General features: G+C 71.2%; 46 protein-coding genes and 1 riboswitch (1 of these 47 running past the window's edge). Of the genes, 29 read left to right on the top strand and 17 right to left on the bottom strand.

Features of this window, described 5'->3' with window-relative positions:
- Positions 1–758 carry the 3' portion of a cell division protein PerM gene (locus IG99_RS36570; protein ID WP_051866352.1) on the top strand. The gene continues 742 nt to the left of window position 1, outside the view, so the window shows 758 of its 1,500 coding nt (coding positions 743–1,500); its start codon lies beyond the left edge, outside the window; the stop codon is at positions 756–758.
- 13 nt (positions 759–771) lie between these two features.
- Here IG99_RS36570 and IG99_RS36565 read toward each other — a convergent pair whose 3' ends face one another.
- Complete coding sequence (locus IG99_RS36565) at positions 772–1,629, bottom strand: hypothetical protein (protein WP_037682034.1); 858 nt, start codon at positions 1,627–1,629, stop codon at positions 772–774.
- 266 nt (positions 1,630–1,895) lie between these two features.
- Between IG99_RS36565 and purN the strand changes: the two genes are divergently transcribed.
- Together purN and purH are read left to right on the top strand one after the other, a co-directional pair.
- Positions 1,896–2,525, top strand: a complete 630-nt coding sequence (gene purN, locus IG99_RS36560) for a phosphoribosylglycinamide formyltransferase (RefSeq protein ID WP_037682033.1) — start codon at positions 1,896–1,898, stop codon at positions 2,523–2,525.
- Positions 2,522–4,102, top strand: coding sequence for a bifunctional phosphoribosylaminoimidazolecarboxamide formyltransferase/IMP cyclohydrolase (purH, locus tag IG99_RS36555; protein WP_037682032.1), 1,581 nt, complete (start codon positions 2,522–2,524; stop codon positions 4,100–4,102). Before purN ends, purH begins: the two co-directional genes overlap by 4 nt.
- A gap of 73 nt (positions 4,103–4,175) precedes the next feature.
- On the opposite strand, the gene IG99_RS36550 is transcribed toward purH, so the two are convergent.
- The gene (locus IG99_RS36550; RefSeq protein WP_037682029.1) at positions 4,176–4,748 is read right to left on the bottom strand and encodes a proline-rich domain-containing protein; all 573 of its coding nucleotides are present in this window, start codon (positions 4,746–4,748) and stop codon (positions 4,176–4,178) included.
- Between the two features lie 273 nt (positions 4,749–5,021).
- Between IG99_RS36550 and IG99_RS36545 the strand changes: the two genes are divergently transcribed.
- The 11 genes from IG99_RS36545 to IG99_RS36495 all read left to right on the top strand — a co-directional run bounded on the left by IG99_RS36545 (position 5,022) and on the right by IG99_RS36495 (position 18,811).
- Complete coding sequence (locus IG99_RS36545) at positions 5,022–5,876, top strand: bifunctional methylenetetrahydrofolate dehydrogenase/methenyltetrahydrofolate cyclohydrolase (protein ID WP_037682028.1); 855 nt, start codon at positions 5,022–5,024, stop codon at positions 5,874–5,876.
- 346 nt (positions 5,877–6,222) lie between these two features.
- Complete coding sequence (locus IG99_RS51795) at positions 6,223–6,645, top strand: DUF3017 domain-containing protein (RefSeq protein ID WP_051866355.1); 423 nt, start codon at positions 6,223–6,225, stop codon at positions 6,643–6,645.
- 260 nt (positions 6,646–6,905) lie between these two features.
- Complete coding sequence (locus IG99_RS36535; protein ID WP_037682026.1) at positions 6,906–7,385, top strand: helix-turn-helix domain-containing protein; 480 nt, start codon at positions 6,906–6,908, stop codon at positions 7,383–7,385.
- A 237-nt stretch (positions 7,386–7,622) separates the two neighbouring features.
- Positions 7,623–8,954, top strand: coding sequence for a helix-turn-helix domain-containing protein (locus tag IG99_RS36530; RefSeq protein ID WP_063768380.1), 1,332 nt, complete (start codon positions 7,623–7,625; stop codon positions 8,952–8,954).
- 390 nt (positions 8,955–9,344) lie between these two features.
- Positions 9,345–10,334: a malate dehydrogenase gene (locus IG99_RS36525; RefSeq protein ID WP_037682020.1), complete on the top strand. Its 990-nt coding sequence runs from the start codon at positions 9,345–9,347 to the stop codon at positions 10,332–10,334.
- Between the two features lie 132 nt (positions 10,335–10,466).
- On the top strand, positions 10,467–11,309 hold the full coding sequence (locus IG99_RS36520) for a hypothetical protein (protein WP_037682019.1): 843 nt from the start codon (positions 10,467–10,469) through the stop codon (positions 11,307–11,309).
- Positions 11,310–11,632: 323 nt separating this feature from the next.
- Complete coding sequence (locus IG99_RS36515) at positions 11,633–13,159, top strand: aldehyde dehydrogenase family protein (RefSeq protein ID WP_037682017.1); 1,527 nt, start codon at positions 11,633–11,635, stop codon at positions 13,157–13,159.
- Positions 13,160–13,289: 130 nt separating this feature from the next.
- Positions 13,290–14,819, top strand: a complete 1,530-nt coding sequence (locus IG99_RS36510; protein ID WP_037682015.1) for a GMC family oxidoreductase — start codon at positions 13,290–13,292, stop codon at positions 14,817–14,819.
- Positions 14,819–15,901, top strand: a complete 1,083-nt coding sequence (locus tag IG99_RS36505) for a quaternary amine ABC transporter ATP-binding protein (protein ID WP_051866350.1) — start codon at positions 14,819–14,821, stop codon at positions 15,899–15,901. The genes IG99_RS36510 and IG99_RS36505 overlap by 1 nt, the downstream gene beginning before the upstream one ends.
- Positions 15,901–17,847 carry an ABC transporter permease gene (locus IG99_RS36500; protein WP_037682014.1) on the top strand — a complete coding sequence of 649 codons (1,947 nt, stop codon included), beginning with the start codon at positions 15,901–15,903 and terminating at the stop codon, positions 17,845–17,847. Before IG99_RS36505 ends, IG99_RS36500 begins: the two co-directional genes overlap by 1 nt.
- Before the next feature lies 1 nt (position 17,848).
- Entirely contained in the window at positions 17,849–18,811 is a 963-nt protein-coding gene (locus IG99_RS36495) for an ABC transporter substrate-binding protein (protein ID WP_037682012.1), read from the top strand.
- Between the two features lie 9 nt (positions 18,812–18,820).
- On the opposite strand, the gene IG99_RS36490 is transcribed toward IG99_RS36495, so the two are convergent.
- Complete coding sequence (locus IG99_RS36490; RefSeq protein ID WP_037682010.1) at positions 18,821–19,336, bottom strand: carboxymuconolactone decarboxylase family protein; 516 nt, start codon at positions 19,334–19,336, stop codon at positions 18,821–18,823.
- A 47-nt stretch (positions 19,337–19,383) separates the two neighbouring features.
- Between IG99_RS36490 and pdxR the strand changes: the two genes are divergently transcribed.
- On the top strand, positions 19,384–20,778 hold the full coding sequence (pdxR, locus tag IG99_RS36485; protein WP_037682008.1) for a MocR-like pyridoxine biosynthesis transcription factor PdxR: 1,395 nt from the start codon (positions 19,384–19,386) through the stop codon (positions 20,776–20,778).
- Between the two features lie 31 nt (positions 20,779–20,809).
- On the opposite strand, the gene IG99_RS36480 is transcribed toward pdxR, so the two are convergent.
- The gene (locus IG99_RS36480) at positions 20,810–21,658 is read right to left on the bottom strand and encodes a DMT family transporter (protein ID WP_037682007.1); all 849 of its coding nucleotides are present in this window, start codon (positions 21,656–21,658) and stop codon (positions 20,810–20,812) included.
- 126 nt (positions 21,659–21,784) lie between these two features.
- Here IG99_RS36480 and IG99_RS36475 point away from each other — a divergent pair, with 126 nt between their 5' ends.
- Genes IG99_RS36475 through IG99_RS36465 form a run of 3 tightly spaced genes read left to right on the top strand, consistent with a single transcriptional unit; the run spans position 21,785 to position 23,756 of the window.
- Complete coding sequence (locus IG99_RS36475; RefSeq protein ID WP_037682006.1) at positions 21,785–22,138, top strand: hypothetical protein; 354 nt, start codon at positions 21,785–21,787, stop codon at positions 22,136–22,138.
- 16 nt (positions 22,139–22,154) lie between these two features.
- Positions 22,155–23,342 (top strand): glutathionylspermidine synthase family protein, encoded by a 1,188-nt coding sequence (locus tag IG99_RS36470; protein WP_037682003.1) that lies wholly within the window; start codon positions 22,155–22,157, stop codon positions 23,340–23,342.
- 24 nt (positions 23,343–23,366) lie between these two features.
- On the top strand, positions 23,367–23,756 hold the full coding sequence (locus IG99_RS36465; RefSeq protein WP_037682000.1) for a hypothetical protein: 390 nt from the start codon (positions 23,367–23,369) through the stop codon (positions 23,754–23,756).
- A gap of 158 nt (positions 23,757–23,914) precedes the next feature.
- Here the strand turns inward: IG99_RS36465 and rocD are convergent, their stop codons facing one another.
- Positions 23,915–25,120, bottom strand: coding sequence for an ornithine--oxo-acid transaminase (gene rocD / locus IG99_RS36460; protein ID WP_037681999.1), 1,206 nt, complete (start codon positions 25,118–25,120; stop codon positions 23,915–23,917).
- Between the two features lie 115 nt (positions 25,121–25,235).
- Positions 25,236–25,325: riboswitch (ZMP/ZTP riboswitch) on the top strand.
- A 45-nt stretch (positions 25,326–25,370) separates the two neighbouring features.
- On the opposite strand from rocD, the gene IG99_RS36455 reads away from it, so the two are divergent.
- Complete coding sequence (locus tag IG99_RS36455; RefSeq protein WP_037681997.1) at positions 25,371–26,822, top strand: glycine hydroxymethyltransferase; 1,452 nt, start codon at positions 25,371–25,373, stop codon at positions 26,820–26,822.
- A gap of 17 nt (positions 26,823–26,839) precedes the next feature.
- On the opposite strand, the gene IG99_RS36450 is transcribed toward IG99_RS36455, so the two are convergent.
- Positions 26,840–27,505 (bottom strand): hypothetical protein, encoded by a 666-nt coding sequence (locus IG99_RS36450; protein ID WP_234312080.1) that lies wholly within the window; start codon positions 27,503–27,505, stop codon positions 26,840–26,842.
- Between the two features lie 129 nt (positions 27,506–27,634).
- On the opposite strand from IG99_RS36450, the gene trpS reads away from it, so the two are divergent.
- Together trpS and IG99_RS36440 are read left to right on the top strand one after the other, a co-directional pair.
- Positions 27,635–28,648: a tryptophan--tRNA ligase gene (gene trpS, locus IG99_RS36445; RefSeq protein WP_037682044.1), complete on the top strand. Its 1,014-nt coding sequence runs from the start codon at positions 27,635–27,637 to the stop codon at positions 28,646–28,648.
- Between the two features lie 173 nt (positions 28,649–28,821).
- The gene (locus tag IG99_RS36440; protein ID WP_037681995.1) at positions 28,822–29,403 is read left to right on the top strand and encodes a 2'-5' RNA ligase family protein; all 582 of its coding nucleotides are present in this window, start codon (positions 28,822–28,824) and stop codon (positions 29,401–29,403) included.
- A gap of 8 nt (positions 29,404–29,411) precedes the next feature.
- Here the strand turns inward: IG99_RS36440 and IG99_RS36435 are convergent, their stop codons facing one another.
- The 4 genes from IG99_RS36435 to IG99_RS36420 form a co-directional block, all read right to left on the bottom strand.
- Positions 29,412–33,767, bottom strand: a complete 4,356-nt coding sequence (locus IG99_RS36435; protein ID WP_037681992.1) for an nSTAND1 domain-containing NTPase — start codon at positions 33,765–33,767, stop codon at positions 29,412–29,414.
- Positions 33,754–34,176 (bottom strand): CU044_2847 family protein, encoded by a 423-nt coding sequence (locus IG99_RS36430; RefSeq protein ID WP_051866346.1) that lies wholly within the window; start codon positions 34,174–34,176, stop codon positions 33,754–33,756. The genes IG99_RS36435 and IG99_RS36430 overlap by 14 nt, the downstream gene beginning before the upstream one ends.
- 135 nt (positions 34,177–34,311) lie before the next feature.
- On the bottom strand, positions 34,312–35,067 hold the full coding sequence (locus tag IG99_RS36425; protein WP_037681989.1) for a decaprenylphospho-beta-D-erythro-pentofuranosid-2-ulose 2-reductase: 756 nt from the start codon (positions 35,065–35,067) through the stop codon (positions 34,312–34,314).
- On the bottom strand, positions 35,064–36,425 hold the full coding sequence (locus IG99_RS36420) for an FAD-binding oxidoreductase (RefSeq protein ID WP_037681987.1): 1,362 nt from the start codon (positions 36,423–36,425) through the stop codon (positions 35,064–35,066). Before IG99_RS36420 ends, IG99_RS36425 begins: the two co-directional genes overlap by 4 nt.
- 133 nt (positions 36,426–36,558) lie before the next feature.
- Between IG99_RS36420 and IG99_RS36415 the strand changes: the two genes are divergently transcribed.
- Genes IG99_RS36415 through IG99_RS36400 form a run of 4 tightly spaced genes read left to right on the top strand, consistent with a single transcriptional unit; the run spans position 36,559 to position 39,407 of the window.
- A complete protein-coding gene (locus tag IG99_RS36415; protein WP_051866345.1) occupies positions 36,559–37,089 on the top strand; it encodes a phosphatase PAP2 family protein in 531 nt (176 codons plus the stop codon).
- Positions 37,082–38,059, top strand: coding sequence for a decaprenyl-phosphate phosphoribosyltransferase (locus tag IG99_RS36410; protein ID WP_037681984.1), 978 nt, complete (start codon positions 37,082–37,084; stop codon positions 38,057–38,059). The genes IG99_RS36415 and IG99_RS36410 overlap by 8 nt, the downstream gene beginning before the upstream one ends.
- Entirely contained in the window at positions 38,056–38,499 is a 444-nt protein-coding gene (locus IG99_RS36405; protein ID WP_107056111.1) for a GtrA family protein, read from the top strand. The genes IG99_RS36410 and IG99_RS36405 overlap by 4 nt, the downstream gene beginning before the upstream one ends.
- The gene (locus IG99_RS36400; RefSeq protein ID WP_037681981.1) at positions 38,487–39,407 is read left to right on the top strand and encodes a YihY/virulence factor BrkB family protein; all 921 of its coding nucleotides are present in this window, start codon (positions 38,487–38,489) and stop codon (positions 39,405–39,407) included. Before IG99_RS36405 ends, IG99_RS36400 begins: the two co-directional genes overlap by 13 nt.
- Here the strand turns inward: IG99_RS36400 and IG99_RS36395 are convergent.
- Positions 39,361–40,662, bottom strand: coding sequence for a D-alanyl-D-alanine carboxypeptidase family protein (locus IG99_RS36395; RefSeq protein WP_037681979.1), 1,302 nt, complete (start codon positions 40,660–40,662; stop codon positions 39,361–39,363). The two genes, IG99_RS36400 and IG99_RS36395, sit on opposite strands and share 47 nt — an antisense overlap.
- 91 nt (positions 40,663–40,753) lie before the next feature.
- Between IG99_RS36395 and IG99_RS36390 the strand changes: the two genes are divergently transcribed.
- From IG99_RS36390 to IG99_RS36380, 3 genes are all read left to right on the top strand, one after another.
- Complete coding sequence (locus IG99_RS36390) at positions 40,754–40,993, top strand: SCO4848 family membrane protein (RefSeq protein ID WP_037681977.1); 240 nt, start codon at positions 40,754–40,756, stop codon at positions 40,991–40,993.
- 32 nt (positions 40,994–41,025) lie between these two features.
- On the top strand, positions 41,026–42,339 hold the full coding sequence (locus tag IG99_RS36385; protein ID WP_037681974.1) for a metallophosphoesterase: 1,314 nt from the start codon (positions 41,026–41,028) through the stop codon (positions 42,337–42,339).
- A 161-nt stretch (positions 42,340–42,500) separates the two neighbouring features.
- Entirely contained in the window at positions 42,501–44,054 is a 1,554-nt protein-coding gene (locus IG99_RS36380; RefSeq protein WP_037681973.1) for an ABC transporter substrate-binding protein, read from the top strand.
- Between the two features lie 17 nt (positions 44,055–44,071).
- On the opposite strand, the gene IG99_RS36375 is transcribed toward IG99_RS36380, so the two are convergent.
- From IG99_RS36375 to IG99_RS36350, 6 genes are all read right to left on the bottom strand, one after another.
- A complete protein-coding gene (locus IG99_RS36375) occupies positions 44,072–44,680 on the bottom strand; it encodes a Uma2 family endonuclease (RefSeq protein WP_037681972.1) in 609 nt (202 codons plus the stop codon).
- An 89-nt stretch (positions 44,681–44,769) separates the two neighbouring features.
- The gene (locus IG99_RS36370; protein ID WP_037681971.1) at positions 44,770–45,510 is read right to left on the bottom strand and encodes a TetR/AcrR family transcriptional regulator; all 741 of its coding nucleotides are present in this window, start codon (positions 45,508–45,510) and stop codon (positions 44,770–44,772) included.
- A 9-nt stretch (positions 45,511–45,519) separates the two neighbouring features.
- The gene (locus IG99_RS36365) at positions 45,520–46,044 is read right to left on the bottom strand and encodes a thiol-disulfide oxidoreductase DCC family protein (RefSeq protein ID WP_051866354.1); all 525 of its coding nucleotides are present in this window, start codon (positions 46,042–46,044) and stop codon (positions 45,520–45,522) included.
- On the bottom strand, positions 46,041–46,445 hold the full coding sequence (locus IG99_RS36360; RefSeq protein ID WP_037681969.1) for a hypothetical protein: 405 nt from the start codon (positions 46,443–46,445) through the stop codon (positions 46,041–46,043). Before IG99_RS36360 ends, IG99_RS36365 begins: the two co-directional genes overlap by 4 nt.
- A gap of 96 nt (positions 46,446–46,541) precedes the next feature.
- Positions 46,542–46,952 carry a VOC family protein gene (locus IG99_RS36355; RefSeq protein WP_037681967.1) on the bottom strand — a complete coding sequence of 137 codons (411 nt, stop codon included), beginning with the start codon at positions 46,950–46,952 and terminating at the stop codon, positions 46,542–46,544.
- A gap of 100 nt (positions 46,953–47,052) precedes the next feature.
- Positions 47,053–50,514, bottom strand: coding sequence for a DNRLRE domain-containing protein (locus IG99_RS36350; protein WP_037681966.1), 3,462 nt, complete (start codon positions 50,512–50,514; stop codon positions 47,053–47,055).
- 384 nt (positions 50,515–50,898) lie between these two features.
- On the opposite strand from IG99_RS36350, the gene IG99_RS36345 reads away from it, so the two are divergent.
- Positions 50,899–57,671 (top strand): polymorphic toxin-type HINT domain-containing protein (locus IG99_RS36345; RefSeq protein WP_037682039.1); only part of this gene is annotated, 6,773 nt, incomplete at its 3' end.

Raw genomic sequence — 57,671 nt, 5'->3', positions numbered from 1 at the left:
CGCGGGAGTCGTTCCTGCAGCTGACGGAGGGGGTCTCGGGCCGGTTCACGGTCCTGTTGCTGTGCGTGGCCCTGGTGCCGAACGCGGCGGTATGGGGAGCCGCCTACGCGACCGGCCCCGGCTTCCTGCTCGGCGCGGGGCACGTCGTGAGCCCGTTGTCCTCCGCTCCCGCCCCCTCACTGCCTCCCTTCCCCCTGCTGGCTGCGGTGCCGGACGCGGGCCCTGGTACGCCGCTGACCTGGGCGGCGGGGGCGGTGCCGGTGGCGGCCGGGGTGACCGTGGGATGGTTCGCGGCACGGGCGGCGGCGGAGACCGGCCGGTCGCGCATGTGGGCGGTGGGCGTGGCCGCTTCGGCGTCACCGCTGTGCGCGGCCGCGCTCGCCGTGCTCTCGGCGCTGGCCGGCGGTCCGCTCGGCGTCTCCGCCCTCGCCCGCTTCGGGCCGGTGTGGTGGCAGGTGGGCGCCGCGGTGCTGGCCTGGACGGTGCTCGTGGCGGTACCGGCGGCGGCACTCACGCGGCCACGAGGCCGCCCGTCCGCCGTACGCCTGACGTCCCCTCCCGGCGAGTCAGCGGACGCAGACGGCAGAGACGGCGGAGACGGCAGAGTCGGCGGAGACGGCAGAGTCGGCGGTGACGGCCCAGACGGCACGGACGAAGCCCACGCGTCCCACGCGGCCCAGGGGTCCCACGCGGCCCATGAACACGAGCCCTACGACTTCCTGCCCGTCGAGCCCCCGGACCCCCCGCACACTCGTTGAAGCGCCGCTCCGCTCAGTTCCCCACGCCCAGAACCCCCCGCAGCTCCTCCGGCAGGAGCTGCTTGCAGGACTGCTTCGACTCGCTGGTGAGGGCGTCGCTCGTGCAGGTGTAGTAGTCGCGGTAGACGAGCTGCGCGGTGAAGGTGATCGCGACCAGGGCGATGGCCAGGGAGGCGGTGACCAGGCCGCTCACCGCGGCCGTCGTCTTCGGGCGGGCGCCCGCGTTCGCGGCGGCGGGGTCGGGGTTGCCGGGCTTCGCGCGCAGGGAGCTGATGCCCCAGTACAGGGCGAGGGCGCCGAGCAGCAGGGCCACGTAGGGCCAGCCGGAGATGGCGAAGAAGAAGGCCCACATGCCACACATCAGTGCGTACCGCGCGCGGCGCTGGGTCGGGTCGGTGAGGTCCCAGCGGGGCGTGCGGTCGGGGCCGCCGCCCGGTCCGCCGGGGCCCTCGGGGCCCGCGCCGGGGCGCTCGCCGAAGCCGCCCTGGGAGCGGCCGGGCTGGCGGTCGCTCCACTGGCTGCCCCAGGGCGCGCCGGCGGGCGGGGTGGGGTGGTCGTCCTGGCCGTCGGGTGCGGGGTGCCGGGGCCGCCACGGGCGGTCCGGGGTGCCCTCGGGGGGCGGGGCGAAGGGGTTGTCCTCCTGGGCGGGGCCGCCGCCCTGCTCGCCTCCGGTCCTGCCGCCGCCGGTCTTACCGCCATCGCTCCTGCCGCCCGAAGGCGCGTCTCCCGAAGGCGCGTCTCCCGCAGGCGTGTCACCGGAGGGCGCGTCGGGCGGTGAGGCTGGACGCTCCCGCAGCAGCACGGCGCCGCGCAGCCCTGCGTGCGGTGGCTGCGGGGGGAGCGTGGAGAGTCGCAGACTGCGGTCCGGCATCAAGTGAGCGTCTTCCCCTAGGCGAATACGACGGTCTGGCATGGCTCTGCGCGAGCTGTTCACTACGGCAACGCACCGCACGACGACCGCGTTCCCGAGCCCGCTCCTCGCAGACGCTACCTTCCGGCCACGCCCCCGTCCCATGGGGGCTGTCCGGTGTGCCGGTATCGTTGCTGACGGTCGGCCGCTTCGTAGACTTCCCCGTATCCGGGGGCGTGAAGCATTCGTACGACCATACAAATGCTTCCCCGAGAAAGGGCCCCACCGTGGCCGCCAAGCCCGTGGCCAAGCGCCTCGTCGTGCTGGTCTCCGGATCCGGCACCAACCTCCAGGCGCTCCTCGATGCCATCGCCACCACCGGCGTCGCGGCGTACGGAGCCGAGGTCGTCGCCGTCGGTGCCGACCGGGACGGTATCGAGGGGCTCGCGCGGGCCGAGCGCGCCGGGCTGCCGACCTTCGTGTGCAGGGTCAAGGACCACGGCAGCCGCGAGGAGTGGGACGTGGCCCTCGCCGAGGCGGTCGCCGCCCACGAGCCCGACCTGGTGGTGTCCGCCGGGTTCATGAAGGTCGTGGGGAAGGAGTTCCTCGCGCGGTTCGGCGGGCGGTTCGTCAACACCCACCCCGCCCTTCTCCCCAGTTTCCCGGGGGCCCACGGTGTGCGCGACGCGCTCGCGTACGGAGTCAAGGTCACCGGCTGCACCGTCCACTTCGTCGACGACGGCGTCGACACCGGACCGATCATCGCGCAGGGCGTGGTGGAGGTCCGGGACGAGGACGACGAGAGCGCTCTGCACGAGCGCATCAAGGAAGTCGAGCGAAGGCTGCTCGTCGAGGTCGTGGGGCGCCTCGCCCGCAACGGCCATCGCATTGAGGGACGAAAGGTAGTTATCCAGTGACCGCCGAGAGCACTGCCACGGCCGAGAGCGACAAGCGGCCCATCCGTCGCGCGCTCGTCAGTGTCTACGACAAGACCGGGCTCGAGGAGCTCGCCCGTGGGCTGCACGAGGCCGGCGTCGAGCTCGTCTCCACCGGCTCCACCTCCGCGCGGATCGCCGGGGCCGGCGTCCCGGTCACCAAGGTCGAGGAGCTCACCGGCTTCCCCGAGTGCCTGGACGGCCGCGTCAAGACCCTGCACCCCAGGGTCCACGCCGGCATCCTCGCCGACCTGCGCCTGGAGGACCACCGGCAGCAGCTCGCGGAGCTGGGCGTCGAGCCGTTCGACCTCGTCGTCGTCAACCTCTACCCGTTCCGCGAGACCGTCGCCTCCGGCGCGACCCCCGACGAGTGCGTGGAGCAGATCGACATCGGCGGCCCCTCCATGGTCCGCGCCGCCGCCAAGAACCACCCGTCGGTCGCCGTGGTCACCAGCCCGGCGCGCTACGCCGACGTCCTCGCGGCCGCGCAGGGCGGCGGCTTCGACCTCGCCACCCGCAAGCGGCTGGCCGCCGAGGCCTTCCGGCACACCGCCGAGTACGACATCGCGGTCTCCTCCTGGTTCGCCTCCGCATACGCACCGGCTGACGACTCGCAGTTCCCGAGCTTCCTCGCCACCAGCCTGGAGCGCGCGCACACCCTGCGCTACGGCGAGAACCCGCACCAGCCCGCCGCCCTCTACATCGCGGGCACGGGCGGCCTTGCGGAGGCCGAGCAGCTGCACGGCAAGGAGATGTCGTTCAACAACTACACGGACACGGACGCCGCCCGCCGTGCCGCGTACGACCACGACGAGCCCGCCGTCGCGATCATCAAGCACGCCAACCCGTGCGGTATCGCGGTCGGCGCCGACGTCGCCGAGGCGCACCGCAAGGCGCACGCCTGTGACCCGCTGTCCGCGTTCGGCGGTGTGATCGCCGTGAACCGGCCGGTCAGCAAGGAGATGGCCGAGCAGGTCGCGGAGATCTTCACCGAGGTCATCGTCGCGCCTGACTACGAGGACGGCGCGTTGGAGGCCCTCACCAAGAAGAAGAACATCCGGGTGCTGCGCTGCCCCGACGGCCCCGCCCACCCCGTCGACGTCAAGCCGATCGACGGCGGCGCCCTGCTCCAGGTCGCCGACCGCCTCCAGGCCGAAGGCGACGACCCCGCCAACTGGACGCTGGCGACCGGCGAGGCGCTCTCCGCCGACGAACTCAAGGAGCTCGCGTTCGCCTGGAAGGCGTGCCGCGCGGTGAAGTCCAACGCGATCCTGCTCGCCAAGGACGGCGCCTCGGTCGGTGTCGGCATGGGGCAGGTCAACCGCGTCGACTCCGCGAAGCTCGCCGTGGAGCGGGCCGGCGCCGAGCGCGCGCAGGGGTCGTACGCCGCCTCGGACGCGTTCTTCCCCTTCCCCGACGGTCTGGAGATCCTCACCGAGGCCGGGGTCAAGGCCGTGGTCCAGCCCGGCGGTTCGGTCCGCGACGAACTCGTCGTCGAGGCCGCGCAGAAGGCGGGCGTCACGATGTACTTCACCGGGACGCGCCACTTCTTCCACTGAGGACTGACGCACCAGGGCCGTGTCTCCCGTACGGGAGACACGGCCCTTGGACGTTCCGGGTGTGCGAAACCGCTCAGTACTGCGGGCGGTTGAACCACGCCTTGCCGTTGGCGTTGCCGACGAACACGGCCACCAGGATGGCCAGCACGGTGTGGATCAGGCCGACGACGACGAACGGGTATATGCCGAGTACGGCGGTGATGATGCCGAAGACCAGGAGCGTGATGCGGACCCCGTTGCGGCCGGAGTTGAACTTCGTGGCCAGCACGATCGCGAACACGGCCCAGGCCAGCGCGAAGACGGTCATCGCCCAGATCATCCCGGACGACTGGTCGGCCAGGTCCTGGAAGGCGGTGTTGTTCTTGAGCGTGTCGTCGTTCTTCGCGGCGTTGACGGTGACGGCGGCGAAGGCGAACAGGGCCACGCCGATGATCTGCAGACCCACGATGATCCACAACAGCACGCGGGCGGTGTTCACGGTGCCGGGCATCGTCGTCGGGGCGGCGGCGCCGGCGTAGGCGCCCACCGGCGGGGCCTGCGGGTAGCCGTAGCCCGGGGCGGGGGGCTGCTGCTCGGGGTAGCCGTAACCGGGCTGCTGCTGCCCCTGGGGAGCGCCGTAGGGGTTGTTCGGGTCGCCGTAACTCATGGCGGTGTTTCCTCCGTTTTTGTTGCTAGTGCGGGGACGGCGCGCGGCCGTGGCGGAGGAAAGGTCACAGAAGCGGTGTGTCCCCCCGATACTGCCCGCGGCACTGTCTGTTCATCGTTCTTCAGGCGCCGTCGGCTTGTCCAGCCGCAATTCGTATGTGTTGTGCAAGTGCAACATCACCGATCATGGCGGGATTCGCCACCAGTGCCGTCGCACCCGCACGGGGAGAGCCCGGATTGGAACCGGGGGCCTGTCATCCGGGAGGATGGGTTCATGACCGCCAAGATTCTCGATGGCAAGGCCACCGCAGCCGCGATCAAGTCCGATCTGACCGTCCGCGTGGCGGCGCTGAGGGAGAAGGGGGTCACGCCGGGCCTCGGCACGATCCTCGTCGGGGACGATCCCGGCAGCCGCAAGTACGTCGCCGGCAAACACCGTGACTGCGCCGAGGTCGGCATCGCCTCCATCCAGCGCGAGCTGCCGGACACGGCGACGCAGGAGGAGATCGAGGCGGTCGTACGGGAGCTGAACGAGGACCCGGAGTGCACCGGGTACATCGTCCAACTGCCGCTGCCCAAGGGCATCGACGAGAACCGCATCCTCGAACTGATGGACCCGGACAAGGACGCGGACGGTCTGCACCCGATGAACCTCGGGCGCCTGGTCCTGGGCGAGCCGGCCCCGCTGCCCTGCACCCCGAACGGCGTGCTCACCCTGCTGCGCCGCTACGGCGTCGAGATCAAGGGTGCCGAGGTCGTGGTCGTCGGCCGCGGTGTCACCATCGGCCGGCCGATGCCGCTGTTGCTGACCCGGCGCAGCGAGAACGCCACGGTCACCCAGTGCCACACCGGCACCCGGGACCTCTCCGCCCACCTCAAGCGGGCCGACGTCATCGTCGCCGCGGCGGGTTCCGCGCACCTGATCCGGGCCGAGGACGTCAAGCCGGGGGCGGCCGTCCTCGACGTCGGTGTCTCGCGCAGCGCCGAGGGCAAGATCGTGGGCGATGTCCACCCCGACGTCGCCGAGGTGGCCGGCTTCCTCTCCCCGAACCCCGGCGGCGTCGGCCCGATGACCCGCGCCCAGCTGCTCGTCAACGTGGTGGAGGCGGCGGAGCGCAGTGTCGGCTGACCCGGAGGAAACCCCCGCCGCCCCCACGACGCCCGGGCCACAGGGAACGCCTGCCGCCCCCAGGACCGCCGAGACCCCCAGCGCCCCCAGGACCGCCGAGACCCCCAGCGCCCCCAGGACCGCCGAGGCCCCCAGCGCCCCCAGGACCGCCGAGACCTCCAGCGCCCCCAGGACCGCCGAGACCTCCAGCGCCCCCAGGACCGCCGAGACCCCCAGGCCCCCCAGGGGCCACGAGCCCCCACACGGCACCGAAAAGACCCCCGAGACCGCCCAGACCGCCCAGACCGCCGAGACCGCCGAGACCCCCGAGACCACCGAGACCCCCGAGCCGACCGTCCGGGACGCGATCAGCGCGCCCGACGCCGAGGGGCACCCGCGTCGCACCACCCGCCGCTTCCCGCTGTTCACCAAGGACACCGCCCGCCCCGAGGGCGGCGGCCGGGCCGCGCCCCGGGACGCTCCCGCGCCCGCGCGGCAGTGGCCGATGCTCGCCGTGCTCTCCCTGGTCGCGGTCGGCCTGCTGCTGACCGCCTTCGACCTGTTCCGGATCGGCACCCTGCTCATCGGCGTCGCACTGCTCTGCGGAGCCGTCCTGCGCTGGGTCCTGCCCGGCGTCGGCATGCTCGCGGTGCGCTCCCGCTTCACGGACATCGTCACCTACGGCGGCATCGGCCTGGTGATCGTGCTGCTGGCGTTGATGGTCCAGCCCAAACCCTGGCTGCAGATCCCGTTCCTGAAGGACACACTGCACTTCACCGTGAGCAGCTGACGCACCCGCGAGACGACGGCCCGTCCCCTCCCCCGAGGAGGGACGGGCCGTCGTCGCGCTCCACGCTCCCGCACCGCGAACTGCCTGTTCAACGCCTGTCCGGGCGCTGTGTCGCGGAGGTGACCGTTCCGCTACCGTGTCCGCGCCCTGCCACAACCGGGGCCTCCCCGGGAACCGATCGGCGGTCCCGCGTCGTCACTTGATCGGATATCGATCGGACATCGGGAACCGGACGGGCGACGACGCCGTGGAGGTGGGTGATGGGCGCCTGGCAGCCGCTGCCGGACGAGCTGCCGCCCGAGGTGCGGAACTTCGTGGAACTGTTGCGGCAGCTGAAGGACGGCACCGGCCTCAGCCTGGCCGCGCTCGGCGCCCGCACCGCGTACAGCAAGTCGTCCTGGCAGCGTTACCTCAACGCCGTCCAGCCGCCGCCCCGGCAGGCCGTCGCCGCCCTGTGCCGGGTCGCGGGCCTCACCGGACCGGACGCCGAACGCTGCGCCGTCCGCTGGGAACTGGCCGTCGAGGCCTGGCCGCGCCCGGCGTCACCGACCCCGCCGGAGACCGGTGTTCCCGGCGCCTCCGTCTCCGAGGAGTACGAGGACGCCCCCACCGTCCCGTGGTGGGAGCGCCTGGAGGACGAACCGCAGCCCCGCCCCGCAGGACGCCTCCTGCTGTACGCCGTCCTGCTCCTCCTCGTGCTGCTCCTCACCGCCGTCGCCGGCACCCTCGTCTTCGGGTGACGCGCGGGAGCGCCGAGCATGTTCAACTGCCAAGTGTCGTACGAGGTAACGCACTTGTGCTGGTTGTGTCGAAGCGTTGACAAGTTCGCGGATAGACCCCAATTCACCCGTACGGCGGGGCTAACGTATCCAACCTGGACGAGCCGGGAACCATATTCCTTAGTGGGCGCATCCCTTGGGTAGGCACACCGAGGACTCGGCGGAGGCAGTACGCACAGGGGGGAAGAGGGGGGTTTCATGCCTCGTTGGAGGGCCTTGCCGGATGAACTCGATCCGCAGGTCAAGGAGTTCGCCGGTCAACTGCGGCGGCTCGTGGACCGCAGTGGGCTGAGCATCGCGGCGGTGGCCGACCGCACGGGCTACAGCAAGACGTCCTGGGAGCGCTATCTCAACGGCCGGCTCCTCGCGCCGAAGGGCGCGATCGTCGCCCTGGCGGAGGTGACCGGCACGCATCCCGTCCATCTGACGACCATGTGGGAGCTGGCCGAACGCGCCTGGAGCCGCTCCGAGATGCGCCACGACCGGACCATGGAGGCGATCCGCATCTCCCAGGCGCGTGCCGCGCTCGGCGAGTCCGCGGCGGCCGCGGGGGGCCTCAAGCCGGGCAAGGCGGTGCGCAGGGGCGGCAGCGCCACGGTCACCCCGGGTATCGCCGGCCCGGCGGGCGTCGTCCCGACGATCCCGCCGGTCACATCGGTGTCCTCGGCCTCATCAGCCTCTTCGGCCTCACCCGCCTCTTCCGTCTCGGCGGGCTCCTCGGTCTCGTCGGTGCCCGCGCAGCCGACGGCGACGGAGGCGGACGAGCGCGAGCGGGAGCGCGCGGCACGCGGCGGTACGTCGAGCCGGCCCTCGCGGGGCTCCGTGGCGGGCGGCCCGGGCACCGGCTCGGACGCCGACTCGTGGCGGACGACCGGGTACCAGGGACCGTCGCAGCCGGGCGGACGCGCCCGGGGGCGTACGGAGTCCCCGGCGTCCCCGGTCACCCCGGCCGCCCCCGCGTCCTCACCGAAGGACGCGAAGCCGTTCGGGCCGCCGCCGCGGGGGGCCGGCGCCGACGGTCCCGCCGGGGGAGCGAGTGCCGGGCGGCGGTTGACGATGCTTCTCGCGGGTGTCACCGGTGTCCTCGTCGTCATCGCCGGCGTGCTCCTCTTCCCGTGGGGCGACGGCGCGAAGAAGGACGAGGGCGGCCCCAGGCCGCCGGCCCCGTCCGCCGCGGTCGACGCGGATCTGCCGGCCGGTGTGAAGTGCAGCGGCGCGTCCTGCGAGGGCAAGGACGCGGAGAGCATGGGGTGCAGCGGCGACCTGGTGACCACGGCCAAGACGGCCACCGTCGGCACCGCCGTCGTCGAGGTGCGCTACGGCGAGACCTGCGGTGCCGCCTGGGGCCGGATCACCCAGGCGGCGCGGGGTGACGAGGTCCGTGTGACGGTGGGGTCGGCCGCGCGGTCCGGGAGCGTCACCACGGTCGGCGACACCATCGCCTACACGCCCATGGTGGCCGTGAAGGACGCGGGCGAGGCGAAGGCGTGCGCGGCTCTGGCGTCCGGCCGGAAGGGCTGCACGACGTAGTGCCGGAGGGGCGCGCGGAGTCCGGCTCGGTCAGCGGCCCCGCCGCCCCTCGACATGGTGATTCGGCCAGGACTCGAGGGTCCTGGCCGAAAAATGTCGTGGAACAGGAATGGCCGCCGGAATCGGGGGCACGCGAATGTTACCCCCACGGGAGTCCGGCAACCCGGTACCCCCTCGGCGGCCGCCCATGTCCCCCTCTCCCGGACGGGCGGCCGCCTTTTCCGTGTCGGGACACCGCGGGCGCGCTGTGGGGTGGGCCACATGGCCCCGTACGTCCGGGATCCCGGATGCGCGATAGCCTGACCGCTGGATGGATCTCTTGATACCAAGAGATCGATCAAACGTCCGGGGCAGGGACGCCCCACCGCCAGCTGTCATACGGAGAACGCCATGACCCGCACTCCCGTGAACGTCACCGTCACCGGCGCGGCCGGCCAGATCGGTTACGCCCTGCTCTTCCGCATCGCCTCCGGCCAGCTGCTCGGCGCGGACGTGCCGGTCAGGCTCCGCCTCCTCGAGATCACCCCCGCGCTGAAGGCCGCCGAGGGCACGGCCATGGAGCTGGACGACTGCGCGTTCCCGCTGCTCCAGGGCATCGACATCACCGACGACCCGAACGTCGCCTTCGACGGCACGAACGTCGCCCTCCTCGTCGGCGCCCGCCCGCGCACCAAGGGCATGGAGCGCGGCGACCTCCTGGAGGCCAACGGCGGCATCTTCAAGCCGCAGGGCAAGGCCATCAACGACAACGCCGCGGACGACATCAAGGTCCTCGTCGTCGGCAACCCGGCCAACACCAACGCGCTGATCGCCCAGGCCGCCGCCCCGGACGTACCGGCCGAGCGCTTCACCGCGATGACCCGCCTGGACCACAACCGTGCGCTGACCCAGCTCGCGAAGAAGACGGGTTCGACGGTCGCCGACATCAAGCGCCTGACCATCTGGGGTAACCACTCCGCCACCCAGTACCCGGACATCTTCCACGCCACGGTCGCCGGCAAGAACGCGGCCGAGGTCGTCAACGACGAGAAGTGGCTGGCCGAGGACTTCATCCCGACCGTCGCCAAGCGCGGTGCGGCGATCATCGAGGCCCGTGGCGCGTCCTCCGCCGCGTCGGCCGCCAACGCCGCCATCGACCACGTGTACACCTGGGTCAACGGCACCGCCGAGGGCGACTGGACCTCCATGGGCATCCCGTCGGACGGCTCCTACGGCGTCCCGGAGGGCCTGATCTCCTCCTTCCCGGTCACCACCAAGGACGGCAAGTACGAGATCGTCCAGGGCCTGGACATCAACGAGTTCTCCCGCTCCCGCATCGACGCCTCGGTGAAGGAGCTGGAGGAGGAGCGCGACGCGGTTCGCGGCCTCGGCCTCATCTGAGCCGACCGGCTCGCTCTGTCACAAACCCGCACGGGCCTCGTTCCGGTTCCTTCCGGAAGGGGGCCCGTGGCCGTTTTCGCCGCTACCGTCGGAAAAAGTGCCCGGCAGGGCGATTTCGGGGGGTGCGACGGGATGAGCGGGTGGTACGGCTACAGCTCCGGTTCCGGGCCGGAACGCGAACCCAGCGAGGACGGCGGCCAGGCCGCCTGGGCGGCCCGGGAGCCCGGTTCTCCGCCGCCCTGGGCCCACGCCGAGACGCAGACCGACGGTGTCCTGCCGCCGGTGTGGACGCCACCGCCGTACCCCGTGACCGCATCCCCCGAACCGCAGCTCCCGTACCGCCCCGCCCCGGCTCCCCGGCGCTCGGCGGGTCGGCTGGCCGTCACGCTGGCCCTCGCGGTGCTGCTCGGTGTGGGAGCCGGAACGGGTGCGTGGTACCTCATGCGCGACGACACGGCCGGGGCCGGGGCCGGGGGTACGCCCGCCACGAGCGTCGGCGTGACCACCGCGACGCCCGAGCGGACCGGCTACCGGCGCGCCGAGGACCCCGTCGGCTATTCGCTCTCCGTCCCCGAGGGCTGGACCCGCAGACAGAAGCAGGGGCAGCTGGCCGCGGTGGTCTCCTACGACTCCCCGGACGACGGCCGTCACCTGCAGATCTTCGCGCTCGCCGAGGACACCCCGGCGCAGTCCCTCGACCTCGCCGAGAACGACCCCGGCTACGGCTTCGCCCGCCGGTCCGGCTACCGGGTCCTGGACCGAGCCTCGGGCGACACCTGGGCCGAGCTGACGTACCGCTATGACGACCCCGACGTCGGCCCCCGCCGGGTCGTCGACCACCGCTTCCGCGCGGTCGACGGCACCCTCTACGCCATCCGTTCCAGCGGCCCCGAAACCCTCAACCCCGCCCAGGTGCGCGACCCGCTGACGACCGCCGTGAGGTCGTTCTGCCCGACGGGCGGGGAGTGCGCCTGACCGGTCTCCCGCGGTTCCGGCGGCCCGAGGACGTGGAACGGTGCCTGGAGCATGGTGAGTTGCTCGGCGTGCCGTCGAGGCGGGCGACGTCGGTGACCCGGTCCACGCGCAGGACACGCCCCGGCCGCCCTGCCTATCGACTTCGGACACGGCCCGACACCTGTCCAGTTCATCCCGTTCTATCCGCATCTTCAGTGATGCAGCGCACTTTCGGACAAGGATTGCGCATGCATTCGAGGGGCACGGGCAGATGCTCCCGTGCCACGTGAGTGACACGCGTGTGACGCAGGGGGGCTGAACAGGAACGGAAGGCAGTACCGACCATGGCGGACAGTGCGCAGCAGCAGGTGCGGAAGACCATTCACGCGGGTGGGGAATGGCGTGAAGCCGTCTCCGGCGCCACGCGCGAAATCCTCGACCCCGCGGACGGGCTGACGTTCGCCGTGGTCGCCGAGGGTGACGAGAAGGACACCGACCTCGCCGTCGCGGCCGCTCACGCGGCCTTCGCCGGGGGCGAGGGCGACTGGCCGCGCACGCCGGCGCGCGAACGTGCCGACGTGCTGCGCCGCACGGCCGACCTGCTCACCCGGGACCGCGAGTCGCTGGGCCTGCTGGAGAGCCGGGACGCGGGCAAGACCGTCGAGGAGGGCCGCGTCGACATCGACTGCGTCGCCGACGCCTTCCGCTACTTCGCCGACCTCGTCGCCGGCGAGGCCCCCGGCCGGGTCGTCGACGCCGGCACGGCCGATGTGCACAGCGTCGTCGTGCACGAGCCGGTCGGCGTGTGCGCGATGATCACACCCTGGAACTACCCGCTGCTCCAGGCCAGTTGGAAGATCGCCCCGGCGCTCGCCGCGGGCAACACGTTCGTGATCAAGCCGAGCGAGATCACCCCGCTGACGACGGTCGCCCTGATCGACCTGCTCCTGGAGGCCGGGCTGCCCGCCGGGGTCGCCAACATCGTGACGGGACCCGGCCATTCGGTCGGCGCCCGCCTCGCCGAGCACCCCGACGTCGACCTGGTCTCCTTCACCGGCGGCCTGGTCAGCGGCACCAAGGTCGCGCAGGCCGCCGCCCCCACCGTCAAGAAGGTCGCCCTCGAACTCGGCGGCAAGAACCCCAACGTCGTCTTCGCGGACGCCTGCGCCACCGACGAGGGCTTCGACACCGCCGTCGACCAGGCCCTCAACGCGGCCTTCATCCACAGCGGCCAGGTCTGCTCGGCCGGCGCCCGCCTCATCGTCGAGGAGAGCGTCCGCGAGCGCTTCGTCGCCGAACTCGCCCGCCGCGCCGAGAAGATCCGCCTCGGCCGCGGCACCGAGGACGGCGTCGAGTGCGGCCCCCTGGTCTCCGAGCAGCAGCGCGCCAAGGTCGAGGCGTACGTCGAGTCGGCCCTGTCCGAGGGCGCGGTGCTGCGCTCCGGCGGCCGGCGCCCCGAGCCGTCCGACCAGCGACCCGCCGGCGGCTACTTCTACGAGCCCACCGTCCTCGACCACTGCCACCGCGAGATGCGCGTGGTCCGTGAGGAGGTCTTCGGCCCGGTCGTCACCGTCGAGAGCTTCCGCACCGAGGACGAGGCGATCGCGCTCGCCAACGACACCGAGTACGGCCTCGCGGGCGGTGTCTGGACCGCCGACGCGGGACGGGCCCGACGGGTGGCCGGCCGGCTGCGCCACGGCACCATCTGGATCAACGACTTCCACCCCTACCTCCCGCAGGCGGAGTGGGGAGGCTTCGGAAAGAGCGGCGTGGGACGCGAACTGGGCCCGGCCGGACTCGCCGAGTACCGCGAGACCAAGCACGTCTACCAGAACCTCGCGCCGAAGCCGGTGCGGTGGTTCGCGGGCTGAGCCCACCCCTGCCCAGCCACCCGGCCTCTACTCCCACCCTCACGTCCCCCTCCTTCTCCCTCTCATCTCCCCCCTTTCATCCCCCCTCTCATCTCTCCCCCCTCTCATCGCACCCTGGAGTACCACCCCCATGCCCGACAAAACCCACGAGTACGACTACGTCGTCATCGGCGGCGGCACAGCGGGCTCCGTCATCGCCTCCCGCCTCACCGAGAACCCCGACGTCACCGTGGCCGTCATCGAGGGCGGCCCCAGCGACGTCGACCGCGAGGACGTCCTGACCCTGCGCCGCTGGATGGGGCTGCTCGGCGGCGAGCTGGACTACGACTACCCGACCACCGAACAGCCGCGCGGCAACTCCCACATCCGGCACAGCCGTGCCCGTGTGCTCGGCGGCTGCTCCTCCCACAACACCCTCATCGCGTTCAAGCCGCTGCCCTCGGACTGGGACGAGTGGGAGGAGGCCGGCGCCGAGGGCTGGGGCGCGGTGCCGATGGAGGCGTACTACGCGCGCCTGAAGAACAACATCGTCCCGGTGGACGAGAAGGACCGCAACGCCATCGCCCGCGACTTCGTCGACGCCGCCCAGAAGGCGGTCGGCGTCCCGCGGATCGAGGGCTTCAACAAGAAGCCCTTCACCGAGGGCGTCGGCTTCTTCGACCTCGCCTACCATCCCGAGAACAACAAGCGCTCCAGCGCCTCGGTGGCCTACCTGCACCCGGTGATGGACGAGCGGACCAACCTCCACATCTTCCTGGAGACCTGGGCCCACAAGCTCGACCTGGACGGCACCCGAGCCCGGGGCGTCCACGTGCGCACCAAGGACGGCGAGGAACTCCTCGTGACCGCCCGCCGTGAGGTCGTGCTGTGCGCCGGCGCCATCGACTCGCCCCGGCTGCTGATGCACTCCGGCATCGGCCCGAAGGCGGACCTGGAGGCACTGGGCATACCCGTCGCGCACGACCTGCCCGGCGTCGGCGAGAACCTGCTCGACCACCCCGAGTCGGTGATCGTGTGGGAGACCGACGGCCCCATCCCCGAGAACTCGGCGATGGACTCCGACGCGGGCCTGTTCGTGCGTCGCGACCCCGAACAGCCGGGCCCGGACCTGATGTTCCACTTCTACCAGGTCCCCTTCACCGACAACCCCGAGCGACTCGGGTACCAGCGCCCGGAGTTCGGCGTCTCGATGACCCCGAACATCCCCAAGCCCAAGAGCCGCGGCCGTCTGTACCTGACCAGCGCCGACCCGGCCGTGAAGCCCGCCCTGGACTTCCGCTACTTCACCGACGAGGACGACTACGACGGCCGTACCCTCGTCGACGGCATCAAGATCGCCCGTGAGATAGCCGAGTCCGAACCCCTCGCCGGCTGGCTCAAGCGCGAGGTGGCCCCCGGCCCGGACATCACGAGCGACGACGAGATCAGCGAGTACGCGCGCAAGGTCGCGCACACCGTGTACCACCCGGCGGGCACCTGTCGTATGGGCGCGCCCGACGACGAAATGGCCGTCGTCGATCCCCAGTTGAAGATCCGGGGCCTTGAGGGCATCCGGATCGCCGACGCCTCCGTCTTCCCCACCATGACCGCCGTCAACCCCATGATCGGCGTCCTCATGGTCGGGGAGCGGGCCGTCGACCTGATCGGAGGTGAGGCGTGATGACCACGTCCATGGAGCGCACGACGTCCGACGACACGACCGAGGACACCGTCTTCTCGGTGGACGGCCTGTGGAAGGTCTTCGGACCCAAGGCCGACGAGATCCCCGCCGACCCCGAACTCGCCGCCCTCCCGCCCGCCGAACTGCGGGAGCGCACCGGCTGCACGGCCGCCGTCCGGGACGTCTCCTTCGACGTCCGCAAGGGCGAGGTCTTCGTCGTCATGGGCCTGTCCGGCTCCGGCAAGTCCACCCTGGTGCGCTGCCTGACCCGGCTGATCGAACCGACCGCCGGCACCATCGTCATCGACGGCGAGGACGTGCGCGCCATGGACAAGTCGCGGCTGCGCGAACTGCGCCGCCACCGCGCCGCCATGGTCTTCCAGCACTTCGGCCTCCTCCCGCACCGCTCGGTCCTCGACAACGTGGCCTACGGCCTGGAGATCCAGGGCGTCGGCAAGGGCGAGCGCCGCGAGAAGGCCGCCGAGGTCGTGGAGAAGGTCGGCCTGGAGGGCATGGAGCAGCGCAGGCCCGGCCAGCTGTCCGGCGGCCAGCAGCAGCGCGTGGGCCTGGCCCGCGCCCTCGCCGTCGACCCCGAGGTGCTGCTGTTCGACGAGCCGTTCAGCGCCCTCGACCCGCTGATCCGGCGGGACATGCAGGAGGAGGTCATCCGCCTGCACCGCGAGGAGGGCCGCACCATGGTCTTCATCACCCACGACCTGAGCGAGGCCCTGAAGCTGGGCGACCGCATCGCGCTGATGCGCGACGGTGAGGTCGTGCAGCTGGGCACCCCGGAGGAGATCGTCGGCTCCCCGGCCGACGACTACGTCCGCGAGTTCGTCCGGGACGTGCCGCGCGAGCAGGTCATCACCGTCCGCACGGCCATGCGCCCCGGCGACTGCGGCAGCTCCGACCATCCGGGCGCGCTCACCCCCGACACCGTCGTCGCCGAGGCCATCCGGGTCGTCGCCGAGCAGGGCCGGCCCGCCTGCGTCGTGGACAAGGGCCGCTGTGTCGGCGTCGTCGACCACGAGCGCCTGCTCGACGTCGTCGCCGGAACGGGGACCTACAAGGAGGCCGCCTGATGGCCACGATCACCACCCCCGCCCCCCGCGTCGGTCTCCCCGGTGTCCTCAAGCACCAGGCCGTCCGCAAGCTCCTGCTGCTCGCGCTCGCCGCGGCGATCCTCGTGCCCCTCGCCAACTCCCGCTGGGCGAGCGGCGCCTGGCCGCAGGAACTCACCGTCGACCTGACCAAGCCGCTGACCAGTGTCAGCGACTGGATCATCGACAACCGCGACAGCCACCCGCTGTTCCTGTACTTCTTCGGCTACGTCAGCAACGCGGTCGTGATCGCCGTACGCGCCGTCTACCTCACCCTCCTGGCCGTCGGCTGGGCGGGCGTGACGGCGATCGGCGCCCTCGTCGCGTGGCGCGTCGCCGGGATCCGGCTCGCCCTCGGTACGGCGGCCGCCTTCCTCGCCTGCGGTCTGCTCGGCATGTGGGTGCCGACCATGCAGACACTGGCCCTGATGGTGGTCGCCGTCCTGGCCTCCGTCGTCGTGGGCGCCCTGCTCGGCCTCGCCGCGGGGCTCTCCGACCGCATGGACCGGATCCTGCGCCCGGTCCTGGACACCATGCAGGTGCTGCCGGCCTTCGCCTACCTCCTGCCGGTCGTGCTGGTCTTCGGCATCGGCGTCCCCGCCGCCGTCCTCGCGACGGTCGTCTACGCCGCCCCGCCGATGGCCCGGCTCACCGCGCTCGGCCTGCGCTGCGCCGACCCCGGGGTCATGGAGGCCGTCGAGTCGCTCGGCGCCACCGCGCGCCAACGGCTGCTGACCGCCCGCATCCCGCTGGCCCGCAAGGAACTCCTCCTCGGCCTCAACCAGACGATCATGATGGCGCTGTCCATGGCGGTCATCGCCTCCGTGATCGGCGCGGGCGGCCTCGGTGACCGCGTCTACCAGGCGCTGGCCTCCGTCGACGTCGGCGCGGCCCTCGCGGCCGGCATCCCGATCGTGCTGCTCGCCGTCGTCCTGGACCGGGTGACCGGTGCCGCCGGAAGCTCCGGCGACTCCCACTCCGGAACCCCGCGCACGTACTGGCTGTACGCGCTGCTCGGCACCGTCGCCGTCGCGCTCGCCGGACGGCTCCTCGGCCGCCTCGAATGGCCCGACTCCTGGACGGTCGCCATCGCCGAACCGGTCAACCGCGTCGTCGACTGGATGACCGCCCACCTCTACTCCGGTGTCCCCTACATCGGCGGCACCGCCGACTGGGCCGGCCACTTCACCACCTGGGTCCTCGACCCGATCCGCGGCGGCCTGCAGTGGCTGCCCTGGTGGTCCGTGCTGCTCCTGGTCGCCGCCCTGGCCTGGGTGATCGGCACCTGGCGCACCGCGCTCACCGCGGTCCTCGCCATGGCCGCCATCGGCGTGCTCGGCGTGTGGCAGCCGTCGCTGGACACCCTCTCCCAGGTCCTCGCCGCCGTCGCCGTCACCCTCGTCCTGGGCTTCGCGACCGGTATCGCGGCCGCCCGCAGCGACCGCTTCGAACGCGCCCTGCGCCCCGTCCTGGACGTCTTCCAGACGATGCCGCAGTTCGTGTACCTGATCCCGGTCGTCGCCCTGTTCGGCGTCGGCCGCGCCCCCGCGGTCGCCGCGGCCGTCGTCTACGCGCTGCCCGCCGTCGTCCGCATCACCACCCAGGGCCTGCGCCAGGTCGACCCGGCCGCCCTGGAGTCGGCCCGCTCGCTCGGCGCGACCAGCGGCCAGCAGCTGCGCCAGGTGCAGCTCCCGCTCGCCCGCGAGTCGCTGCTGCTCGCCCTGAACCAGGGCGTCGTCCTGGTCCTCGCCGTCGTCATCATCGGCGGCCTGGTCGGCGGTGGCGCGCTCGGCTACGACGTCGTCTTCGGCCTCGCGCAGGGCGACCTCGCCACCGGTCTGGTGGCCGGCGGCGCGATCGTCTGCCTCGGCCTGATGCTCGACCGCGTGACCCAGCCGACGGAACGCCGCGCGAAGAAGGGAGCGTGACATGCGACCGCGTACGACCGTGACGGCCTCCGTGGCCGGAGTGTCGGCACTCCTGCTGCTGACCGGCTGCGGTGCCGCCGACATGACCAAGCAGGCCTCGCCCTTCGCCAACGCGCACGGGTCGAAGTCCGTGACCCTGTCCGTGCAGTCCTGGGTCGGTGCCCAGGCCAACGTGGCCGTCGCCCAGTACCTCCTGGAGCACGAGCTCGGCTACCACGTCGACACCGTCCAGGTCGACGAGGTGCCCGCCTGGGACGCGCTCAGCCAGGGCCGCGTCGACGCGATCCTGGAGGACTGGGGCCACCCCGACCAGGAGCAGCTCTACGTCAAGGACAAGAAGACCATCACGCCCGGCGGCGACCTCGGCGTCACCGGGCACATCGGCTGGTTCGTCCCGACGTACCTGGCCAAGCAGCACCCGGACATCACCAACTGGAAGAACCTCAACAAGTACTCCTCGCTGTTCCGCACCCCGGAGAGCGGGAGCAAGGGCCAGCTCCTCGACGGCTCACCGTCGTACGTCACCAACGACAAGGCGCTGGTGAAGAACCTGAAGCTGGACTACCAGGTCGTCTTCGCCGGTTCCGAGGCCGCCCAGATCACCCAGATGCGGCAGTTCGCCAAGGAGAAGAAGCCCTTCCTGACGTACTGGTACTCCCCGCAGTGGCTGTTCAAGAAGGTGCCGATGACCGAGGTCAAGCTGCCTCCCTACAAGGAGGGCTGCGACGCGGACCCGGCGAAGATCACCTGCGCCTACCCGCACACCCCGCTCCAGAAGTACCTCAACACCGACTTCGCCAAGGACGGCGGCAAGGCGGCGGCCCTGCTGAAGAAGTTCAAGTGGACCACCGAGGACCAGAACGAGGTGTCCCTGATGATCGCCGACCAGAAGATGACACCGGAGGACGCGGCGAAGAAGTGGGTCAAGACCCACGAGTCGACGTGGCGGAAGTGGCTGTCCTGACGGTCACGCTCAGCGGTGCCGGTGCTGCCCCGGCTCGTAGTGACCGGGCGTCAGCCGGAAGGTCACCCCGAAGCGGTTCCACGCGTTGATCACGGTGATCGTGGCGACGAGGTGGGCGAGTTCGGTCTCGTCGAAGTGCTTGGCGGCCTTCTCGTACACCTCGTCGGCCACGAAACCGTCGGTCAGCACCGTGACGGCCTCGGTCAGCTCCAGCGCGGCCAGCTCCCTCTCGGTGTAGAAGTGCCGCGACTCCTCCCACGCGGAGAGCTGGACGATCCGCTCCACGCTCTCGCCCGCCGCGAGCGCGTCCTTGGTGTGCATGTCGAGGCAGAACGCGCAGTGGTTGAGCTGGGAGGCGCGGATCTTCACCAGCTCGGCCAGGGCCGGGTCGAGGCCCTTCCGGGCGGCCGCGTCCAGCCGGACCATGCTCTTGTACACCTCGGGCGCGAGCTCGGCCCAGGCCAGGCGGGGGGCGGTCTCGGGGGCGTACGGGTCTTCGGTGCTGTTGATCTCGCTCGTCGTCATGCACTCGACCCTAGGAGCGAAGCAGCCCGCGGGTATGGTCCATTTCCATGTCCGGAGCATGGGCCACTTTCGGTATCGACCTCCACCTGCAACCGGCGGGACCCGGGCTGCGCCGCGGCCTGACCGACGCCCTGCGTGAGGCCGTCCGCACCGGCCGCCTCGCCCCCGGCACCCGGCTGCCCTCCTCCCGCTCCCTCGCTGCCGACCTGGGCATCGCCCGCAACACCGTCGCCGAGGCCTACGCCGACCTCGTCGCCGAGGGCTGGCTCACCGCACGACAGGGAAGCGGCACCCAGGTCGCCGAACGCGCGGTACCGAGGCGGCAGGACCGCCCGCCCCGCCGGCACCGCGAACCCGGCCGCCTCCCCTACAGCCTCATCCCCGGCAGCCCCGACGTCTCCGCCTTCCCCCGCGCCGAGTGGCTCAAGGCCGGCCGCCGCGCCCTCACCGCCGCCCCGAGCGACGCACTCGACTACGGCGACCCCCGCGGCCGCGTCGAACTGCGCACCGCCCTCGCCGACTACCTGGCCCGGGCCCGCGGCGTCCGCGCGGACCCGGACCACATCGTCATCTGCTCCGGCTTCGCCCACGGCCTGAGACTCCTAGCCGAAGCCCTCCACGACGACGGCACCCGCACGCTCGCCGTCGAGTCGTACGGCCTCGACGTCCACTGGAACCTCCTGCACCGCTCGGGCCTGCGCACGATCCCGCTGCCCTTCGACGAACTCGGCACCCGGACGGAGGAATTGACGGCTTCCGAAGGCCCTCGGGCCGTCCTCCTCACCCCCGCCCACCAGTTCCCCCTGGGCGTCGCCCTGCGGCCCGAGCGGCGGGCGGCCGTGGTCGAGTGGGCGCGACGGAGCGGGGGACTGGTGCTGGAGGACGACTACGACGGGGAGTTCCGCTACGACCGCCAGCCCGTCGGCGCCCTGCAGGACCTCGACCCGGAACACGTCGTCCACCTGGGCACGACCAGCAAGTCCCTCGCCCCGGGCCTGCGCCTGGGCTGGCTGGTGCTGCCGCCGCACCTCACCCCCGGGATCACCCGGCTCGGCGGCGCCCTGACCACCGGCGTCCTGGAACAGCTCACCCTCGCCGAGTTCCTCACCTCCGGCGCCTACGACCGCCACGTCCGCTCCGCCCGCCAGCGCTACCGGGCCCGCCGCGACGCCCTGGTCGAGGCGCTCGCCGCCCGCGCCCCCGAGGTACGGGTCACCGGAATCGCTGCCGGACTGCACGCCGTCCTCCAACTCCCGCCCGGTACCGAGGAGACCGTCGTCCGCGCCGGGGCCTGGCAGGGTCTCGCCCTGCACGGCCTGTCCCGCTACCGCCATCCGGAGGCCGAGCCCCAGCCGATGGACGCGCTGGTCGTCGGATACGGAACGCCCCCGGACCACGCCTGGTCGGGAACCCTGGAGGCACTGTGCAAGGCGCTGCCCTGAGGAGGGGGCACGTGTCCGAGCCCCCAAAGACTCACCCCAACGCCCCCGCACGATCCTCCGTTTGCTCGCCGGAGGCCACCTCCCCGAACCGCGCCAACCCCAACGCCCCCACCACGGCCACCACAAACCCCAGCACCGCGAGCCACGCCAGCCCCTCCCGCGTACGGTCCCCCAGCCACACCACCCCCACCAGCGCCGGCCCGATCGTCTCCCCGATCACCGTCCCGGCCGTCGCCGCGGTCACCGACCCCCGCTGCAACGCCGACGTCAGCGCCAGAAACGCCGCCCCGCCCCCGAGCAGCAACGCGTACGTCGCCGGATTGCTCAACAGCGAGCCCGGATCGAGATCGTCGATGAGCCGCACCGCCACCTCCACCACCCCGAACCCGAACCCCGACGCCAGCCCCAGCACCATCGCCCGCCCCCGCTCCGGCAGTCGCCCGCCCAGCACCCCCAGCAGCAGCACCGCGACCGCCACCCCGAGCATCGCGTACGACAACCAGTCGGGTCCCGCCTCGTCGCCCTCCGTCCCGGACGCCAGCCCCAGCATCGCGAGGCCCGCGCACACCACCGCGACCGCGCCCCACTCGACCCGGCTCAACCGCACCCGCAGCAACCGCGCCGCCACCACCGCCGTCACCGCGAGACTGGCGGCGAGCGCCGCGCCCACGGCGTAGATCGGAAGGGATCTGAGCGCGGCGATCTGCAACAGGAACCCGAGCCCGTCCAGCGCCAGCCCGGCCAGATACCGCCACTGCCGCAGTGCCCGCAGCAGCAGCGCGGCCTCACCGCCGCCCCCACCTGCCGCCGCCCGCGCGGCGATCGCCTGCAACACCGTCGCCGTACCGAAGCAGACCGCCGCGCCAAGCGCGCACACCATTCCAAACAGCACATAGGGACTCTAGAGGCAGCCGAAATGACCGGGGCCGGCGCATACCCTTTCTCACCCATCTCTAGGCTGAGTACGGGAGAGACTTCGCACGGGGAGACACGGGGAGACGGGGACATGGCGGAGACACGGAGGCGACTGCGCTCCAGCACGGTCGTACTCGGCGGCATGGGAGTCGTCGCGGCGACCCTGACGGCCTGCGGATCGGACCCCGACCGCCGCTGCGTGGACCGCGACAACTACGACTCCGTCTACGGATACAAGGTCGTCGCCGACAAGAACTGCAAGTCCGGTTCCTCGTCCTCCGGCAAGAAGGGCAAGACCGGCAAGACCGGCAAGAGGACCGACGCCGCCTGGTACTACGACGCCGACGTCAGCAACGGCCGTGCCGACGACGGCACCTTCAGCCGCAGCGAGGCCGTCGACCGCGGCGGCTTCGGCTGCTCCGGCTCCGGCAGCGGCGGCGGCTGAGCCCGGGACGCCACAGGTGGAACGCCGCACCATCGAGCCCCGCCCCGACTGGCAGCGGATCGTCGAGGAACAGGGCCTCGTCTATCCGCTGACCCGCCACCCCGACGACTCGCTGCGCCCCTATTGGGACGAGAGCGCGTACTACGTCTTCGCCCTCGACGAGGTCGAGGCGCTGGAGGAGGTCGTCGAGGAACTGCACCGCATGTGCCTGGCGGCCGCCGACCACATCGTCTCCGCCGACCGCTTCGCCGACCTCGGCATCACCGACCCGCGCCTCGCCGCCGCGGTCGCCGAGGCCTGGCACCGCCGGGCCGAACTCCCCTCCGTCTACGGCCGCTTCGACCTCCGCTACGACGGTACGGGCCCGGCCAAGCTCCTGGAGTACAACGCCGACACCCCCACCTCCCTGGTCGAGGCCGCCTCGCCCCAGTGGTTCTGGATGGAGGACCGCTTCCCCGGCGCCGACCAGTGGAACTCCCTCCACGAACGCCTCGTCGACGCCTGGCGCAAGCAGTCCGCCCTCCTCCCGCCGGGCAGCCCGCTGTACTTCGCGCACTCCACCGCCGACGAACTCGGCGAGGACCTCATGACGGTCGCCTACCTCAAGGAGACCGCCGAACAGGCCGGCCTGGACACGGACTGGATACCCATGGAGGACATCGGCTGGGACCGTCTCTCCGGTCGCTTCGTCGACAACCGGCTCCGTTTCATCCGCAGCTGCTTCAAGCTCTACCCCTGGGAGTGGCTCACCACCGACCGCTTCGCGGAGCATGTCCTCGACACGCTCGACAACGGTGGCGGCACGGGCAGCACCGTTTGGATAGAGCCGGCCTGGAAGATGCTCCTCAGCAACAAGGCCCTCCTGGCCATCCTCTGGGAGCTCCACCCCGACCACCCCAACCTCCTCCCCGCCTACCTGGACGGCCCCCGGGAGCTGGCCTCCGACCGGGGCTACGTGGCCAAGCCGCTGCTGGGCCGCGAGGGCGCCGGGGTGACGATCCACGAGCCGGGCGCGGAGCCCGTCGTACGCGGCGACGAGCCCCGCTGCTACCAGCAACTGGCCCCGTTGCCGGCCTTCGACGGCAACCACGTGGTGCTCGGCGCCTGGGTGGTGGAGGACGAGTCGGCGGGCCTGGGCATCCGGGAGTCGTCAGGCTTGGTGACGGACGAATACGCCCGCTTTCTGCCTCACGTGATCCTTTGACCTCCTGCGAGGCGATGAGGAGCGATGAGAAGCACGGCAAAGGTCTGGCTGCCCTCCGCCGTCTGGGTCGTGGCCGCGGCGGCGAGTCCCTGGGCGGCGAGAGCACTCGCGAGGGGTGACCTCACGGCGCTACCGTTGCTGGTCGTCTTCGTCGTGGTCGGCGTCCTGGGCTTCCCCCTGGGCGTCGGCCTCGGCCGTCTCGGCGCCCGGCGGGAAGCCACGGCAGTGGCCGCGCTGTCGGCCGCTGCCACGACGGCGACGTGCGCTGTCCAGAGTTACGGAACCGGCTTCCGGTGGACTCCGGGTGGACTGGCGTTCCTCTTCCTGGTGGCCCTGATCGTCGTGGTGACGGTCCTGCCCTTGCCGGGGCTCGGATTCGTCATCGGCTGGGCGGTGAGAAAGCAGAGGCGGTGAGGCTCCGCGCCGGGCGCTGCTGCGGGTCGCCGCGGTCGTGGTGGGACACCATCGCCGCGACCCTCCCCGCCTGGCCGCGGCGTCCGTGCGCCTACCGACGTGGGCGGGATCAGCCACATGCGGCCCGCACCGCATGACAGACCATTCCGCCCACGGCGCTACGCACCCAACACCCCCCGCAACTGATCAAGCCCCCACTCCAGGTCCCCCTCGGAAATCATCAGCGGCGGCGCGATCCTGATCGTAGGCCCGCGCGTGTCCTTCACCAGCACCCCCCGATCCATCAACCTCTCCGACACCTCACGCCCACTGCCGCACTCCGGCGCGACATCGACCCCCGCCCACAACCCCCGCCCCCGCACGGCCGTCACTCTCCCCGTGCCGGCCAGAGCCCTCAACTCCCCGTGCAGAAACTCGCCGAGCTCCGCAGCCCGCCCCTGGAACTCCCCCGACCGCAACATCGCGATCACCTCCAGCGCCACCGCACAGGCCAGCGGATTCCCCCCGAACGTCGACCCGTGCTCCCCGGGCCGGAAGACCCCCAGCACCTCCGCGCTCGACACCACCGCCGACACCGGCACGATCCCGCCTCCCAGCGCCTTCCCCAGCACGTACACATCCGGCACGACCCCCTCGTGCTCGCACGCGAACGTCCGCCCGGTCCGCCCCAGCCCGGACTGGATCTCGTCCGCGACGAACAGCACGTTCCGCTCCCGGGTCAGCTCCCGCACGGCCGGCAGATAACCGGCCGGCGGCACCAGCACCCCCGCCTCGCCCTGGATCGGCTCCAGCAGCACGGCGACCGTGTTCTCGGTCATCGCCGCCCGCATCGCGGTCAGGTCCCCGTACGGCACGATCTCGAAGCCGGGCGTGTAGGGCCCGTAGTCCGCGCGCGCCTCCGGATCCGTCGAGAAGCTGATGACGGTCGTCGTACGCCCGTGGAAGTTGTTGCCCGCGACGACGATCTTCGCCATCTCCGCCGGCACGCCCTTGACCCGGTACCCCCACTTCCGGACGGTCTTGACGGCCGTCTCCACCGCCTCGGTGCCCGTGTTCATCGGCAGCACCATCTCCATGCCGCACAGCTCGGCGAGCTCCGCGCAGAACGCCGCGAACCGGTCGTGGTGGAAGGCCCGCGAGGTCAGCGTCACCCGCTCCAGCTGGGCCTTCGCCGCCTCGACGAGCCGCCGATTGCCGTGTCCGAAGTTGAGCGCCGAGTAACCGGCCAGCAGATCCAGATACCGCCGCCCCTCCACATCCGTCATCCACGCCCCGTCGGCGCTCGCGACGACCACCGGCAGCGGGTGGTAGGTGTGCGCGCTGTGCGCGTCGGCGGCGGCGATGAACGCATCCGTCTTGGTCACGGGACCTCCCGGGGTGAGACAGCCCTGCGGCAGCCCTCCTTGCAGCCCTCCCTTCTTATCCTCGCTCGGATGGTGGACGCGGGACCTTCGCTCTCCGGCGTGGCCGGTAGGCTGATCGACGGGTCGTGACTGGCGCGCAAGGATGGGACGGACCATCGGGGAGCGGCCCGTGAGTGACCGAGTGCCGTGCGCCTGGGCCAGACCGAGAACCGTGACCGCTTGCACGCCACGCCACCCGGAGGCCGACGACATGTCCGAGCAGCAGCCCCTCTCCACCGAGTCCACCGCGTTCCGCGCCGCCCTCGACGTGATCCGCGCCGTCGAGCCGCGCGTGGCCGACGCGATCGGCCAGGAGGTCCACGACCAGCGCGAGATGCTCAAGCTGATCGCCTCGGAGAACTACGCCTCCCCGGCCACGCTCCTCGCGATGGGCAACTGGTTCAGCGACAAGTACGCCGAGGGCACCGTCGGCCGCCGCTTCTACGCCGGATGTCGCAACGTCGACACGGTGGAGTCGCTCGCCGCCGAGCACGCCCGCGAGCTCTTCGGCGCCCGCCACGCCTACGTCCAGCCGCACTCCGGCATCGACGCCAACCTGGTCGCCTTCTGGGCCGTCCTCGCCGACCGTGTCGAGGCCCCCTTCCTGCAGAGGACCGGCGCCCGCCAGGTCAACGACCTCACCGAGGCCGACTGGGCCGAGCTGCGCCAGGCCTTCGGCAACCAGCGGATGCTCGGCATGTCCCTGGACGCCGGCGGTCACCTCACCCACGGCTTCCGCCCGAACATCTCCGGCAAGATGTTCGACCAGCGCTCCTACGGCACCGACCCGGCCACCGGACTGATCGACTACGAGGCCCTGCGCGCCAGCGCCCGTGAGTTCAAGCCGCTGATCATCGTCGCGGGCTACTCGGCGTACCCCCGTCTGGTGAACTTCCGGATCATGCGGGAGATCGCCGACGAGGTCGGCGCGACCCTCATGGTCGACATGGCCCACTTCGCGGGCCTGGTCGCGGGCAAGGTCCTCACCGGCGACTTCGACCCGGTGCCGCACGCCCAGATCGTCACCACCACCACGCACAAGTCCCTGCGCGGCCCCCGCGGCGGCATGGTCCTGTGCGACGACTCCCTCAAGGACCAGGTCGACCGCGGCTGCCCGATGGTCCTCGGCGGCCCCCTCCCGCACGTCATGGCCGCGAAGGCGGTCGCCCTCGCCGAGGCCCGGCAGCCCGCCTTCCAGGACTACGCCCAGCGCATCGTCGACAACTCCCGCGCCCTCGCCGAGGGCCTGACCCGCCGCGGCGCGACCCTCGTCACCGGCGGCACGGACAACCACCTCAACCTGATCGACGTCGCGGGCTCCTACGGCCTCACCGGCCGCCAGGCCGAGGCCGCCCTCCTCGACTCCGGCATCGTCACCAACCGCAACGCCATCCCCGCCGACCCCAACGGCGCCTGGTACACCTCCGGCATCCGCATCGGCACCCCCGCCCTGACCACGCGTGGCCTGGGCACGGCGGAGATGGACGAGGTGGCGGGCCTCATCGACCGCGTCCTGACCACCACCGAGCCCGGCACCACCAAGTCGGGCGCCCCCTCCAAGGCCTCCCACGTCCTGGACGCCAAGGTGGCGGACGAGATCTCCCAGCGGGCGACGGACCTGGTCGCGGGCTTCCCGCTGTACCCGGAGATCGACCTGGGCTGACCGTCCCTCGCCGGAGCTCAGAGATCGATCAGCTCCTGCCGGGGCTCCTCCCGCGACGGTCCGGCCTCCCGCCGGGCCGCCGCGCGGCGTGTCAGGAAGCCGCCCGCGAATCCGGCGGCGAGCCCTGCGGCCGCCCACCACAGCGGATCAACGGACCGGCGACCGCCACCGCCGGACGCGTCCTGGCTCTCACCCAGGAGTCCCTCCTGGGCCAGCCGGTCGTAGGCCGCCCGCGGCGCCCGGTGCCACCGGATGTCGTCGTCCTGCACCTGAGGCGCCGGATCCGTCCGCACCCAGGGAGTGCCGTCCTGCGCCAGGAACAGCTGGTCCTGGCGCTCGACGGCCACGTCCCCGCCCGGCGCCCGGTGACTCTGCGGCCATCCGCCCACTCCTGTCAGCCCCCACACCACGGTGAGCCGCACGGCCGGATACCGCCCCTCGGACCAGGCCGTGGGCACCGGCTCGGTCCCCGTGGACATCGGCTGCAACAGCTCCCAGAGCCGATCGAAGGCGGGATCGTCGGCACGCAGGGCCGTCGTGCCGTCCGTGCCGCCCGGGACGATCATCGCTATGTCGGGGCGATCCGCCGCCCGCGCTCCGGGGGCCCCGCCCAGAGCGAGGGCGCACGCCGTCGCCGCCACCCATGCCGTCCGTACCCACCGGCGCCCACAGTGCCCTGCCATCGTCCCCCCGGTACCTCGCCGCGCCCCCACGTATGCCCATGCCCCTTGTTACACCCCGGAGCCGGGTTGAGTCCCCTCTGTTTCGGACCAGTTCCGGATCTGGTCCCGGGACCTGAGAGAATGGTGAACATGGCCTCTGACCGTCCCCGCGTGCTCTCCGGAATCCAGCCCACCGCAGGCTCGTTCCACCTCGGCAACTACCTCGGCGCCGTCCGCCAGTGGGTGGCCCTGCAGGAGACCCACGACGCGTTCTACATGGTCGTCGACCTGCACGCGATCACGCTCCCGCAGGACCCGGCCGACCTGCGCGCCAACACGCGCCTCGCCGCGGCCCAGCTCCTCGCCGCCGGCCTCGACCCGGAGCGCTGCACCCTCTTCGTCCAGAGCCATGTACCCGAGCACGCCCAGCTCGCCTGGGTCATGAACTGCCTCACCGGCTTCGGTGAGGCGAGCCGCATGACGCAGTTCAAGGACAAGTCCGCCCGCCAGGGCGCCGACCGTGCGAGCGTCGGCCTGTTCACGTACCCGATCCTCCAGGTCGCGGACATCCTGCTCTACCAGGCCCACGAGGTCCCGGTCGGTGAGGACCAGCGCCAGCACGTCGAGCTGACCCGCGACCTCGCCGAGCGCTTCAACGGCCGCTTCGGCCAGACCTTCACCGTCCCGAAGCCGTACATCCTCAGGGAGACGGCGAAGATCTACGACCTCCAGGACCCGTCGATCAAGATGAGCAAGTCGGCGTCCACGCCGAAGGGCCTCATCAACCTGCTCGACGACCCGAAGGCGACGGCGAAGAAGGTCAAGAGCGCGGTCACCGACACGGACACGGTGATCCGCTTCGACCGGGAGGCCAAGCCCGGCGTCAGCAACCTGCTCTCGATCTACTCGACGCTCACCGGCGCGGGCATCACCGAGCTGGAGGAGAAGTACGCCGGCAAGGGCTACGGCGCTCTCAAGACGGACCTCGCCGAGGTCATGGTCGAGTTCGTGACGCCGTTCCGGGAGCGGACCCAGCAGTACCTGGACGACCCGGAGACGCTGGACTCGATCCTGGCCAAGGGTGCGGAGAAGGCGCGTGCCGTCGCCGCGGAGACCCTCTCCCAGGCGTACGACCGCGTGGGCTTCCTGCCCGCCAAGCACTGACGCGGGCAAGGACACGCGCCTACGCCCGCCGCACCGGCCGGCGTACCACCCCGCAGAGCGCTGCACATCACTTCGGCTGCGCCTGCCCGCAACCCGGCCGTGGCCGTACAGTCGATAGCCGGAAGGCTGAGACCGAGCCCGGGAACGCAGCCGACACGACGACAGGAGACGACGTGGGGACCCTAACGATCGGTGTGTCGATCGCGGTCCCGGAGCCTCATGGCAGCCTGCTCCAGGAGCGGCGCGCGGGCTTCGGCGACGCCGCTGCTCACGGCATCCCCACGCATGTCACCCTGCTGCCGCCGACCGAGATCGAGGCCGCCGATCTGCCCGCGATCGACGCGCACCTGACCGAGGTGGCGGGGGCGGGCCGCCCGTTCCCCATGCGGCTGTCCGGCACCGGCACCTTCCGGCCCCTGTCGCCGGTCGTGTACGTCCGGATCGCCGAGGGCGCCGAGGCGTGCACCTGGCTGCAGAAGCAGCTCCGGGACGCCTCCGGCCCGGTGCCCCGCGAACTGCAGTTCCCGTACCACCCGCACGTCACGGTGGCCCACGGCATCGACGACGCGGCGATGGACCGTGCCTATGAAGAGCTCGCCGACTACGAGGCCGAGTGGTCCTGCACCGGCTTCGCCCTCTACGAACAGGGCGTCGACGGCGTCTGGCGCAAGCTGCGCGACTACCGCTTCGGCGGGCCGGTCGTCCCGCCGCAGGCGTCGGCGCCCCTTCAACAGGGCAGGCTGCCGGCCCACTGACCCAGAGGTCAGGCCGAGCAGGGGCGGCCGGTGCGCGCGCCGGGCGGGAGCTGCTTGAGCTCGGCCTGGGTGTAGGGGCGGTCCGCGCTTCGGCAGAGCTGCCGCCACCACGTCTCCGGGTCGCTGCCGAAGCTCTGGAGCTGCCCCCGCGCGACGAGCCGGACGGTGGTGCCGGTCACCACCGCCGAGTACTGGTCGATGTTCAGTGAGGCCAGACTCTCGCCCAGCGCCCGGCCGGTCGGCACCTCATGCAGCCGGAAGGTGTTGTTCCCGCCGAGCGAGACCAGGGTCTCGGTGCCGATGAGGGCGATCAGCTTCGAGCCGGCGGCGAAGGGCACCGTGCCTCCTGTCGGGCGGCCGGTCGCCACGTCCCAGAACCGCACCTTCTTGTCCTGGTGAGCCACGGCCACCAGGCCCCCGTCCGAGCTGAACCGCATGGTGCTCTGCGTCGCGTCGTCGAGCGGACCGGCCACGCCCATCGCCGCGGTCCAGTGGGTTACCCGGGCGCCCTTGGCGAGGTCCCACAGCTCCAGTCCGCCGTACCTGTGACGGGACCGGGTGACGATCAGTGCCTGGGTGGGGTGACCCGGGCGGGGGACGAGCTGGCCCGGGCTGCCGAGGCCGGGCGGGTACGGCTCGGGCGGTGCCACCCGCAGCGCCTGCGCGACGGGCATCCCGGTACGCGGGTCGAGGCGCAGGACCTGGTTGGTGGACACCAGAACAGCCAGGTCACCGTTGCCCAGTTGGCCCACCGATTCGATGGTGGTGGTCTCGGCGCCCTTCTTGAGCAGCGAGCCGAGATCGACCTCGAGGCGGCGCGCCGGGTCGTCGGCCGCACACAGGACGAGGCTCAGGCCCTCCGCGTCCCAGGCGGCTACGCCTTCCCAGCCCTGCGCACGCACCCAGGTGAGCTGCCAGCGGGTGTTGTCCGGGTCTCCCGGCAACGTCACCGACCGGGTCGGGCCTCCCGGAGCGCTCAGATACAGCTCGCCCCCGTACGTGGTGGCGAAGCGGTCGGCGTCCGGCGCGAGCTCCGTCAGATCGTCCTGGGAGGTGGCGCGCATGAGGAGAGGGGCACTCTCGGTCAGCTTCAGCCGGACCAGACCGTCGCCGACCACCGCCACCGCCTCGGGCGCTCCCGCCTTCTTCCGCGCCGCCCACACCGCGACGTCTCCCTCGTCCCGCGAAGCGTCGTCGGTGGGCACCACCGCCGTCCAACTGGTGCCGTCCCGCACGCCGAACAGGCTGAGGACTCCGTACTCCACGCCGTAGTTCGAGGAATTCTCCGCCCTGCGGATCACCGAGCGGTAGAGCTCCGAGGCATCCGTGCCGCTGAGGATGTCGCCGAAGTCGCCCGGAATTCCGCGTTCCGGGCGACTGCCGTCCACGCTGAGGACCTTGCCGCCGACGTGCAGCAGCTTTCCTCGGGCCGTGAGGTCGGGGAATGCCTTGGCGTCCGTGATCAGCCGCCGTTGCTCCTTGCCGTCGGACACCCCGAAGACGCCCACCGACGACACGTAGGAGGCCGGCGCCTTGCGGATCCAGGAGAGAGCCACCCGCCGGCCCTCGTCCACGAAGGCGGCGTCGTCGCCCCTGCGGCCGGCGACCAGCCGCCCCGCCCCATGGACCGCCGTACCGGAGGGCACCTCCCAGACGTCCAGAGCGGCCCGCTCCGTGGTGGCTCTGCCGTGCTTCTCCCCGTACTCGTACAGGCGCAGCAGGCGGGAGCCGTCGTCGGAGAAGTCCAACGACGACTCGTACACCTCGTCGGGCTCCGGCTGCCGGACGCCCGTGAGCAGCCGAGGCCCGGTGTCCGCCGCGTCCGTCCGCCACAGCCGTACCGAGCCGTCCACCGCGGCCATCGCGTACCAGCGCCCGTCGTCGCTGAACGCGTCGGCGACGTCGCCCTTGGGGACGTCGTCGAGGCGGCGGACCCGGGGCTCGCCGGACGTGGCGTCCGTGACGATGTTCACCTCCCGGCGGCGCTCACTGGAGGCGGTGATCACCGCCAGCACGTCCCGGCCCGGGGCGGACGCCGTGCGCTGCACCGTGCCCGACCACAGACCGGGGTGCACCGCCTCCACGTCCCGCATCCGCATGTACTGGCGGAAGAGGGCCGACCCCGCCTTGTCGGTGCGATCCGTGGCCCAGGCGCCCATGGCCATCTGCACCGACAGGCCGAGGTCGGTGGGCGACCGCTCCTGCGAGAGGTCCGCCAGTTGCTGGGACGCGAGCGCGGCAAGCTGATCCTCGATCGTGTCCCGGTTGCGGGAGGCGTCCCAGGCCAGCCAGCCGGCCAGCAGGGTCAGGACGGTGACCGTGGCGGCGAAGGCGCGCAGGACGTACGCGCCCCGGCGGGCCTGGCGGCGGCCGGCCGCCAGATAGGCCTGCTCCACATCGGTGATGTCCCGGGCCCGCTCCGACCGCCAGTGGTCCGCCGCCGACAACAGCCGTTCGGGCGCGGAGGCGAACGGGCGGCTGCCCGCCTCACGCCAGCGGCGGGCGTGCTCCGCCACGTCGGCCTGCCAGGCGCGGAACTCCTCACCCTCACGCAGACAGGTGCGCAGCCACTCCCACTCGCGCAGCAGCGCCTCGTGCGCCATGCGCAGCGCTTCCCCCGGGGCTTCCCCCGTCCCGGTTGCCTCGCCCGGCCTCGGCCGGGTCCAGACGAGCAGCTTCTCCCGTGTCATGCGCTGCGCCAACCGCAACTGCCCGGCGTCCAGTTCGGCGGCGGGAACGGTGTCCGGCAGGAAGCGGCCGAGCCCGTCGGGGCGCGCCAGCCGCTGGAACAGGCGCCGCGCCGCCTGCTCGTCGGCGAGGCCCTCGTCCACGGCCTCGCGCAGGGTGCGCTCCGCGTGCTGCGCCAACGCGCCCGACAGACTGCCCAGTTCCTGGTACGCGGCCAGGGTGAGACGTCCCCCGGAGCGCCGTCGCCACAGCTCGGCCAGGGTGAACTCCAGTAGGGGCAGGGAGTTGGTCTCCCCGCGGGTGTCCTGGGCCGTGCGGGCGTCGCGCAGCAGCAGATCGGCGAGGCCCGGATCGAGTCCGGCGCCGGGGATCGGGCGCAACGGCTCGGCGATCACCCGGGCCAGGGCCTCGTCGGTGAGCGGATCGAGGTGGACGAGCGCGTGCGGCCGTTCGGCGGCCGGCAGCGCGGCCGCCAGGACGTCCAGGGTGGCGTGCCGGGCGGACAGAACGGCCCGCGGGCCTCGCCCCGGCACGGGCTTCGTCCCGACCGCGGTGAGGTCCCGCAGCCAGGTCACCACCCGGCGGGCCGCGAGCGGCGCGGCGGCCGCGTACTCCTCGAACTGGTCGAGCACCAGGACGCCCAGCCGGTCCTTCGTCGCGGCACGCAGGCGCTCGCGCAGCTGGGCCAGCGCCAGTCCGTCACCCGCGAGCGCCTCCCGTACCGTCGCACGGTGGGCGGCGGCGTCCGCCCCGGACTCGGTGGCCTCCCACAGCGCCAGCAGTGCCTCGCCGAGGAACTCGGCCGGGTCATCCGCCTCCCGGGGTGTCCGTACCACGACGACGGCATCCGTGTCCCGCAGCCGGGGCAGCAGACCGGCCCGCAGCAGCGACGACTTGCCCGTGCCCGACTGCCCCGTCAGCAGGGTCAGCGGGCGTTCCCGCACCGCCGACAGGAGCGTCTCCGTCTCCCGCTCGCGGCCGAGGAAGAGATGCGCGTCCGTCTCCTCGAAGCGGAGCAGCCCCTTGAAAGGGCCCCCGTCGTCCGACGGGTGCGGCCCGGCGGGGGCCAGCCGTCCGGCGGGTATCAGATACGCCGTCCCCGCGATCCCGCCGCGACCCCGGGTCGCGAGCAGCCCGACCACGTGCCGGGCCTCGACGTCCCAGACGGGACTGCCGCTGAACCCTGGCCGGATCGGCACGCTGCCGTGACCGGCGTCCAGCTGGATGCGGCCCGCGCCCTGCCCGCCGCGCAGGATGCCGTGGGCGTTCACGCCCGTGTCGGTGTCCTCCGGGAAGCCGTACAGCCGTGCCTCGCGCCCGTACAGCGGCGCGTCGGGGCCGGCCAGCGGGAGCGGCGCGGCCCCGGGAACCTCGTGGGCCAGCCGGAGCAGTGCGATGTCGTCGGCGGGGTGCCAGCCGGTGACAGTGGCCGATACCCTTGCCGAGCGGCCCTCGGTGAGCAGGGGGAAGTCCACCAGGACCGGCTCGTCCGGTCGGGGCGGCTGTGGGTCGGTGAGGTCGGCCAGCAGGTGCGCGCAGGTGCACACCAGGTCGCGGGTGAGCAGGAAACCGGCGCCCACCGGCTCGCCGCTCGGGTCGAGGATCCGGGCGAGTCCCTGCTCGAACGCGACGCGTGGGGCGGCGGGTGCGGGACGGTGCGCGTCAGCCGCCGTCACCGGCGGGTCCCGCATCCGGGGACGACGGCTCGTCGTCCGCTTCCGCGTCGGCCGCGCGGCGCGGCTGTCGTTCCCATTCCAGCAGGACTTTGAAGTGCGCCTCACTGGCCGCGCGCGCGAGCACGACCCCCGCGTCCGCGCTCAGCTTCACCCCGAACTCCAGGGCGACCCGGTCGGGGCTCTCCGGCATCGAGCGCAGTGAGTTCAGCACGTCCTGCGCGGCCGGGCGCACCCGGTCCACGGCCTGCCGCAGGGTGTCCGCGGCAGCGGCCGCGGCGCCACCGCCCTCGCGCCGCCGCCGCACCGGCTCGTACGCGCCGCCGCCGTCTCGGTACGACGGCGGAGGCCCATCGACCTCGACCCGCAACACCGTGCCGTCGCTCGCCTGGAATTCCGTGATGTCCGCCATGGCGCCGCTTGCCCGTCGCTTCCCTCTGGCACTGCGCCCGATCGGGCGCAGGAGACCAAGCAATGTACGCAGAACTGCACACGGACTTCAACGGGGCGAAAAGAACGGCGAGTTGATGGAGAGCCCAGCGGTGCCCTAGATCGGCAACCGCCGGAACACCGCCCGCGGTACGTGCCGCAGCGCCGTCATCACCACGCGCAGCGCGCCCGGCACCCACACCGTCTCCGAGCGGCGTCGCAGGCCCAGCTCGACGGCTGTCGCCACCGCCTCCGGGGTGGTCGCGAGGGGTGCCTCGGGGAGGGCGGACGTCATCCTCGTACGGACGAAGCCGGGGCGTACCACCATGACGTGGACGCCCGTGCCGTACAGGGCGTCGCCGAGGCCCTGGGCGAAGGTGTCGAGTCCGGCCTTGCTGGAGCCGTAGATGAAGTTCGAGCGGCGGGCCCGCTCACCGGCGACCGAGGAGAGGACGACGAGGGAGCCGTGGCCCTGGGTCTGGAGGGCGCGGGCGCTGACCAGGCCCGCCGAGACCGCGCCGGTGTAGTTGGTCTGCGCGACGCGCACGGCGGAGAGCGGCTCGCGTTCGTCACGGGCCTGGTCGCCGAGGATGCCGAAGGCGAGCAGCACCATGTCGATGTCGCCCTCGGCGAACACCTTGCCGAGGACCGCCTCGTGGGAGTCGGGGTCGAGCGCGTCGAAGGCGACGGTGTGGACGTCGGCGCCCAGGTCGCGCAGGCCCTCCGCGGCCTGTTCCAGGGCGAGCGAGGGCCGCCCGGCCAGCCACACGGTGCGGGTGCGGCGGATGATCAGGCGGCGCGCGGTGGCCAGCGCGATCTCGGACGTACCGCCGAGGACGAGGAGGGACTGGGGGAGGCCGAAGGCGTCCTTCACGACAGCTCCTGGAGGTTGAGGCGACGGGCGAGGTCGGACACGAACACCCCGCGCGGGTCGAGCTCCGCGCGCAGGGCGCGGAAGTCGGCGAGGCGGGGGTACATCGCGGCGAGCAGGTCCGGCCGCAGCCGGGAGTCCTTGGCGAGGTAGACGCGGCCGTCGGCGGCGGCGACCTCCTCGTCCAGCTCGTCGAGGAAGGTGCCGAGGCCGGGCAGCCCGGCGGGGATGTCCAGGGCCAGGGTCCAGCCGGGCAGCGGGAAGGAGAGCCAGCCCGGGTCGGCCTCCCCGAACCGTTTGAGGACGGCGAGGAAGGAGGGGCAGCGGCGCTCGGAGACACGGTGCACGATCCGGCGCAGGGCGTCCTCCTGGCCGTGGCGGACGGCGAACTGGTACTGCACGAAGCCGCCACGGCCGTAGATCCGGTTCCAGTGGGGGACGCCGTCGAGGGGGTGGAAGAAGGCGGAGATCGTCTGGAGCTCACCGGCACGCGCGCGTGGGGCCTTGCGGTACCAGAATTCGTTGAACAACCCGACCGTTCTACGGTTGAGCAGTCCTTCGGGGAGGAGGGAGGGGGCGGCCGGGAGCCGGGAGGGGCGGAAGGTCAGCGGGTTTCTGCGGGCCCGCGCCGGGAGGGCGTCCAGGGGGGCGTGGTCGCCGCGGGTGAGCACCGCGCGGCCCGTCGCCGCGCCGCGGGCGAGGAGGTCGATCCAGGCGACCGAGTAGCGGTAGCGGTGGTCGGTGGCGGTCAGCCGGGCCATCAGGTCGTCGAGGTCCCCCGCGCGCTCGGTGTCCACCGACATCAAGGAGGCCTCGACCGGCAGGAGCCGGAGAGTCGCCGCCAGGATCACGCCGGTCAAGCCCATGCCGCCCGCGGTCGCGTCGAACAGCGGGGTCCCGGGCGTCACCGTACGGACCGAGCCGTCGGCGGTGAGCAGGTCCAGGGACGTGACATGGCGGGAGAAGGAGCCCGAGACATGGTGGTTCTTGCCGTGGATGTCCGCGCCGATCGCGCCCCCGACGGTCACCTGGCGGGTGCCGGGAGTCACCGGGACGAACCAGCCCAGCGGCAGCAGCACCTCCATCAGCCGGTGCAGGGAGACACCCGCGTCACAGCGCACGGTGCCCGCGTCGGCGTCGATCGTGCGGATCCGGTCCAGCCCCGTCATGTCGAACACCGTCCCGCCGGCGTTCTGTGCGGCGTCCCCGTACGCCCGCCCCAGGCCCCTGGGGATCGCGCCGCGCACTCCGCACTCCCGCACGGCGGCCCGCGCCTCCGCGTAGCTGCGGGGGCGGACCAGACGGGCGGCGGACGGGGCGGTGCGGCCCCATCCCGTGACGGAAACGGTCTCGGCAGACATGCCTGCGACCGTATCGCCCAGCTATGGGCTATTTGACAAGAAACATCCACTATCTCCCCAAAACGGGTGATTAATGGGATGTCGCTCAATATTGCCGGTGTTCCAGCGGTGTCGGCGAGAACAGTGAGTCCACATGGACGACCTCGACGACATGGACCACCGCATCCTCTCGGCGCTGCGCGCCTGCGGAACCGACCCGAGGATCGCGGGCGCCGCACGCACCCTGTCCCGGGCCGGCGAACACGGTGCGCTGTGGCTCGCGGCGGGCCTGACCGGAGCCGCCGTGGACCGCCGACGGCGCGGCGCCTGGCTGCGCGCGACCGCGCTCACCGCGGGCGCGCACCTCGCCAGCATGGGGGTGAAACGGATCGTGCGCCGTCCGCGCCCCACGCACGTCGAACCCCTCGTGCGCACCGCCGGACGGCACTCCTTCCCCAGCTCCCACGCCACCTCCGCCGCGGCCGCCGCCGTCGCCTTCGGCGCGCTCGGCGCCCACGTCGTCCCGCCGCTCGCCGCCGCGATGTGCCTCTCCCGCCTGGTCGTCGGCGTCCACTACCCCTCGGACATCGCGGCGGGCGCGGCCCTCGGGGCGCTCACGGCACACGCGGGCGGCCGCTGGGTGTTCGCGGCGGTGACGTCGCCGAGCGGAGCCGCACATGACTGAGACCGCGCGCCTGCAGGGCACCGCAGCCGCCCTCCCCGAGCAGCACACCCGGCCCGAACAGCACCCCGCACCCCCGCTCCCGGGCCCCGGCACCCTCCTGCTCGGCCTCCTCAGAACCGCCCGCCCCAAGCAGTGGGTCAAGAACACCCTGGTGATGGCCGCCCCGGCCGCCGCGGGCCGGCTGTTCTCCCTCCACGCCCTGACCCAACTCGCGCTCGTCTTCGCCCTGTTCACCGCCTGCGCCGGCGCCGTCTACCTGGTCAACGACGCCCGCGACGCCGCCGCCGACCGCGCCCACCCCACCAAGCGCCACCGCCCGGTCGCCGCCGGACAGGTCCCGGTACCCGTCGCCTACGCCGTCGGAGGCACCCTCGCGGTCCTGGCACCCGCCGCGGCGGCCTGGCTGACCACGCCGTCCGTCGCGGCCCTGCTCACCGCCTACCTCGGCATGCAACTGGCGTACTGCCTCAGCCTCAAGCACGTCCTCGTCGTCGACCTCGCCGTCGTCACCACCGGCTTCCTCATGCGGGCCATGGTCGGCGGACTCGCGCTCGGCATCCCGCTCTCGCGCTGGTTCCTGATCACCACCGGCTTCGGCGCGCTGTTCATGGTCGCCGCCAAGCGCTACTCCGAAGCGGTCCAGATGGCCGGGCAGGCGGGCGCCACGCGCGCGTTGCTCACCGAGTACACCACCGGCTACCTCCGCTTCGTCTGGCAGCTCGCCGCCGGCGTCGCCGTCCTCGCCTACTGCCTGTGGGCCCTGGAGGAGGGCGGCGTCCCGCACACCAGCGTGCTGCCCTGGCGCCAGCTGTCCATGGTCGCCTTCATCCTCGCCGTCCTCAGATACGCCGTGTTCGCCGACCGCGGCACCGCCGGTGAACCCGAGGAGGTCGTCCTGGGCGACCGCGCGCTCGCCCTCATCGGCCTGGTGTGGATCGCCATGTACGCGCTGGCGGTGGCCAATTGGTGAACCCGGCGACCCGGACCGGTGGGGCGCGGAACGAACTGCTCGGCTTCGCCGCCGTCGGCCTGATCGCCTACGCCGCCGACCTCGCCCTGTTCACCTGGCTGCGCGGCCCCGCCGCCCTCGGCCCGCTCACCGCCAAGGCCCTGTCCTTCCTCGCCGGCTGCACGGTCGCCTACCTGGGCAACGCGCTCGGTACCTACCGGCACGCGCGCGTGAGGGGCCTGCGCCCCTACGCCGTCTTCTTCGCCGTGAACGTCGCCGGCGCCCTCGTACAGCTCCTCTGCCTCACCGTCAGTCACTACGGCCTCGGCCTCACCTCGCAGCGCGCCGACACGGTCTCCGGCGCCGGAATCGGCATGGCCGTGGCCACGGTCCTGCGGTTCTGGGGTACCCGTACATGGGTGTTCCGCGACGAGGGCAGGGTCGGATCATGGACTGGCTGAAAAGGCTCCCCTGGATCGGGCCGTACATCACGCGCCTGATGACCACGCACGCGTGGCGCTCGTACGAACGGCTGGACCGGGTGAAGTGGACGCGGCTCGCCGCCGCCATGACGTTCGTCAGCTTCATCGCGCTCTTCCCGCTGCTGACGGTGGCCGCCGCGGTCGCCGCCGCCACGCTCAGCACGGGTGCGCAGAAACGGCTGGAGGACAGGATCACCGCCCAGGTCCCCGGCATCTCCGAGCAGCTCGACGTCGGCTCCCTGGTCCAGAACGCCGGCACCATCGGCCTCATCGCGGGCGCCGTCCTGCTGTTCACCGGCATCAACTGGGTCGGCCAGGTGCGCGACTGCCTGCGCGCGGTGTGGGAGCTGGACGACAGCGAGGAGAACCCCCTCGTGAGCAAGGCCAAGGACATGGGCGTCCTCGTCGGCCTCGGCGGCGCCGTCCTGGTCACGCTCGGCGCGTCCACCTTCGCCTCCGCCGCCGTCGGCTGGGCGGCCGGACAGCTGGGCCTCGAGGAGCACGGCTGGGGCACCGTCCTGCTGCGCGTCGCCGCGTTCGCCGTCGCCGTACTCGCCGACTTCCTGCTCCTGCTGTACGCCCTCACCCTGCTGCCCGGCGTCGAACCGACCCGGCACCGCCTCTTCGTCGCCGCGCTCATCGGCGCGGTCGGCTTCGAACTGCTGAAGCTGCTGCTGAGCGGCTACATGCAGGGCGTCGCCACGAAGAGCATGTACGGCGCGTTCGGCGTCCCCGTCGCACTGCTGCTGTGGATCAACTTCACCTCGAAGCTGGTCCTCTTCTGCGCCTCCTGGACGGCGACCGGCAGCAAGGAGGAGGAGGGCGTCACCCGCGAGCCGCTCAGCGGCGGCGGCGTACGAGATCCGGCAGCGGCCACCGGCGGTTGACCAGGAACGCCCCGGCCGCGAGCAGTACCAGCACCCCGCCGGCGATCCCCAGCGCCGTCCCGACACCGCCGGCCCGGTGCTCCGCCGAGGCGGCCGCCGCGACGGGCTTGCCGGAGACGTTCCCGGTGCCGCCGGACTCCCCGCCGGCCTGCCCCTCGTCGTTGGTGGGCCGGGGGCTCGACGCCACGGCGCCCTTCGGGGGCACCAGCTCGCCCACCGGCGTGACCTTGCCGGCCGCCTTGAAGCCCCAGTCGAAGAGAGCCGCGGTCTCCTTGTAGACCTCGTTGTGGCCGCTCTTCTCCGGGTTCATGACCGTGACCAGCAGCACCCGGCCGTCACGCTCGGCGACCCCGGTGAAGGTGGCGCCCGCGTTGGTGGTGTTGCCGTTCTTGACGCCCGCTATGCCCGGGTACTGGGAGATGTCGTAGTCGCCGGTCAACAGCCGGTTGGTGTTCTGGATCTCGAAGGAGCCCCGGGTCGGCTTGCCCTTCTTGTTCTTCGTCGTCGCGCCCGGGAACTTGGCGCGAAGTGTCGAGCAGTACTCGCGGAAGTCCTTCTTCTGCAGCCCGGAGCGGGCGAACAGCGTGAGGTCGTACGCCGACGACACCTGCTCCGCCGCGTCGTAGCCGTCGGGGCTGACCACGTTCGTGTCGAGGGCCTGGAGTTCCTCGGCGTGCTCGTTCATCTCCCGGACGGTGTTGGCGACGCCCCCGTTCAGGTGGGACAGCACGTGCACGGCGTCGTTCCCGGAGCGCAGGAAGACACCGAGCCACAGATCGTGGACGGTGTAGGTCTCGCCCTCCTTTATCCCGACCATGCTGGAGCCGGCCCCGATGTCCTTCAGGTCCTCGGGGGTGACCTTGTGCGGTGTCTCCTTGGGGAACTTGGGCAGCACCGTGTCCGCGAACAGCATCTTCAGCGTGCTCGCCGGGGGCAGCCGCCAGTGCGAGTTGTGCGAGGCGAGGACCTCGCCGGACTCCGCGTCCGCGACGATCCACGACCGCGCCGTGAGGTCCTTCGGCAGCACCGGAACCCCGCCGCCCAGATTGACCTGCGTCCCCGGCTGCCCGAGGCGGGCGCCGCCCACGGGCGACATGCTCGCCGGGGGAGTGGCGGACGGGCTCGCCGAGGGGCTCGCCGACGGCTTGGGCGACGGCTTCGGGGCCGCCACGGCGACGGGCGCGGTCAGCGCGAGGGACACGAGGGTGGAGGTGACCAGCAGGGATCGCCTGGCGGTCTTCTTGGGTGCGGGCACGACGCAGAACGTACCTGCCGCGTGCCGCGAAGTCCCGTCGCCCTCCCCACCCCGGTCACGGAACCGGACACGGTACGGAGATACTGAACGTATGAAGCTCAGCCGCCCGGTCTCCTGGTTCCTGCTCGCCTTCGGGGTGTGGAGTTGGGTCATCTGGGTCACTTTCGTCAAAAACCTCATCAAGGACAGCAGCGGGCTCGCCTTCGACGACGGCCACCCGACGGCGTACTTCTGGGTACACCTGCTGCTCGCCGTCGTTTCCTCCGTATTGGGGACGGTCATCGGGGTCATCGGGTTGCGCGGAGTACGCGCACTGCGCCGAACGTCATAACGCCGAACGTCACAACGGGGGAACCGAGGACCGTGGTCATCCTTTTCCTGCTGCTCGCCCTCGCCGTGCTGGTGACGGGCAACTGGTACCTGTGGCGCCGACTGTTCCGCGACACCACCCGCGGGCCGGGCCGGGTACGCCGCGCCGGCGCCGCCGTGATCGCGGGCGGCTGGATCCTCGCGATCGGCGCGCTCGTCGGCGAGCGCACCGGCGCCCCGTTCTGGCTCCAGCAGGTGATGGCCTGGCCGGGCTTCCTGTGGATGGCGCTGTCGATATACCTGCTGCTCGCGGTGGTCGCCGGCGAACTCGTACGCCCCCTGCTGCGCCGCTACCTGGACAGACGGGCGCCGGCCCCCGTGACCGCCGTACCGCGACCGGAGCCGGTGCGGTCCGGCGCGGTCCAGGAGACGCGGCCGGCCGAGCGGGCGGAAGCAACCGAGGAACCCGGGGAAAGACCGGCCACGGAGGCACCCCGGGATGGACCGGCCACGGAGGAACCCCCGGAAAGGCCGGTCGCGGTCCCCTCCCGCCGCCTCTTCGTCTCCCGCGTGGTCGGCGGCGCGGCCGCCGCGGCCGCCGTCGCCACCGTCGGCTACGGCACGTACGGCGTCCTGCGCGGCCCCGGGGTGAAGCGGGTCACCGTCCCGCTGGCCAAGCTGCCGCGCGCCGCGCACGGGTACCGGATCGCCGTCGTCAGCGACATCCATCTGGGCCCGGTGCTGGGCCGCGGCTTCGCCCAGAAGGTCGTCGACACGATCAACGCGACCCAGCCCGACCTGATCGCGGTCGTCGGCGACCTCGTCGACGGCAGCGTCAAGGACCTCGGCCCGGCCGCCGCGCCCCTGAGGCAACTGCGGGCGCGGCACGGGTCGTTCTTCGTCACCGGCAACCACGAGTACTTCTCCGGCGCCGAACAGTGGGTCGAGGAGGTGCGCCGGCTGGGCCTGCACCCCCTGGAGAACGCCCGCACCGAGCTGCCCTGGTTCGACCTGGCGGGTGTCAACGACATCGCCGGCGAGAGCGAGGGCCAGGGCCCCGACTTCGCCAAGGCCCTCGACGACCGTGACACCACGCGCGCGTGCGTCCTGCTCGCCCACCAGCCGGTCCAGATCCACGACGCCGTGAAGCACGGCGTCGACCTCCAGCTCTCCGGCCACACCCACGGCGGCCAGCTCTTCCCCGGCAACCTCATCGCGGCGGCCGCCAACCCCACCGTCGCGGGCCTGGACCACTACGGCGACACCCAGCTCTACGTCTCCCGGGGCGCCGGCGCCTGGGGCCCGCCCACCCGAGTGGGCGCCCCCTCGGACATCACGGTGATCGAACTGGCGTCGAAGCGGGCGTGACCGCCGGCGCCCGTCCGTGACAGGTCCCTGTGAAACACCCCGGAAACACCCATCGGTAAGAGCTTTCTCATCTCACCCGAATCCTCTTCCCCCGGCTGAAATCCGTGTGATTAGGTGAGCCGCGCCGCTTAGGGGAGTGGCACCTTTGGGGAGGCACCACCATGCGATCGGTTCGCATGCGGATTCTCGCGGGCCTGCTGGTACTGGCGGCCGCGGGAATCGGCGGCTGGCAGCTGCTGCCGTCGCAGGAGAACAACGGCAAGACCGTCCGGGTCGGCACCACGGACACCGTCACCTCGCTCGACCCGGCCGGCGCCTACGACGCCGGCTCCTGGGCCCTGTTCAGCAACGTCTTCCAGACGCTCGTGACGTTCGAGCCGGGCGGCGCCGAGCCCGTACCGGACGCCGCGAAGAGCTGCGGCTTCCAGGGCACCAGCCTGCGGACCTACCGCTGCCGGCTCCGTGACGGACTGCAGTTCCCCAGCGGCCGGAAGATGACCGCCGAGGACGTGAAGTTCTCCTTCGACCGCGTCAAGAGGATCAACTCCGACGTCGGCCCGGCCTCCCTGCTCTCCACCCTCAAGTCCGTGGACGCCGACGGCATGACCGTCACCTTCCACCTCTCCTCCGCGGACGCCACCTTCCCGTTCAAGGTGGCCACCGGCGCCGGCTCGATCGTCGACCACACCCGCTACCCGTCGACCTCCCTGCGCAAGGGCACCGCCGTCGACGGCACGGGACCGTACGAGCTGAGCGCGTACACGAAGGGCCGCGAGGCAGTCCTCAAGCCCTACGGCGCCTACGAGGGCGCGGTGAAGCCCGGCCCGCCGGTCGAGCTGCGCTACTACGCCGACGGCGAGGCCCTCGACAAGGCATGGAAGGGCAAGCAGGTGGAGGTCGCCACCCGTGAGCTGCCGCCCAAGGTCCTCGCCGGCCTCAACCCCAGCGATCCCGGCGAGCGGGTCTCCGAGGACGACAGCTCCGAGACCCGCAACCTCTACTTCAACACCCGCAAGGGATCGCCCCTGCACGACGTCCGCGTCCGCAAGGCCATGGCCTGGCTGATCGACCGCGACCAGCTCGCCGCGACCGTCTACGACGGCACCGTCGACCCCCTGTACTCCCTCATCCCGACCGGCATCACCGGCCACACCACGTCCTTCTTCGACGCCTACCCCAAGCCGGACCCGAAGCAGGCCCGCAAACTCCTCACCGAGGCCGGCGTGAGCCTCCCCGTCCGCTTCACCTACGGCTACGGCCTGGGCAGCGGTTCCGCCGCCGACGAGGCCAAGGAGATCAAGCGGCAGCTGGAGGCGACCGGCCTGTTCCAGGTCACGGTCAAGGGCTACGAGTGGACCGACTTCCAGAAGCGCTGGGCGACCGGCAAGCTCGACGCGTACGCCGTCGGCTGGGTCGCCGACTACCCCGACGCGGACACCTTCGCCGCCCCGCTCGTCGGCACGGACGGCACCATGAACACCGGCTACAGCAACAAGACCGTCGACCACCTCATCAAGGACAGCCAGCAGTACCCGGACCGCGGTGAGGTCGCCCAGGACTTCCGCGACCTCCAGGTCACCGTCGCGGCCGACGTCCCGGTCATCCCCCTCTGGCAGCGCAAGGAGTACGTCGTCACCACGGAGGACATCGGCGGCGGCCAGTACCTCGCCGAGGGCGACGGCATCTTCCGCCTGTGGAAACTGACCTGGATCTGACGTGGGCGCCGGGGGCGTCAGTCGGTCTCCGCCTGAGCGGCATCAAGGATCTCGGACACGTCCAGGGTGACCTCGGCGCCGATGGAGTCGGCAAGGGTGACGATCTCACCAGGCGCGTGCGGACGGTGGTTCTCGTACTTGTCACCGGCGGGGTCGGTGAGAACGTGCAGGCGTTGGTGCTTGCGGTCGACGATGACGTAGACCGGGATCTTCGCCTCTGCGTACGCGGCGACCTTGACGCGCAGGTCGGACCGATAGTTGCTGGAGGTGACCTCCAGAACCAGACGGAAGCAGACGGGGTCGTAGCAGTTGTTCTCGACGTAATGGTCCTTGAAATCCGCGTCCACCAGGGCGAGGTCGGGGATCGCGTAGTCCTCGGTGCCGGTCGGTAGCCAGAGGCCGATGCCCTGGACCAGCTTCGACTCCGTCCCGTGCAGCCCGGCGGCCAGGAAGGGGAGCATGAGGTCGGTCAAAGCCACGGCATGCGGTCCGTCCGGCGGCGGGGACACGAGGATCTGGCCTCCGATGATCTCGACGCGGTAGCCCGGATTGCGGTCCATGAGCCGGTTGGCCTCCGCGGTCAGCGGACGGTCGGGATGGGGCCGCTCGACGGACGCTGCGGACATCGCGTGCCTCCTGTGGGCTGGTGTCGAGAGCATCATCGTAGGCATCGGGACCGCGGAGTGTCCCGTTCGAGCCTGTTCACTCACGGTGATCACTCGCCCTGCCGCTTGACGGCCGGATCCGGTATCACCTTCGTCATCCCCGGCAGGAAGTCCCTGAACAGCTCGTGCACCTCCCGCACCAGCGGCCGCAGCACCCGGAACCGGGCCAGGACGACACCCCGCGAGGTGAGCCGGGCCCCCCGCTCCGCCAGCCGGTAACTCCGCTCCCGCCCCTCGGTCCGGTCGAAGATCCAATACAGCACCAGCCCCATCTGGGAGAGCCACATCAGCTCCGGCAGGATGTCCCGCAGTTCCTCCGGCACCTTGGTCTTCGCCCCCGCCAGCACCTCCCGGTGGACGCTGATCGCCTCCACGCGCGCGTGCTCCGACTCCGGGGAGAAGGGGCTGAGCGGGCTGTCGGGATCGGCGGCGTTCTTGAAGAACTGCACCGCGAACTCGTGGTACGGCGTGGCGACGTCCAGCCAGACCCTCAGCACCCCCGCGAGCCGCGCCTCCAGATCGGTCTCCCGGTCCAGGACCTCACGGACCGCCGCCCGGTGCTCGGCGGCGAGGCGGTCGTAGAAACCCTGGATCAGGTGTTCCTTGCCCTGGAAGTAGTAGTACGCGTTGCCGACCGAGACCCCGGCCTCCTGGGCGATGGCCCGCATGGTCGTCTTGTCGTACCCCCGCTCCTGGAACAGCCGCATCGCGGTCTCGAGGATCAGCGCACGGGTCTGCTCGGACTTGGTCTGGGCGGGGCCCTGGGCGGGGCCGTCGTGGTTCTCGGGCACGTAGGGAGCCTAACGAGTGACGCAGCCGCCGCTGTCGCAGCCCGGCGGGGACCAGCTCCAGCCGGTGCTCGGATGGTACGACCACCCGTCCGCCCTGCGGTACACCTGGCCGCCCCATTGCGCCCCACCCCACTGCGCCCCGCCCTGCTGGGCCCCGCGCCACTTGGCGGCGGCGAGCACCGCGCCCCTGGCCAGCCTGGCCCCGGCCGGAGTGCTCAACCGGTGGGCGAGCGGACGGTGTTCCCGCAGCGCCCACAGCGTCACGATCCAGGCGGCGGCGTCCCGGTAGACCTGCCCCGAGTCACCGACCACGGTGACCTCGTCGAGCGTGGCCCGGTGGTCCAGGCCGGGAAAGCGCCGCCGCGCCTCCTCGGACCCCGCGGCCACCATCTCCAAAGGCACCAACTGGGGCTGTCGTACGAGCCAGTCCCGCAGGTGGGTGCACAGGCCGCACTCGGCGTCGTACAGCACGGTGAGCCGGCGGACCGGGGCGCGCTCGGCACCCCGGTCCTCGGTGGTCGTCACGGCGCTCACGCCCCCTGCGCTCCGACCCACCCCTGCGGCGCGACCGGCGGCACCTGCTCCCGCTCCATCACGCCCCGCCGCCGGATCTTGTTGAGCACGTACACGTTGGCCAGGTGCATCACGCCGAGCACCAGCAGCACCACGCCCAGCTTCGTCGACAGGGCCTCGAAGATCCCGCGGGTGTCCGTGATGGTGTCGTCGCCGCTCAGGTACAGCGCCACGAAGCCGAGGTTGACGAGGTAGAACCCGACCACCAGGAGGTGGTTGACGGCGTCGGCGAGCTTCTCGTTGCCGTGCAGGACGTCGGCCAGGAAGATCCGCCCGTTCCGGCTGAGCGTGCGGGCCACCCAGATCGTCAGCCCGATGCTGACGACCAGGTAGATGACGTAGGCGATGACGGTGCGGTCCATGCCCCACCCCTTCTTGAACGCGTTCAAAACGCTGACATGGATGACTGTAGACCTGTTTTTGAACACGTTCAACCAAGTTGCGGGGTGGGGCTTGTGTCAGGGCCGTCGCCCCAACTCGGGCCGCTTGGAGTAGTCCGTGAACCCGATGACGTTGCCCCAGGGGTCGGCGATCTCGACAGTCCACCCGGTGGCAACGGAAAAGGGCCCGTCGAACGCCGGGATCCCGGCCCCGGCGAGCCTCCGCGCCGCCCCCTGCGCGTCCGTGACCTCCACCCACACCCGAGGGGCGGGCCACACCGGCGGCCGCTGCCCCAGCTCCGGCTCCTCGCGCAGCAGGACACCCGGCGTCTCGCCCCCGACCTTCAGCAACGCGATCCCGGCCTCGTCGAACCGGAACCCCAGCGCGAACCCGGCCCGCTCGTAGAACCCCACGGCTTCCCCGAGATCCCCGACCGGCAACACCATGTTGTCGAACCCGAGCAGCTCGTACGACTCTTCATCTGACATGCCATCAGATTAGAGGGGAGGGCATGGAGTGCCGGGACAGACAGGCCGAGGACCGCCGGACGGGAAGTCCGACGGCCCTCGGGGTGGCGCGGGGCGGGGGCTAGCCGATGGCGATGCGGGTCTTCCAGTAGCCCGCCGGTGCGACGACCTCCGTGCCTCCCCCCGGCAGGACACTCTTCCCACCGGCGTAGAACCGCACGGACCCGTCCGAACGCACGGCCCACACATCGGGGACGGAGTCGCCGTTGACGTCGGGCGTCCCCATGACGAACGGGATGCCGGCGGCCGACCAGCCGGAGGAACCGTAGATGCCGTCTTCACCCTCGGCGGAGTTGGTCGCCGCCGCGAGGGAGTTCAGATCGGTACCCCCGCCGCTCGCGGCGACGCCCCTGCGCAGCAACAGGCGCGCGGAGGTGTCGGACCGGTAGACGAGGTCGGCGACGCCGTCACCGCTGACGTCCCCGACGGTGACCAGGTCGCGATCGGTCCAGGCCGTTCCCGAGAGACGGATCGCCTGGTCGACGGTCGCCCCGTGGTAGCCGGTGAGGGCCCACAGCTCGTCGCCGACGGTGGCGAGGAAGTCGGTGCGGCGGTCACCGGTGATGTCGCCGGCGGCCACGATCTGGGTGAGGGCGGAAGGGCTGGGAGCGCCGGCCGGCAGCAGGATCTCCCGCCGCTTGTCGACGTCGACCGCACCATAGCCGTCACCTGGGTACACCCAGAGTCTCCCGCCGACCCGGACCACGAGGTCCTGAAGTCCGTCGCCCCCGTAGATGTCACCGTTGTGCGTGATCAGGGCACCCTTGAAGTGGCCTGGCGGTGCGGCGGCGTAAGGCGGCTGGTCATCACCGTTGGGGTCCTTCTTGGGGTTGGCCTGGTAGGCGCCGGACATGGAGTAGTCGAGGTCGCCGGAGCCGGTGTCGACGTCGTTCGGGGTGCCCTGGGACGGGTAGAGAGCGAGGTTCCCCGCCTCGGTGACGACCATCATGTCCGGCAGCTTGTCGCCGGTGAAGTCGCCGGGTGCGTCGGCCTGGTCCCGCGGGGTGACGTAGAAGAAGTACCTCGTGGGTTCGGAGACGTTGCCCGCGCTGTCGACGGCACGGACGTACAGCACGTTCGGACCGGCCGTAGGTGGCTTGGCGTTGGCGAGCGTGGCACTGACCGTGGCCGCTGTCCCGTTCGTGCGGGGAAGGCTGCCGGTGTAGTTGGCCGAGTTGAATCCGTACTCGTAGCGCACGACGTCGGTGTTCAGGGCGCGCAAGGTGAACGACCCGGGGGTGCCGAACTTCTTGACGGACCAGGTGGCGTCCTCGCCGTCGTTGCCGAAGCCGTTCTTGTCGCCGTCGGCGTTGGGAAAGTCCGTCGACGAGACCACGGGCGGACGGGGAGCGGTGGTGTCCAGCACGAACTGGCACGGGGCCTTGGGGTACCAGCTGGAGGTGCTGCCCGCGTCGTCGACGGCCCGGACCCGCCATGAGTACGCGATGCCGCTCGTGAGGCGGCTGGTGGAGAAGGCGTTGGTGGTCTCCAGCGCCGTGTCGGTATGGCCGCCCACGGAGACCTTGCCGGTCGACTTCAGCAGATCGCCGGTCGTGGCCCACTTCCCGCTGGGCCACAGGTCGAAGTCGAGGTAGTCGAGGTTCCTGTCCTTGTCGGTGGCCTTGGCGGTGAATGTCAGGTCACCGGAGCCCATACGGACGTACGGCTTCGTGGTGGTGCACCTGCCGTCGGGACCGAGATCGAGGGAGTTGGCGAGGATGGTGGGTCTGCGGTTGTAGACGAGTTCCAGAGTCGGGGCGAAGTCACCGTTGGCCTGGAACTTCTTCCACGCGTACTGGGCGTCCTCGTCGCGGGCGCGCAGCCCGAAGGTGATCAGGTCCTTGCCCTTGTCAGCGGCCTTCTGGGCGCCCTTCTTCACGTCGAAGGTCTCGAAGGCCTTCTTGCAGCCGGACTTGTAGCCGTGCGCGAAGCTCTTGGTGGCGAGCTTGTTGCCGTCGTGCAGCCTGGGCGCGTTCTTCCAGTTGGTGTGCGCGTTGATCGCACCGGTGAGATGCACGCTCATCGAGCGGGACTGGCACGACCAGGCATAGGTCTCCCACATCCTCAGCTTCGCGCTGGTGATCTTGGCGTCCCTGAGGTCCTTGTCGAAGGAGATGTTGAAGTACGACCGTGAGGTGCCCCAGGTGTCCGACTCGAAGCCGACGCGGGCCTCGTGGGTGCCGCCCTTGTTGAAGCCCTTGCCGTTGTAGAACGTGGCGTTGGGGTGCCGGTCGTAGGCGGTGGTCCAGTTCTGGACGTGCTTCTTGATCGAGGGGTCGATGAAGACCGGGTAGGTGGTGGCCGGGTCGTTCAGGAAGTCCTGGTCGGGCGTGAGAGTCCAGGTACCCGCGCTCAGGTCGGCCTCCACGAGTTCGCCGCGCGAGTCCGGGGACGGGCCGTCCAGGGAGGGCAGGCTGAGCGTGGCGGCCGAGCCGGTCTGCGAGGGGGCCGGGCTCGCCTCCGGCGGTCCCGGCGGCAGCGGGGCTTCCGACACCGGAGGGACCGATTCGTCGGTCGCCGAGGGCAAGACCTCGCTGTCGGGATCGCTCTGCTCGTCGGACTCGACCGCGTCCTCCGAGGGACTGGCGGTGTCCTCGGGCGACTCGCTCGCGGAGTCCGTCGGGTTCGGAGACTCCGGCGCGGTCGGCTGGGCCGTGGCACCGACCTCGCCGTCGGTGACGGCGGGGGCGCCGCTGCTGTCCCACATCAGCGGAGTGGGGGACACGGCGACCTCGTCGCCGTCCGCGCTCTCGGCGCTGACCATGCCGGTGAGCGGATCGAGCCGGAAGACCAGATCGGCCGAGTGGAGACCATAGGCGAGCTGCTGCACACGCGGATCAGCGGCCGCCTGACGGTCCTTCACGACGAAGAGCTGGCCGAAGCCGTCGTCGTCGGCGGTCAGCACCAGGTCACCGCCGGGGAGGATATCCGGGTACAGGATCCGGTTGCCGTCGACGATCGGGGTGGGCACGGCGCCCGGCCAGGTCAGTTGGATCGCGTACTCACCGTCGCCCACGTACAGCGTCGCCAGCGGTGTCCCGGTGTCGGCGGCGGCCCCCTTCTTCAGGGAGACCCGGCGCACGGTCGAGCGGGAGGAGCGCTGCTCGCCGCCGCCGTCCTTCGCCCCGGCGGAGAACACCATCCGGGTGTTGGTCGCCTTCGGCTCCCAGCCCTCTTCGGTGCGGTGCAGGCTCGGGTCGATCTTCCGCCACTCGCCGTCCACCTTGGCCCTGATCGGGGAGGAGTACAGCCGCTTGCGCATCTGGCCGTCCGGCTGCGCCCACGTGGTCGAGGAGGCGGTGCGGGCCGCGGTGACCTCGACGCTCCTGCCCGTGCGGGCGGCTTGCGTGAGTGCCGTGGACTCACTCACCGTCTTCGTGCCGCGGGCGCCGCCGGCGCCGTCGCGAGTCGCGTTGCCGGAGACTTCGAATCCGACATAGGCGATGCCGGTGGCGGCGATGGCGCCGGCGAGCAGCGCCGCGGTGGCACGACGGCCGGGTCTACGGCGCCAGGTGCGCGTCATCGGGCGGATCCCCCTTCCGCAGAGAGTGGCAGCTGATGATGACTCATGAAGATGCTGTCGTCACCCTGTGAAGGAGCGGTGCTGTCCGCCGCACTCGGCGAGCGGTCGGCGACCCCCGAGGCCCGGAATTACCTGATTCACCATCAGAACGGGCAACTGCTGGGCGGATTTGACCCTTTGAAGGTAAGAACTGGGTAAGTGATGTCATGCAGGCGTGATGATCCGTTACGCACTGTGATCGTGTTCACATGAACACTTTCGGTATGGCGTTCGTTCACAACCTGACCACAGAATCTGCACTGTCTGTTACTCATCGCGCGTGGTCCATCACCGGCCCCGCTTCGAGTGGTCCGGGGGAACCTCGTCGTGTCCGCACGCATCGCCATACCGACCGTGGCTGCCGCCCTGCTGGTGGCTCTGCTGCCCACGCAGTCGCTCGCACTGCCGCCCGATCCCAATGCGTCGTACGACGAGAGCGGTCGGGAGCAGGTCCAGTTGGAGCAGCTGGAGAGCGAGAAGCCCATTGAGGGTGGGTCGTTCTCCCTTGACCTTCAGACCCTGAAGGGCGACATCCCCAAGGACATGCTCACCGCGCCGACCAGCACTGTGTCGCCGCCGTCCAAACTCGAGGGCTCGGTGGCCTTCGACGCGCCGACCCCGACGCCGACGGCACTGCGCTCCTCGGCCCAACAGGTGGCGTTGAAACCGGTAGGGGCCCTCCCCGTCAGCCTCGGCCAGGCCCCCGACGAGCCGGCACCGACGGGGACTTGGCAGGTCACCATCCCGGACCGCGACCTGCCCGTCAGCCAGAAGGTCGCCGGCACCCTCCTGAAGGTGCGGGCCCCGGCCACCGGCGCGGTCCCCATCTCCGTGAAGCTTGACTACACGAAGTTCGAGAGCCTCTACGGCGCCGACTGGGCCTCCCGGCTGCGTTTCGTGCAGTTCCCCGAGTGCTACCTGAACACGCCTGACGACGAGGCGTGCCAGACGTACGAGGAGCTGGAGACCACCAACGACACGGCCACAAGGTCCATCACGGCCACGGTCGACCCGGCCGCCGACGGCACGGTCACGCCCGCCTCGGCCCCGTCCTCCTCCTCCGGCTCCGGCGTGTTCCGGGCGGCCTACAACAGCTCGACCTCCGCGACCCCGGTGACCGCCACCGGCGACACCGCAGTCCTCGGCGCCATCGACTCCGGCGCCGGCAGGGGCGGCACCTTCAAGGCCACCCCACTCGCATCCGACGGCAAGTGGGAGGCGGGCGGCTCGTCGGGCGCCTTCACCTGGTCCTACCCGTTGACCATGCCTTCCGCGCCGGCCGGTCCGGAACCCAAGATCTCCTTCGAGTACAGCTCGCAGACGGTGGACGGTCGCACGGCCGTCTCCTCCCCCCAGGCATCCTGGATCGGCGAGGGCTGGAGCTACGACCCCGGCTACATCGAGCGCCGCTACCGCTCCTGCAAGGACGACAGGAAGAAACTCGACTCCGGCACGCCCAACAACACGGCGGCGAAGGACAAGACGTCCGACCTGTGCTGGGTGTCGTACAACGCCGTGATGTCGCTGAACGGACGGACCACCGAACTGGTCCGGGCCGCCGCCTCCGGCAGCGACCCCGAGACCGACACGGAGATCTACCGGCCCAAGCAGGACGACGGGACTCGCATCGAGCACAGGGTCGGTGCCACCAACGGCGACAACAACGGCGAGTACTGGATCGTCAGGCCTCCCGACGGCACCAGGTTCTTCTTCGGCCAGAACCAGGTCGGCGGCGGGCACCCGGACACCGACTCCGTCTCCACGGTGCCGGTGTTCGGCAACCACCCGGGCGAGCCGTGCCGCGCCACCGCCTTCGCCGACTCGCGCTGCGGCGCCGGTAAGCAGCAGGCCTGGCGTTGGGGTCTGGACAGGGTCGTCGACGTGCACGGCAACACGATGGTCGTCACCTGGGAGCAGGAGTCGAACTACTACGCCGTCCGCAAGAAGTTCAAGACGCCCGAGCAGTACGACCGCGCCGCCTATCCCACCGTCGTCGAGTACGGCATGCGCGGCGACCTCACCAAGCCGTCCGCGAAGGTCGTGTTCGGCGTCGAGCAGCGCTGCCTGAAGTCCACGACGGCCTGCACCGGCACCAACTTCGACAAGACCGACGACCCGGGCGCCTACCGCCCCTGGTGGGACACACCCGGGCAGTACAACTGCAAGTCGAACTCGGATCTCTGCCCGCCGTTCCCGACGTTCTGGACGCAGATGCGCCTGGACTCGGTGACCACGAAGGCGGTGCGCGCGGGGCAGTCCGGTCTCGACCCGGTCGACAAGTACACGCTTCACCAGTCCTTCCCGGAGGACTGGTACGACACCTCGCCCGGCCTGTGGCTGAACTCCATCACCCGCACCGGCTACGCACCCGGTGACACCACCGGCACGCTCCAGTCCGCGGACGGCGTCAGCTTCTCCGCGTACACCGTCGGCTCCGAATCGCCGCTGCGTTCCCGGCTGAGGGACCGCCAGCTGCCCAACCTGGTCCTCAACGGCAAGAGCGACCAGCGCCCCGCCCTCACGCGGCCCCGCATCGGCACCGTCTCCACCGAGAACGGCGGTGACATCGAGGTCGAGTACACCGGTGGCTGCGCGAGCGAGCCGTCCGAGGACAAGGGCCGGAGAAACGGCACCTGCTACCCGTTGCGCTGGTCTCCCGACGGCGACGACAAGACACCCGCCAAGTCCTGGTTCAACAAGTACGTCGTCGCCTCGGTCACCGAGAGGGACAAGGTCACCTCACACGGCAAACCCGTCACCACCAGGTACGGGTACGCGGGCCCCGCCTGGGCCAAGAGCGACGACGAGTTCACCCGCCCGGCGCTGCGCACCTACGGCGACTGGAAGGGCTACCGGCAGCTCTCCGTCTACAAGGGCAGCACCACCAGTACCGCGAATGCCGAGGTCAACTCCCAGTCGTACACCGTCACGCGCTACTTCCAGGGCGTCGGCGGCGCGGTCAAGGACTCCACCGGCACCTACACCCTCCTCGCGGACGACAGTCCGGAATTCGCGGGCATGACCGCGGAGACCATCACCTACCTGAACTCCGACACCAAGCTCAACTCCGAAGGCGACAAAGTCCCCGTCGCTGACCCCCTGAAGCGCAACCTGACCTTCCCCTACTCGAAGCAGACCGCCTCTCGCTCCCGCGAGAATGAGGACGGGACGGCAGGCGAGCCACTGCTCGCCCACCGAGTCGGCGTCAAGCGAACGGACGATATCCAGAGGGACGGCACAAGCTGGCGTGCCGTCCGCACGCTCACCACGGTCGACGACACCTACGGCCTGCCCCTCCAGGTGGAGACGGCGGTCGTCAAGCCCAACGGCACCGCCGAGACCCTGTCCGACCAGACGTGCACCACCACGTCGTACGTGCACAACACCTCGTCCTGGTTGATCGGCCTGCCCAAGGAACAGCGCATAACGGGGACCACCTGCGCCGTTCAGGCGAACGCCGACCCCAAGACCGAACTCAAGTCGGCCGTACAGAACACCTACGACGACCTGGCCTACGGCGCCACGCCCACCAAGGGTCTGGTCACCTCGATGGCCGGGATCGACGGGGCCGGCACCGCGTACGCCTCCGCCGTCAAGACGACCTACGACCCGCTGGGCCGGGTGCGCACCATCACGGCACCCGGGGCGGGCACCACGGAAACCCAGTACACCCCGGCTGACACGGGCGGCCCGGTCACCCAGACCAAGTCGATCAACGCCAAGGGCCACACCACAACCACGACCTACGACCCCGGGCGCGGTCTGGCTCTCACCGTCACGGACCCCAACGGCCGGGTCACCCGCACCGAGTACGACGCCCTCGGCCGCCTGGTGAAGGGCTGGTCGCCGTCGCGCCAGTCCGTCGGCCAGTCGCCGAGCGTACAGATTTCGTACCAGAAGGCGGTGGCCACCCCCGACGAGAACCGTCCGGCCGCGGTGACCGTTCAGACTCTCAAGGACGACGGCACGTACGCCCGCGAGACGACCATCTACGACGGTCTGCAGCGCGAGGTCCAGAAGCAGGCCGAGGCGCACGGCCCCGGCCGGATCATCCTGGACACCAAGTACAACGACCACGGCCTGGCACTCGAGCAGACCAGCGGCTATCTGGCGAAGGGCGACCCGAGCACCGAGCTGTTCGCCCCCCGGTCCAAGTCGCTGATCCCCAGCTACGTCAGACACAGCTACGACGGCCTCGAACGCGAGGTCCGCACCACGACCTACCACGCCGACAAGCCCAAGCACACCACCTCCACCACCTACAACGACACGAGCACGTACGTGGACCCGGCGGGCTCCACGGCCCCTCGCACCCGCTCCTACTTCGACGCCCTCGGCCGCGTCACGCTGCTGAAGCACTACAGCAAGGACGACACCAGCTCGTACGGCCGCGGCACCAAGTACGAGTACGACGCCCGCGGCAACCGGAGCCGGATCACCGACCCCGCCGGCAACGTCTGGTCCTACGTCTACGACGCCCGCGGCCGGGTGACCTCGTCCACCGACCCCGACACCGGCACCACCGACACCTGGTACGACGAGGCCGACCGCCCCAACCGTGTGCGCAGCGCCCGCCAGCAGGAGACGTTCACGGAGTACGACGTGCTCGGACGAGTGCGGTACGTCCGGCAGGGCTCCGCGACCGCCAGCCCCGTCAAGGAAGTCACGTACGACGAGTCGCCCGGCGTCCTGGGCAAGCCGACAGCCTCGATCCGGCACACCGCGAACGGCGACTACGTCAGCCGCGTCACCGGCTACGACGCCGAATACCACCCCACAGGCACCGAGGTCGTCATCCCCGCGAACTCGATGACCACGGGCCTGTCCGGCACGTACACCTACGCCTACACCTACACGCCGACAGGCAAGCCGCAGTCGGTCACGCTGCCGGCGAAGGGTGGCCTGGCGAGCGAGAAGGTGGTCACGCGCTACAACGGCGACGGCCTGGCGGAGTCGACGTCGGGCCTGACCTGGTACACGGCGGACACCACCTACTCGCCCTACGGCGAAGTCCTCCGTACGGTCTCCGGCTCCCAGCCCTACCGCGTGTGGACGACGAACTTCGTCGACCCGCACACGGGTTCACTGCAGCGCACGGTGACGGACCGCGAGACGGCGGACCCGCACCGCATCACCGACAGCTACTACTCCTACGACGCCTCAGGCACGATCACGTCCAACGCCCGCCGGCTGTCGGACGGGCCCTGGGACACCCAGTGCTTTACGTACGACGTCATGGGCGAGCTGGTGCACGCCTGGACGTCGATCATCACGCCGACGGGCAACGGCACGGGCTGCAAGGCGGCCAACGGCAAGGCGTGGGGCTACCGCACCGACTACGCGACGTCGTCGGGCCCGGTGGCGGACGCACCGGATGAGGCCGACGACGCAACGACCCCGGACTCCGCGCTGACCGCGTCGCTGTCCGCCGCCGCCCCCGCCTCCACCACCGTCTCCAACGGCGGGACTGCCTACCGCCAGTCGTTCACCTTCGACTGGATCGGCAACCGCGCGACGTCGACGGACCACGACCCGACGGACGTGACGAAGAACGTCAAGTACACCTACGCGTACGGCGGTACGGATCAGCCCCACACGATGACGTCGGTGACCTCGTCACCCACGGGCAGGGGCAGCACGTACAAGTACGACGACACGGGCAACACGACGGACCGGAACCTCCCGGGCAGCACCCAGGACCTGACCTGGACCCCCGAGAACAAGCTGGAGACGATCACCAGCGCCGGCACGAAGACGACGTACGTCTACGACGCCGACGGCAACCGCCTCCTGGAGAACTCACCCTCCGGCTCGACCCTGTACCTGGGCGAAACAGAGCTGACGACCAACGCCACAGGCACCATCACGAAGGCGTCCCGCTCGTACACCCAGGCCGGAGCCCCCACGGTCGTCCGCACCACCACGAACGGCTCGACGACGGGCCACAAGCTCAGCGTCCTGATCGCGGACCACCTCGGCACGGCCAACACGTCGGTGGACATCGCCTCCGGCCAGACGGTCACCCGCCGAGCCTTCAAGCCGTACGGCGAGATCCGCGGCACGAAGCCGACGGCCTGGCCGAACAAGCGCAGCTACCTGGGCACGGGTATCGACGATGCGGCGACTGGTCTGACCCACATCGGGGCGCGGGAGTACGACCAGGCGACGGGCCACTTCCTCTCGGCGGACCCGATCATCGACCTCGCGGACCCGCTGCAGATGAACGGGTACAGCTACGCGAAGAACAGCCCGATCAGCAGCAGCGACCCCGATGGCCTCAGGCCGATCACGCCGTGCGACCGCGGCTGCGACAGTGATGGCAACACCTATCGGGACTGGATGGAGCCGAACGACGACGGCACCTGGTCCTACCACTACGAGAACACGCACTACAACTACCGTGCTGACGGCAAGCTGCACAGCGTCGTCAAGTCGGGCAGCGAGCAGCCGCCCCTCGGCAAGAAGATCGTGCACAACCAGTACGACTTCACCGCGCAGAAGACGGTCTTCAAGGCCCTCGCCACGACCTTCCTTCCCGACCCCTCGGCCTGGAAGAACTGCATCTCCGGCTCCGGTGCACAAAGCTGCTTGATCGCAGGAACTGACCTCCCGTTTGCCAAGGCCCTGAAGCTGGTGCCCAACTCGGTGCTGAAAAAGGGCGCCAAGGCCATCGAGGACTGGCTCGCGAAGGTGAAGGGGGCCAAGAAGTGCACCAAGTGCTTCCTCGCCGGCACCGATGTCCTGATGGCCGACGGAAAGACCAAGGACATCGAGGACGTCAAGCTCGGAGACGAAGTCCTCGCCACCGACCCGGAAACCGGTGAGACCGGCCCCCGAAAAGTCACCCGCCTCATCGTCACCGAGGACGACAAGCACTTCAACGAGCTCTCCATCGCCACCGAGAACGGCATCGAAAAGCTCACGGCGACCCATGAGCACCCATTCTGGTCCCCGTCCGCACACGACTGGGTACCGGCCGGAAAACTCAAGCCGGGCATGACCCTGCGCACGGACGACGGCGACACGGTCATCGTCACGGGTAACCGCTCCTTCAACAAGCACGCCCGCACGTACAACCTCACGGTTGACGACCTGCACACGTACTATGTGCTGGCGGG

Source organism: Streptomyces griseus subsp. griseus, from assembly GCF_000720255.1.
Lineage (GTDB): Bacteria > Actinomycetota > Actinomycetes > Streptomycetales > Streptomycetaceae > Streptomyces > Streptomyces griseus_I.
The sequence above is the reverse complement of the archived record's forward strand: the minus strand, read 5'-3'. Positions and strand labels throughout refer to the sequence as shown.

Coding starts and splice junctions, on each gene's coding strand:
- IG99_RS36500 (WP_037682014.1), top strand. CDS start 15,901: ATGGCCACGATCACCACCCCCGCCCCCCGCGTCGGTCTCCCCGGTGTC.
- IG99_RS36565 (WP_037682034.1), bottom strand. CDS start 1,629: ATGCCGGACCGCAGTCTGCGACTCTCCACGCTCCCCCCGCAGCCACCG.
- IG99_RS36520 (WP_037682019.1), top strand. CDS start 10,467: ATGAGCGGGTGGTACGGCTACAGCTCCGGTTCCGGGCCGGAACGCGAA.
- IG99_RS36475 (WP_037682006.1), top strand. CDS start 21,785: ATGGCGGAGACACGGAGGCGACTGCGCTCCAGCACGGTCGTACTCGGC.
- IG99_RS36355 (WP_037681967.1), bottom strand. CDS start 46,952: ATGTCAGATGAAGAGTCGTACGAGCTGCTCGGGTTCGACAACATGGTG.
- IG99_RS36495 (WP_037682012.1), top strand. CDS start 17,849: ATGCGACCGCGTACGACCGTGACGGCCTCCGTGGCCGGAGTGTCGGCA.
- trpS (WP_037682044.1), top strand. CDS start 27,635: ATGGCCTCTGACCGTCCCCGCGTGCTCTCCGGAATCCAGCCCACCGCA.
- IG99_RS36465 (WP_037682000.1), top strand. CDS start 23,367: ATGAGAAGCACGGCAAAGGTCTGGCTGCCCTCCGCCGTCTGGGTCGTG.
- IG99_RS36530 (WP_063768380.1), top strand. CDS start 7,623: ATGCCTCGTTGGAGGGCCTTGCCGGATGAACTCGATCCGCAGGTCAAG.
- pdxR (WP_037682008.1), top strand. CDS start 19,384: ATGTCCGGAGCATGGGCCACTTTCGGTATCGACCTCCACCTGCAACCG.
- IG99_RS36375 (WP_037681972.1), bottom strand. CDS start 44,680: ATGTCCGCAGCGTCCGTCGAGCGGCCCCATCCCGACCGTCCGCTGACC.
- IG99_RS36415 (WP_051866345.1), top strand. CDS start 36,559: ATGGACGACCTCGACGACATGGACCACCGCATCCTCTCGGCGCTGCGC.
- IG99_RS36545 (WP_037682028.1), top strand. CDS start 5,022: ATGACCGCCAAGATTCTCGATGGCAAGGCCACCGCAGCCGCGATCAAG.
- IG99_RS36505 (WP_051866350.1), top strand. CDS start 14,819: ATGACCACGTCCATGGAGCGCACGACGTCCGACGACACGACCGAGGAC.
- IG99_RS36380 (WP_037681973.1), top strand. CDS start 42,501: ATGCGATCGGTTCGCATGCGGATTCTCGCGGGCCTGCTGGTACTGGCG.
- IG99_RS36410 (WP_037681984.1), top strand. CDS start 37,082: ATGACTGAGACCGCGCGCCTGCAGGGCACCGCAGCCGCCCTCCCCGAG.
- IG99_RS36515 (WP_037682017.1), top strand. CDS start 11,633: ATGGCGGACAGTGCGCAGCAGCAGGTGCGGAAGACCATTCACGCGGGT.
- IG99_RS36430 (WP_051866346.1), bottom strand. CDS start 34,176: ATGGCGGACATCACGGAATTCCAGGCGAGCGACGGCACGGTGTTGCGG.
- IG99_RS36480 (WP_037682007.1), bottom strand. CDS start 21,658: ATGGTGTGCGCGCTTGGCGCGGCGGTCTGCTTCGGTACGGCGACGGTG.
- IG99_RS36550 (WP_037682029.1), bottom strand. CDS start 4,748: ATGAGTTACGGCGACCCGAACAACCCCTACGGCGCTCCCCAGGGGCAG.
- IG99_RS36525 (WP_037682020.1), top strand. CDS start 9,345: ATGACCCGCACTCCCGTGAACGTCACCGTCACCGGCGCGGCCGGCCAG.
- IG99_RS36490 (WP_037682010.1), bottom strand. CDS start 19,336: ATGACGACGAGCGAGATCAACAGCACCGAAGACCCGTACGCCCCCGAG.
- IG99_RS36350 (WP_037681966.1), bottom strand. CDS start 50,514: ATGACGCGCACCTGGCGCCGTAGACCCGGCCGTCGTGCCACCGCGGCG.
- IG99_RS36400 (WP_037681981.1), top strand. CDS start 38,487: ATGGACTGGCTGAAAAGGCTCCCCTGGATCGGGCCGTACATCACGCGC.
- IG99_RS36420 (WP_037681987.1), bottom strand. CDS start 36,425: ATGTCTGCCGAGACCGTTTCCGTCACGGGATGGGGCCGCACCGCCCCG.
- IG99_RS36510 (WP_037682015.1), top strand. CDS start 13,290: ATGCCCGACAAAACCCACGAGTACGACTACGTCGTCATCGGCGGCGGC.
- IG99_RS36535 (WP_037682026.1), top strand. CDS start 6,906: ATGGGCGCCTGGCAGCCGCTGCCGGACGAGCTGCCGCCCGAGGTGCGG.
- IG99_RS36455 (WP_037681997.1), top strand. CDS start 25,371: ATGTCCGAGCAGCAGCCCCTCTCCACCGAGTCCACCGCGTTCCGCGCC.
- IG99_RS36360 (WP_037681969.1), bottom strand. CDS start 46,445: ATGGACCGCACCGTCATCGCCTACGTCATCTACCTGGTCGTCAGCATC.
- IG99_RS36390 (WP_037681977.1), top strand. CDS start 40,754: ATGAAGCTCAGCCGCCCGGTCTCCTGGTTCCTGCTCGCCTTCGGGGTG.
- IG99_RS36450 (WP_234312080.1), bottom strand. CDS start 27,505: ATGGCAGGGCACTGTGGGCGCCGGTGGGTACGGACGGCATGGGTGGCG.